Below are 48,478 nucleotides of genomic sequence, written 5' to 3'. Positions count from 1 at the left end.
CCGGGAGCACCGCCGCCGGGACGCTGAATGACCTGGCCGCCAGCGCCGCCGCCATCGCGTGGGGGCGTGCCGGTCTGGCTGCCCTGGCCGCCGGGGGCTTGGACGTTGCCGCCCGCGCCGCCGGGCCTGCCGCCCGCCGCGCCGCCAGGGATCTGGGTGATGGTGGGCACAGTGACGGCGATCTTGATGTTGTAGCTGACGATGCCCTGCTGGCGATTGGGGAGGAGCGAGATGTAGCGCACCGTTCCGGCGAGCGGGAGCGTGGGCGCCTGGTTGAGGGAGATCTGGACGGGGAGGCCTTCGCGGATGTTAAAGATGTCCGCCTCATCAACAACGGCCTGCACTTCTATCTGGGTGGTGTCAACGACGAGGACGGCTTGGGTGTTCGCAGCGACGGTATCGCCGACCTTGACGTTGACGACGTTGACGACGCCATCGTAGGGGGACTTGATCTGCGCGAGGGCGAGCTTGTCCTTTGCGGCGGTGAGGCTGGTTTGCGCGTCCGTCACCTGGCTCGTGCGGAGGCCGAGGGTCACGGCATCCGGCCCTTTGCTCACGAGGGAGAGCTTCTCTTCCGCGTCCGCAAGGGCAGCCTTGGCAGTGGCGACCTTGGCTTGCTTGAGGGCGATATCTTCGCTGAAGGGTCCGCTTACGATCTTGGTCAGGCCATCTTGCACGGCCTTGAGCGTTGTCTCAGCGGAGGCGACTTTGGCTTGCTTAAGCGCAACGTCAACAAGGTCAGGGCCCGCGAGGATCTTGGTCAAGGTATCTTGAGCGGCCTTCGAGTTTTCCAGCGCGGTGGTGAGCTTTGCCTGCTTAGTGGCGAGGTCCAGGGTGTCAACGCCAGCGGCGACCTTATCGTAATTCGTTTGCGCGGTGCGCAGGGCATCTTGCGCCGAGGTGACGGAGCGCTGAGCGCTGGTGAGAGACGAGGCCTGAGTGGCCCTGGCGCTTTCAAGGCCATCGCGGGCGATGATGAGGTTGCTCCAGAGGGTGTTGAGGTCTACGATCGTGGGAAGCGTGGAGGGGTATTTGACATACATCTCCGCGGGAGAGAGGTAGATGTCAGCCTCGGACACACCGAGCCCTAATGGGGTCCAGGCATTCCGGTAGGGGCGTTTGCGGGTATCGAGGAGGTCGCTGGCTTCGCGGACGAGACGCGATTGAGTCGCCTCCGTGACCGTTAGGGAAGTTTGGGCATTGGTGACGGACTGCTTGGCCTGGGAAAGGGTGGCTGCGGCTGAGGCCAGGTCGTCGGCGGTATAGGGTGTCTTTGCTGTGGTGACTGCATCCTGGGCGAGCTTGACGGCCTGGCCGGCATTGGCAACAGCTTCGCGCTGTTTGGCGATGTCCTGCTCCGTGTAGGGAGCCTTTGCCTTATCGAGGGCGTCCTTAGCGGCCTGGAGGAGCGCCTGCGCATTGGCGACAGCCTCTTGTTTCTGGCGGAGCTCTGCCTGGTAGGCCGTCCCGCGAGCTTCGTCCAAGGCGTCTTGGGCCGATCTGAGCTGCAGCTTTGCAGAGGCGACGGACTCTTGGGCCCTGGCGAGATCGAGGGCGCCGTTGGTCTTCTTGGCGTCGTCCAGGGTCTGCTGTGCGCTGAGGAGCGAGGCCTCGGCTTTCGTCACCGCCGCTTGGAGGTCGTTGAGGTCAATCTCCGCAAGGATCTGGTCCTTGGTGACGCGCGCGCCCTCTGTGACAAGGACTTTGGTGACAGTGCCTGAGCTGCCGAAGTTGAGGGTCTTCTGGTTGGGGAAGCTGACGCTGCCGGAGGAGTTCACGGTGGAGCGGATGTTCCCTCTGCTGACGGCTTGGATCGTTTCGGTGACTGCGGTGGTCGCATCGTCGCCACCGCAGGCGGTGACGGTGATGGGGGCTGAGAGGATGATCGCACAGACTGCAACGAGCCGCGTGGAAGGAAATCGCATATGTTGCCCCGCCCGCTTCATTTTCGATTTGCGCGCAAAAACGCGCATGACCCGTCGAAAGGGCGCACTATACAGTAGGGGGGCAATCTTAGAAAGGCATTAGAGGGCGCTGGGTGGCTAGACGATGGAAAGAGAGAGTTCCTGAATCTGAGCGCCTTCAGGCAGGGCGCGGTCTATGCGGAAGATGCGGATAGCGGGCTGCTGTGGGTTGCGGAGGGAGACGATCATATAGATGTAGCCCCACGGCGAGGAGAGCTTGACGTCTGTGGGGGAGGGGTAGGCTTCACTGAAGGTGTGGGAGTGATAGAAGCCGAGGACGTCATGCCCGGCTTTGGCCGCTTCATCCTCTATCCGAAGGAGCTCCGGACCATCAAAGTTGTATTTCACAGGGCTTCGTTCAGTGTTCTTGGCGCGGTAGGCAGCGCGAACAGCAGCACCCGTGCCGGCCAGGACGCCGCAGCATTCGTTGGGCGCCTCCGCCTTGGCGTGGGCGATGATTTCCTCGGCCAGTTTTTTCGAGAGCGTAAGGTCTGCCATGGGGTTCCCGGGTTTTAGATTGCTAGGGCTCGACGACGATGCGCCCTCTGTTCCCCGGCGTCACGTGGCCGATGACGGCGGCGATGTTGACGCGCTTGGCCTTGAGGGCTTTGAGCAGGAGCGGGGCCTTCTTCTCTGACACGGCAAAGAGGAGGCCGCCGGAGGTCTGCGGATCGAAGAGGAGGCGGAAGGCTTTGGGCGGAACGTCAGGATGCCAGGCGACGGCGTGATCGTAGTAGGCCTTGTTGCGGCCCATGCCGCCCGGGGAGATTTCCTGCTCCACGCCCAAGCGCCAGGCATCCTGCAGGAGCGGGACACTGCTGAGGCCGATTGTGGCGGAGACGTTGCTTGCATTGAGCATGCCGTGGAGGTGGCCGAGAAGGGAGAAGCCGGTGACGTCCGTGCAGGCGTTGGGGGTGACGCTCAGCCCGGCCTCGCTTGCGGCCTTGTTGAGGGCGAGCATGGAGGCGATGGCCGCTTCGATGGCGGCAGGGGCCGCCTTGCCGGCCTTGGCGGCGGTGGTGATGACGCCGGTGCCGATGGCCTTGGTGAGGATGAGGAGGTCGCCGGGTTTTGCGCCTGCGTTCGTCCACTGTTTTCCGGGGCGAACGAGGCCGGTGACGGCCATGCCGTACTTGGGTTCGGCATCATCTATGGTATGGCCGCCGACGACGGGGACGCCAGCCTCTTTGGCTTTCTGCGCGCCGCCGCGAAGGACCCCTTTCAGAATGTCCTTGGGCTTATCCGCCGGGAAGCCGACGATGTTCATGGCGGTGATGGGTTTGCCGCCCATGGCGTAGACATCGCTCAGGGAGTTGGCGGCCGCGATGGCGCCGTAGGTGAAGGGGTCGTCCACGATCGGAGGGAAAAAGTCCACCGTCTGCACCAGCGCGAGATTCTTCGTGAGCTGGTACACCGCCGAATCGTCCCCCGTTTCAATGCCGACGAGCAGGCGCCTATCGGCGAGGCGGGGGAGGTCCTTTAGGAGATGATGCAGGTCGCCCGGACCGTACTTGGCAGCTCAGCCGCCGCACTTGGTCAGGGTGGTGAGCCTGATTGGCTCAAGGGAGGCCATCGCCGCTCCTTCTCTGTATTTCCCCATGAACCGGGGGCATCTTCAGTGTAGCAGAGGCGCTTTGTTGGATGCCGGAGCGGGGGCCGGGATTCGGGCGGCTGGGATGGGCGATTATAAGAGTTGTAGCCACCTTGACACGCCCCGATTGTGAATGTATTCTCAATGTGCTTTCGGCGGGTTAGCTGAAGTCTGCGCAAGGGTCGGTACAAGGCGCAGGCAAGATTGCCAGGTGAAGAGATGGACCCAGAAGCACTGAACCACGTGGACTGGCGGAACACCAGCCACACGCTGCGCTACCTGTGGTTCATCGTTATCTTCGCCTTCGGCCTTGCCACCCATCTTGTCCTCGCTCACGCCATCATCCCCTCGTTGCTGAACTCCGGTCATCTGCCCGCGGGCATCGCTGACAAGGTCCGGAAGCTGCGCTTCCATCTCTATGCAAGCTCGATCTTGATTCTTGGCGCGATCTGTTTCTGGTTCGCGAAGGCTGCAGACACGGCGCACGAGATCCGCAATTTCTGGCACAGGGATTGGATCTAGGGTCCAAGAAACCTGGAGAACGGTACAAGGTCGCGTAACACACTATGTCGTTGCCTAAAGCCCCGCTCGCGGTCAAAGTGCTGGTCCCAGTCATCGGACTGGTCATCGGCATAGGCGGGCTTATCGTTACGGTCGGCATCCTGAAGGCATGGTGGAGCACGCCCTTCGGCCCGGCGCAAGTGAAGGCCAGCCAGCCGATCAAGTTCCGGCACGACCTCCACATCGCCGCCGAAATTGATTGCCAGTACTGCCACCGGGAGGCTCTGAAGGGCGAGGCCGCGACGATCCCCTCCGTCCAGCTCTGCGTCTTCTGTCACCAGGTTGTGCTGAAGACTTCGCCGGAAATCACCAAGCTGCTTTCCGTTAACGAATCCGGCGAGCCGTTGAACTGGGGCCGGGTCCATAGACTGCCCGATCATGTCCAGTTCCTGCACGAGGCGCACGTGGCCTTCTTCTCCAAAGAGAACAAGGTGCAGCCGTCCCAGGTCTGCTCCATCTGCCACGGCGATGTCGGAAAGATGCAGGTGGCGGAGCAGGTCCGCAACCTGAAGATGCGGGACTGCGTGGACTGCCACAGAGGCGGCTATTTCAACTATCTGACGCCTGAGGCTGAGGCGGCGATTAAAGAGGCGATCACGAGCGGTCAACGTCGCGCGCCGCCGTCAGACTGCGCGACGTGTCACTACTAATAGGCAACTGAGCAATGGCTTTCACGCGCAAAGAATTTCTGAAGCTGGCGGGAGGGACGGCCGCAGGGGCCGCCATCCTGTCCGCCTGCCGCCCGAACGTCCGCGAGTTCCTGGTGCAGAGCCCCTCCAGGCTCCCGGAAGACTTGGTCAATGGGATAGACAACTGGTACGCCACCTCCTGCAGCCAGTGCGGCAGCGGGTGCGGCGTCATCGTGCGGGTCATCGAAGGCCGGGCGAAGAAGGTGGAGGGCAACCCCGTCCATCCGCTCAGCGGCGGCAAGCTATGCGCCCGGGGCCAGGCGGGCGTCCAGGCGGTCTACCATCCCGACCGCGTTCGCAGGCCCATGAAGGCGACGGGCGCCCGGGGCAGCGGCGCCTTCGCGGAAACGACGTGGGATGAGGCGCTGGCGGCGGTGACGCCTAAGCTGAACGAGATGAAGGGCGCGGCGGCGGGCAGTCTCCTCATCGTGACCGGGGCGCTGAACGGCAGCCAGGGCATGGTGGCGAAGCGCTTCGCGAAGGCGATGAACGCCACCCACGCGACCTTCGAGCCGATGGAAGAGGCCGCGCTGAAGGCGGCTATCAAGCAGACGTTCGACCAGGACCTGCTGCCTGATTTCGATCTTGGGCGCAGCAACTATATCCTTTCGTTCAGTTCGGATTTCTTAGGCGGCTGGATCTCCCAGGTCCGCCATTCGCGGGGCTACGGCGAGTTCCGCCAGGGGGCCCGCAAGCGCGGGACGCTGGTGCAGGCGGACACGCGCCTCTCGCCGACGGCAGCCGGCGCCGACGAGTGGGTCTATGTGAAGCCCGGCTCCGAGGGCAAGCTGGCTCTGAGCATCGCCTATGTGATCATCAAGTCGGGCCTCGGCGACGCAGCCGCAGCGCGGGCCCTCACTGGCGGCCGTGGCGCGGCTGCGCTGGAGGCCTACGCCCCCGAGAAGGTGGCGGAGGCGACGGGCGTTTCCGCCAAGCACATCGAAGAGCTGGCGAAGGCCTTCGTAGCGCCGGAGAACCAGCCGGCCATAGCCATCGGCGGCGGCGCGGCGGGCGCGCACACGAACGGCGTGTTCAATCTGACCGCCATCTACAGCCTCAACCACCTGGTTGGGACTGTGAACAAGCCGGGCGGCGTGAACTTCAACCCTGCGCCGCCCATCGGCGATGGGACGGCGGCGGCTGACCGCACAGCCTACGCCGCCGGGACAAGCACCTCCCTGGCGGAGTGGAAGAAGATCATCGAAGGCATGAAGCAGGGGAAGGTGAAGGCGCTGGTGATCCGCAACGCGAACGCGGTGCACAGCCTGCCCGCTTCGCTGGGCTTTGCGGATGCGCTAGCGAACGTGCCTACGGTGATCAGCCTTTCGAGCTTCCTTGACGATACGACCTACTGGGCCGATTGGGTGCTGCCGACGAGCCTTCCCCTGGAAGACTGGGCGGATGCGCCCATGAACCCCGGGCCCGGCTATGAGGCAGTCACCTTCCAGCAGCCGGTGGTGCGGCCCTTCCGCGATACGCGCGGCTTCGGCGATATCCTGCTGACGCTGGCGCAAGAGCTGAAGATCGAGAAGGACCTGCCCTGGACGAGCATGCGCGATGCGCTCCGCCAGCAGGCCCAGAAGCTGCACCAGTTCGGCCGGGGAAACATCAAGGCCGCGACCTTTGAAGAGTTCTGGGGCAAGCTGCTCCAGCAGGGCGGCTGGTGGGATACGAACGCCCGCGCGCTGCCGGTGCCCTTTGTGAACGGCCTGAACCTGACCAACCCGGAACCGGAATTCGCCGGAGACGCCGGACGCTACCCCTTCGTCCTCCTGCCGTTCCAGACGGCGGGCATCGGCGATGGGCGGCTTGCGCACCTGCCGTGGCTCCAGGCGACGCCCGACCCGATGACGACGGCGACGTGGGAGACCTGGGTTGAAGTGAACTCCAAGACGGCGCGCGACATGGACCTGCGCGAAGGCGATGTGGTCCGCATCGAATCGCCGGCGGGGGCCATCCAGGCGCTGGTCTACCCGAACCCGGCCGCGCCGCCGGACGTGCTGGCGATCCCCGTGGGCCGGGGCCACAAGGCCTTCGGGCGCTGGGCGGAGGGCTACGGCGCGAACGTGTACGCCGTCCTGGACCCGCGGGAAGAGAAGCAGAGCGGCTCGCTGGCCTGGGCGGCGACGCGCGTAAGCATCGCGAAGACGGGCAAGTGGAAGCGCATCCCGAAGATGGAGGGCTCCGTGCTGCCCATTGATTTCTCGAACAAGATCAAAGTCACGAACAAGGACTCCTAACGGAGCGCGTTGATGGCAATCGAGAGAAAGCCTGAGCCGAAATGGACGCTGGTGGTGGACGCAGACCGCTGCAGCGGCTGCCAGGCCTGCGTCGTCGCGTGCCAGGCGGAGAACAACGTGCCGCTGAACACGGACGCGATCTTCAACCAGAAGCGCGCCCACGAGTGGATACGCATCGAACGCTACTGGGTGAGCGACGACCCGGAGAAGCGGCCGGATGAGATTGACTTCTCGAAGGTGAAGGCGAAGTTCCTGCCGCTGATGTGCCAGCAGTGCGAGAACGCGCCCTGCGAGCCGGTCTGCCCGGTTTACGCCACCTACCACAACGACCAGGGCCTGAACGTGCAGGTCTACAATCGCTGCATCGGCACGCGGTACTGCGCCAACAACTGCAACTACCAGGTGCGGTTCTTCAACTTCTGGGAGCCGGTGTGGCCGGAGACGCTGCGCAACCAGCTGAACCCGGACGTGACGGTCCGCAGCCGCGGCATCATGGAGAAGTGCACCTTCTGCGTGCAGCGCATCCGGCGCGGGATACGCACGGCGATCCGCGAGGACCGGGATGTCAGGGACGGCGATGTGACGCCCGCCTGCGTGCAGTCCTGCCCCACGGGCGCGCTGACCTTCGGCAACATCAAGGACGAGAAGAGCGCCGTGCACAAGCTGGCGGAAGACGCCCGGCACTACCGATTGCTGGAAGAACAAGGCACCGGCCCGAACGTGGTCTACCTGAAGAAGGTGGACACGCATGCGGCGGAAGACAAAGGCCATGAGTAGCACAACGCACAACACACACGCGGCCCACCACGAGGCCGAAGGCGAGCATCACTACCAGCCGCAAGTGCTGACGATGCCCCATGCCCAGGTGACGCAGGATATCCTGCGCGCCTCATCCACCATGGGGCGAACGTACAAGCTGGCGCTGGCGCTCTTCGGCGGGCTCTTCATCGCCGGGTTCGCCGTCTTCATCGTCCGCGCGCGGGATGGCTTCGATACCTTCACGTCGTGGGCCTACCTGATGGCGACCTTCGGCTTCATCTTCACCACGGCGATGTCCGCGCCGATCTTCTCCGTGACGCAGCGGATGGTGCGCAGCCACTGGCGGCGGCCGATGGGCCGCTCGGCGGAGGTCCTCTCCGTGGCCGGCATCGTGGGCGCGCTGATGTTCATCCCCCTGGTGCTGCTGCTGCCGAACGCGGACAACCGGAAGACGATCTGGATGACTTTCCCCGGCGCGCCGCACGTGTATGAGCTTGCGGCGCTCATCGGCATCGTGGCTCTGGGCCTGGCGATCCTCTATGTGAGCGCCATCCCCGACCTGGCGGCGATCCGCGATCACGGGACCGGCTGGCGGAAGAGCCTGGCGCGGAGGCTGGCTTCGAGCTTCAGGGGAACGCCGCGGGAGTGGAAGGGCATCAAGGCCATGCTGATGGTCCTGGGCGTTTTGTATTTTCTCTTTCTCATCGGCGTGCATACGATGATTGCCTCGGACTTCGCGCTCTCGCTCGTCCCCGGGTGGAAGGACGCCATCTTCCCGGCGTGGCATGCGATCAGCGGTCTGCAGAGCGCGGTGGCCTGCACCATCCTGGTGACCTTTCTACTCTATAAGTTCGGCGGCTATAAGGACTACATCAGCGTTGACCAGTTCTGGGGCGCGAGCAAGATCATGCTCGCCCTGTCTCTCCTCTGGATGTATTTCTGGCTCTCCGGATTCATGATCTTCTGGTACGGCCGGCAGCCGGTTGAGCTGGCGGTGATCAAGCTTTTCTTCGCGGAGTCCTACCGCTTCCCGTGGGCGATGGCGGTCTGCTTGAACTTCGCCGTGCCCTTCCTTCTGCTCATCTGGAACGCGGCGCGCAAGTCCATGATCGCCCCAACGATCGTCTCTTGCTCGATCCTTTTGGGCACGTTCTTCGACCGCATCCGCATCTACGTCGGCAGCTTCACCGTGGCGGATGTGCGGGCCGATGCGCTGCACGAGCTCCACGCGGGGCCGCTGCTGGAGAACCCGCCGCCGCACCTGCCGGGCACCGCCGATGTCTTCATGATCCTGGGCGGCCTGGGCGGCGCGCTCTTCATCATCATGCTGGCGATCAAGTTCTTCCCGCCCATCTCCATCTGGGAAGTGACGGAAGGCATGCTCTACCGCAGGAAGCGCCGGTTCTTGAAGCGTGAAATCATGGTCATGGGCAAACCGGACTAAGGCACACCACTATGCAGGACAGAGTCGTACTCGGAAAGACACCTCAGGAAGTGGACTCGCGCATCAACCGCGAGCTGCTGACGAACGTCCTCTACACCGAGCGGCGCTACTGGATGATCGTCGGGTTCCTGGCGCTGGTTGTGGCGCTGGCCGGCGGGGCGATCGGGTACATGATCAACCAGGGCATCGGCGTCACGGGCCTGCACCGCCCCGTCTTCTGGGGCTTCATGATCACGAACTTCGTCTTCTGGGTGGGCATCAGTCACGCTGGCGTCATGCTCTCGGCCATCTTGCGCCTGGCGCAAGCCGAGTGGCGGCGCCCGGCCACCCGCGCCGCCGAGATTGTGACGGTCTTCGCGCTGATGACCGCCATCCTGTTCCCGATCCTGCACAGCGGCCGCCCCTGGCGCACGATGTACTGGGCCTTCCCGTACGACTTTGCCCGGGGCATCTTCCCCAACGTCCGCTCGCCGCTGGTGTGGGACCCCACGGCCATCACAACGTATCTGACCTCCAGCATCATGTTCGTCGTCGTGGCGCTGATCCCGGACTTCGCGGTGATGCGCGATAGGACGAAGGGCGTCGCCAAGGCGATCTACAGGGTGCTGGCGATGGGCTGGCGCGGGACGCCGCGGCAGTGGCGGCTGCAGATCGTCGCGGGCTTCCTGCTCTCGGCGCTCATCCTGCCGGTCTTCGTCTCCGTCCACAGCATCGTCTCCTGGGACTTCGGCGTGGCGCAATCGGTGGAGGCATGGCACTCCACGGTCTTCGCCCCGTACTTCGTCATCGGCGCCGTTCACTCCGGCGTCTCCGCCGTGGTGACGGTGATGATCATCCTGCGGTGGCTCTTCCACTGGGAGAACTACATTACCAAGGACACGATCGACTCCCTGGGCCGCCTGCTCATCGTGGTGGCGACGGCGTGGTTCTTCTTCTTCGTCATCGAGATCCTCTTCAGCATCTACACGCTGGAAGACGCCGAGCTGGCCCTACGGAGGATGCAGCTGTGGGAGTCGCCGTACTCCTGGCTCTTCCTGACCTTCATCCTCACCGGCTATTTCATCCCGGTGCCGCTCTGGCTGTTCAAGAACGTGCGCCGGAGCTTCAAGTGGATGCTCATCACCACCATCCTGGTGAATATCGGCATGTGGATCGAGCGCTTCCTCATCATTGTCCCCGGACTCGCGAGGAAGCAGGGCCTCTCCTTCTCCTGGAGCACGTACCACCCCAGCATCATCGAGGTCTTGATGGTCATCGGCTCCTTCGCCTTCGTTTCGATGAACATCCTGCTCATCTCCAAGGTTGTCCCGCTCATCCCCCTCTATGACGTCAAAGAGGGCGAGATTCTGAAAGACGAGTTCAAGATCGGCAAGGCTACGATTCCCGCGACGATGCGCGAGGAGTAATCCCGGAAGGGGGAAGCGCGCCATATGGCAAAGAAACAAGTGCTCGGGGTATTCAAGACGGCGGACAACGCAGTCATGGCGGTGGACCGGCTGAATGAGGCCGGCTTCACCAATAAGGACTGGACGGTCCTGACGGGCAGCCCATACCCGGAGGGAGCCTTCGGGGAGTGGATGCCGAAGCACCGGCTCTACGCCTTCCCGTTCTTCGGCGCCATCGTGGGCTTCACCGTGGCGATCCTGGTCACGGCCGGGACGTCCGTGGCGAACCCCCTGGTGACGGGCGGCAAGCCCATCATCGCAGTCCCGGCGATGGCGGTGATCGTCTACGAGGGCACGATGTTGGGCGCGATCCTCATGACCATCATCGGCGTGATTTTTGAATCGCGCCTGCCGAGGCCGCTGATGGGCCTCTACGATGAGCGCATCACCGAGGGCTATGTGGGCATTGACCTGAATTGCCCCGAGGACCGCATCAACGCCGCAGAGATGGTGATGCGGCAATCGGGCGCGGTTGATGTGAAGCACCAGAAATAGGGTAGAGCAGAACAAGGAACCAGGAACCCGGGAACGTAGGGACATGAAGATAGCAAAGAGACAGGGGAAGAGATCCATGGGCAGGCGAGGCATAGCCATCGTCTGCCTGGCTCTTGCTGCCGGCCTGCTGGCGGCAGGCTGCACTAAGGGCACGTACCAGGTGGACATTTTCCCTGAGATGCACTACAACCAGTCCACGAAGATCGGCGAGCCGCCCCGCTTGGATGTGCCAGCAGGCGCCGTCCCGATCACCGGACCCCAGATGCATGTGATCCCCGCCGACCAGCTGGAAGCGGCAAAGGCCTTCAAGAACCCGCTGCCCGCAGGCGCGGCCACGAACGCGAAGGGCGCGGAGCTCTATCGCGTGAACTGCGCCATGTGCCACGGGCCCCAGGCCAAGGGCGACGGCGCGGTGGGCAAGATCCTGGTGCGCGACGGCTACCTGGCGCCGCCTAACCTGACGGCGGCGGTGACGCAGAACAAGACGGACGGCGAGCTGTTCACGGTTCTGACCAACGGGGTCAATGTGATGCCCAAGTTCGGCTATCTGCTGACGGACGAAGAGCGCTGGGCCGTCATCGCCTACCTCCGCGCGCTGCCCAGATAAGGAAGAGGCTATGGATACGGTGCAACAGGCAGGGGTAACAAGAAAGAAGTTTGTCCTTGGGGCCATCCTTGGCGCGGCAGGCCTGATCGGCATGGGCGCGCTGGCGCAGCGGAAGCTGAAGACGGAGGAGAGCCTGCCCCTGGGCCTCCCCGAGGACTCGATTTTCAGGCCGCGTGCCGATGCGCTGGAGCGGATGCGGAAGGGCCTGGGCAAGTAGCTTCCCGAAAGAAAGCCTTGCAAAGGCCTCCGCAGAAGCGGGGGCCTTTTTATTTGCCCTTTTTGGCGGCTACGGCCTTCTTGATGAAGTCAATGATGTCCTGGGTGGAGCTGCCGGGGCCGAAGACGCCCTGGATGCCCATAGCCTTGAGCTTGGCGAAGTCCTCTTCCGGGATGATGCCTCCGGCGAGGACGACGGCATCGTCATTGCCCTTCTTCTTGAGGCCCTCCACGATGAGGGGGAAGAGCTCCAGGTGCGCGCCGGAGAGGATGCTGAGGCCCACCACGTCCACGTCTTCCTGCACGGCGGCGCTGACGATCATTTCAGGGGTCTGGCGGATGCCGGTATAGATAACCTCCATCCCGGCGTCCCGCAGGGCCCTGGCGATGATTTTGGCCCCTCTATCGTGCCCATCCAGGCCGGGCTTGGCGACGAGGACGCGGATCGTCTCTTTCTGCGTGGCTACCATTGTTCTTCCCCTTTGGGCGACCGAAAATGGCCGCCCCTATATGGCTAATGCTTGATGGGCGTGCAGATCTCGGTGAGGACGCCCCTGGTGGACTTGGGATGGAGGAAGCCGACCATGCCGGCAAGGCCGGGTCGGGACTTCTTGTCTATCAGGGCGCAGCCCTTCTTTTCCAGCTCCGTGAGCTCGTGGTCCACATCGGCCACTTCAAAGCAGATGTGGTGGAAGGCCTCGCCGCGCTTCTCGAGGAATTTCGCGACGCCGCCGTTGGGGTCCATGGGCTGGATGAGCTCGATCTCGCAATCGCCCACGGGGATGAGGGTCGCCCTGACCTGCTGGGTCGGGACGAACTGGATCTCGGATTTGGGGAAGCCGAGGATATCGGCATAGTCCTTGAGGGACTCGTCAATATCCTTGACGACGAGGGCGATGTGATGGAGCTTTTTGACGTCCATGGCACTCCTTAGCGATGGGAGGAGGCCTCGGCCAGCAGGCGCCGCGCGATGACGAGGCGCTGGATCTGGGAGGTCCCTTCGTAGATCTCAGTTACTTTAGCATCTCTGAAGGCGCGTTCAATAGGGCTGGCCTTGAAATAGCCGGAGCCGCCGTGGAGCTGCAGGGCCTGCGTCGCGACCTGCATCGCGGCTTCGCTGGCGAAGAGCTTGGCCATGGCCGATTCCTTGGTGCAGGGGAGGCCCTGATCGCGGAGGAAGGCGGCGCGGTAGACCAGGAGGCGGGCGGCGTCTATCTGGGTAACCATATCGGCCAGCATCCACTGGACGCCCTGGAAATCGGCGACGGCCTGGCCGAACTGCTTGCGCCGGCGGACGTGGCGGACGGCGAGATCAAGGGCGCCCTGGGCGATGCCGGCGGCCTGTGCGCCGATTATGGGGCGGCTGCCGTCCACAATCTGCATCGCGATCTTGAAGCCCTCGCCTTCGCCGCCGACGAGGTTGCCTGCGGGCACTTCGACATCGTCAAAGAGGACTTCGGCGGTGCTGGAGGCGCGCATGCCCATCTTCTCGGTCTGCTTACGGGAGGAGAGGCCTTTGGAGCCGCGCTCCACCACCATTGCAAGCATGCCCTTGTGGCGCTTGGCGCGGTCGGTCGTGGCGAATAGGAGGAATGTATCGGCGATGTCACCGTTGGTGATAAAGGTCTTGCTGCCGTTGACGAGATACTTGCCATTTTTCTTGATAGCCGTCGTTTGGATATTGGCGGCGTCGCTCCCGGCCTCGGGCTCGGTGAAGGCGAAGGAGGCGATCGTTTCGCCTCGGGCGATGGGCGGAAGGCAGTGATTGCGAAGGGCGTCGTTGGCGTGATGCTCGATGCCGTGGGAGGCCAGGGAGAGGCTCGCCAGGAGGGAGAGGGCCATCGAGGCGTCCGAGCGCGCGATCTCCTCCACGGCGATAGCCGTCTGGAGAAGGCCGCCGCTGCCGCCGCGCTCCGGGGCGATGCCGAGGCCCGTGACGCCGAGCTTGCCCAGTTTTTTATAGAGGGGCCAGGAGAACTCTTCCTTGGCATCGCGCTCGCGGGCCGTCGGCTCCAGCTCCTTCACGGCGAAGTCGCGGATCGTTCGCCGGAGGAGGAGGTCGCTTTCGGAGAGGGTGAAGTTCATTGCATCACAACGCTCGTCAGCCTAGAAGACGATGGCCTCTTTATAGGTGCCCCACTGCTTGCGAAGGGTATCGCAGATCTCGCCGAGGGTTACGTAGCTCTCCACGGCCTCAATGATGACGGGCATGGTGTTGTCCTTGCTGTGGGCCACCTCTTCCACGCGCTTGAGGGAGCGCTTGACGGACTGGGGGTCGCGCTTCTTCTTCAGGTCGGAGAGGCGCGCGAGCTGGCGCTTGGCGGAGGACTCGTCAATGCGCATGATGCTGTGGGTCTCGGCCTTTTCATTGGTGAACTTGTTGACGCCCACGATGGTGGCCTCGCCCTTTTCCACCTGGCGCTGGTACTGATAGGCGGCCTCTTGGATCTCGCGCTGGATGAAGCCGCGCTCGATGGCCGCAAGGGAGCCGCCCATGTCCTCGATGGTCTTGAGGTAGGCGTTGGCCTTCTCCTCAAGGACATTGGTGAGATGCTCCACGTAGTAGGAGCCGGCCATGGGGTCCACGGTATCGGCGACGGCATTTTCGTGGGCCAGGATCTGCTGCGTGCGGAGGGCGATGGTGACGGCCTTGTCCGTGGGCAGGGCCAGGGCCTCATCCATGGAGTTGGTGTGGAGCGATTGGGTGCCGCCAAGGACTGCCGCCAGGGCCTGGACGGTGGTGCGGACGATATTGTTCTCCACTTGCTGGGCCGTGAGGGAGACGCCCGCCGTCTGGGTGTGGAAGCGCAGCTGCCAAGACTTGGCGTTCTGGGCCTTGAAGCGCTCGCGCATGATCTTGGCCCACATGCGGCGCGCCGCCCGGAACTTGGCGACCTCTTCAAAGAAGTTGTTCTGGGAGACGAAGAAAAAGGAGAGGCGCGGCGCGAAATCGTCTATCTGGAGGCCCGCCTCCAGGGCGGCGTTCACATAGCCGATGGCGTTGGAGAGGGTGAAGGCGATCTCCTGTGCGGCGGTCGCGCCGGCTTCGCGCATGTGATAGCCGCTGATGCTGATGGTGTTCCACTGGGGAACGTGGTCGCTGCAGTAGTTGAAGACGTCCGTGATAAGGCGCAGGGAGGGCTTGGAGGGAAAGATGTAGGTGCCGCGGGCGATGTATTCCTTGAGGATATCGTTCTGGATCGTCCCGCCGAGCTTATCGCCGGCGACGCCCTGTTTCTTCGCCACGGCGATATAGAGGGCCAGCAGGATGGGCGCGGTGGCATTGATGGTCATGGAGGTGGTGACCTTATCGAGGGGGATCTCCTTGAACAGGACCTCCATATCAGCGAGGCTGCAGACGGGAACGCCGACCTTGCCGACCTCGCCGCGCGCCATCTCGTGGTCTGAGTCGTACCCCGTCTGCGTGGGCAGGTCAAAGGCGACGCTGAGGCCCGTTTGCCCCTGGGCGAGGAGATAGCGGTAGCGCTGGTTGGACTCTTCCGCGGAGGCGAAACCGGCGTACTGGCGCATGGTCCAGAGGCGGCCGCGGTACATGTTGGGCTGGACGCCTCGGGTATAGGGATATTCGCCCGGGTAGCCCAGGTCGCGATCGTAATCAACGTCCTTCGCGTCCTCAGGGGTGTAGAGGACGTCCACATCGTAGTTGGAGTTGCTCTTGAAGCTCTTCTGGCGCTCGGGGACCTTCTTGATGGATGGCTCGTAGGACTTTTCGCGCCACTGCTGTTTGGTCTTGCGGGGAGTGGTCATCGGGCTCCTTTTGCCGGCTGCCGCAGGGCGACAAGCCAGGGCGGGGGACTCTTTCTGCGCCTGGGTGAGTGTAGCGAATTTCAGAGGAGAATTCAACGAAAGGAAGGGCACGAAAGGGCTAGTGCCCTCTTTCGGAAGCTACCGGAAGCCTCGCCTGTCAACTGGGGGTAGACGATGATGCACATAATGGTAGTAGAGAGTAGTGCGAGGAGGAGCGATGACGACGAAGGAGCGGACGAACATGCGGAGGGCGAAGGGGATTCGGGGGAGCGATGCGGAGGCTGCCAGGGCAGGGGAGGAGATCGTCGCGCTGCGGGGATGCTTGCAGCGATTGCTGGATAAATACGTGGAGACGCTGGAGTGGAACTCCCAGGGCTACATCGTGGTGCCGGAGCGGCTGCCGGAGGTGATGGAGGCGAAGGAGCTTCTGCAGCGAGGCGGCAAGTGACTGCGGCAAACGGCGATGAGGGGATGCCGCTTGCGCCGCCCGTTCAATCGGCGATAGACCGGCTTGCGGCGGTGGTCCGGCAGGCGCACAAGGAGCGTCGCTGGGGCGAGATACGCCTGGCAGTGCGCGATGGGCTGCCCTATCTTCTGCAGACGGAGTTCTCCGAGCGGCTGGGCGGCCGTAGCAGGCGTGATGAGGACTAGCGAAGACCCCGGCGGGCGTCTGCCCGCAGGGCGCGGACCAGGCGGGAGGCGGCAACGAGCATGTTGAACATCGCCACAAAGCCGGCAAGGCGCAGGAGCGTGGTCGTCAGGCCTGCATCGTGGAACTCGCCCAGGGTGAGGAGGCGACCGAAGAGCGTGGAGAGGCCAAAGGAGACGAGGACTTCGATCTGGAGGCTCCTGTGCCTGTACTGGAGGCGGCGGTTCGCCACCCGGTAGGCAAGAGCCGTCACAAGGAGGGTCAGGGCTAGGCTGAAGAGCAGAATCATAAGGATTTCGTGTGCCTTAGGTGTGCAGAAGGTGTGATAAGCCAATTGTATCTGAAGATTAAGACTTGACAAGAGCTAGCAACTAGGGAAATACCGAACTTTGACTAAAACATCACTCGCAAATACTTCCGAACCGACACAATTCCGACCGGAGGAGTTGTCTGTCTGGGACTTGAGCGCCTACAGGCCTCATCCATACCAGACGAAGTTTCATGAGGCGCAGGCGAAGGTGAAGGTCCTGGCCTGCGGACGCAGGTGGGGGAAAGACCGGGCCTGCATCTATGAAGTGCTGCGCCGGATCCCCGAGCTGATGAAGCGCAACAGCAAGATCGGCGGGCTGGTGCCCCTCGTCCACATCTGGTGCGTCGCGCCCACCTATGCCCTCACATACCAGATGTGGCGCGAGTACAACCAGTTCATCCCCCACCGTGCCGTGAGCGCCATCCGCGAGAGCACGCGGCGCATCGAGCTCTTTGACGGCAAGGCCGTCATCGAGATGAAGACGGCGATGGAGCCGGAGCGCCTTGTCTCTGTGGGGCTGGACCTGCTGGTGGTGACGGAGGCTGGCCTCGTGGACGAGGAATCGTGGACGCAATCGCTGCGGCCGACGCTCTCATCCCCGGGACGCCTGGGTGAGGCGATCTTCAATGGCACGCCCAAGGGGAAGAACTGGTTCTATTGCCTCGCCATGCGCGGCGCAGGGGCGAGCGGCGGGAGCGACGTGCGCTCCTGGAACTATCCGACGTGGGGGAGCACGCTCGTGTGGCGCAGGCTGGACATCGAAGCGGTGCTGGGCCCATTCCCGCGCGCGCCCTCCCACCGGCAGTTCGAAGAGGCCCAGCGGCAGTGCGTGGAGATGGCGCTGGTCGGCGAGACGGACATCATCCCCCAGGAGATCGAAGAGGCGCGGCGCGATATGCCGGAGCCGCTCTTCCGGCAGGAGTACGGCGCGGAGTTCCTGGAAGACGCAGGGTCGGTCTTCCGCCGGGTGGAATCGTGCATCGGCGGCGAGCCGCAACCTCCGCAGGCGGGACGCAGCTACGTGATGGGCGTGGACCTGGCGAAGCAGCACGATTACAGTGTCATCTTCGTCGCGGATGCGGCGGCGCGCGCCATCGTGCACTTCGATTGCTTCTGCCAGGTGGACTGGCCGGTGCAGAAGGCGCGCATCATCGAGACTTCGCGGCGCTACAACGGCGCGGTGGCCTATGTGGACGCCACGGGCGTCGGCGAGCCGATCGTGGACGACCTGGCGAGCGAGCGCGTGCCGGTGGAGGGCGTGAAGCTCAGCGCTCAGATGAAGCGCGACCTGGTGAACCGCCTGGCGATCAACATCGAACAGCAGCGCATCCGCTACCCGTGCATCGAGCAGCTCTTGGGGGAGCTGAAGGCCTACGCCTACGAGCGCGCCAAGAGCGGCGCCCTGCGGACGGCCGCGCCGTCCGGCTCCTACGACGATTGCGTCATCGCTCTGGCGCTCTGCGTCCACGGCCTGGACGCCTACGGTCCCGGCGAGCGCCTAGAGCCGGAGCGCTATGCCGCGATCCGGTGATGCATTCCGCCTCTGGCGCAGTCCCGGCCCGCTTCGCTACAATAGGCGCGCAATCGGTGCCGAAGTGAGGAGTCCCCCATGACCAGTGTCTCCGCGCCGCATCTGAAACAGTCGCTGAAGACGGATGCCGAGATCTCGCGCTTCCTCAAGGAGAACGGCGTCCTGTTCACTCGGTGGCCCACGCCGCCCGCGGTGAAGCCCTTGCTGGGCAGGGGCGTGCTGACGCCCGAAGAGCAGCAGCAGATCATGCAGGCCTACCGGCCGCAGCTGGACGTGGAGCGCAAAGAGCGCGGCTATATCCAGGCGGACATCGTGGTGCTGAGCCCGCAGACGCCGAACCTGGAGGCGATGCTGGCGAAGTTCGATAAGACGCACTATCACGACGATGACGAGGTGCGTTTCATCATTGACGGCGAAGGGACCTTCGGCTTCGAGCCTGAGGGAAAGCCGTCCTTCTCCATCACGGTGACGACGGGCGACTACATCATCGTCCCGGCGAAGACGTGGCACTGGTTCACCCTCACCTCCTCACGCGCCATCAAGGCGATGCGCCTCTTCAAGGACATGAGCGGCTGGACGCCGCACTACAAGCATCCGCCGGCGCAATAGCCATGCGCCAGTGGATCAAAGCGACCTACAGCCTCGCCGCTGACGCGCCCTTCGACGCTGAGAAGAAGGCGAAGGGCATCGCCCACGGGCAGACCACGGACACCTGGACGCCCGTGGCGCGGCAGGACCAGGAGCGCTTGGAGCGGCATCGCGGCGCTGTGCTCGACGTTTCGCCGCTGAGCTTGCAGGGCGGCCTGCACGCGGCCACGCTCACCATCGGCTTTCCGCCGGAGAACACGCAAGGCGATATCGCCACGCTCCTTGTGATGATCTTCGGCAAGGTGAGCCTGGACGGGCGCATCAAGCTGATTGACCTTGAGCTGCCGCCGGGCCTGCTGGCGAGGCTGCCCGGGCCGCGCTTCGGCGTGCCGGGCGTGCGCGCGCGCTTAGGCGTGGAGAGGCGTCCCCTGGCCATGGTCATCTTCAAGCCGTGCGTCGGCCTGCCGCCGGAGGAGCTGGCGCGCATGTTCCGGGAAGCGGCGATAGGCGGCGCAGACCTTGTGAAGGACGATGAGATCCTTCCCGACCTGGACATCTGCCCCACGGAGGCGCGGCTCGCGGCGGTGCAAAAGGCGGCCGCAGAGGTGAAGCGCCAGACGGGGCATACGGCCCTCTACGCCGTTAACCTCACCGGGCCTTCCAGCAAGATCGTCGAGCGGGCGCGCAGTCTTTCCGCCCAGGGGGCAAGCTGCCTCCTCTTCAATGTGCTTGCCTACGGCTACGGCCTGCTCGAAGAGCTTGCCCGCGACCCGAAGGTGGGCATCCCCATCATGGCGCACCCGGCGCTGGCGGGGGCCATCGGCTCCGCGCCGCACCACGGGATCGCCCACAAGATCATCCTCGGCACCTTGATGCGCGCAGGCGGGGCGGACATCGTTCTCTTTCCTTCCAGCTACGGCACTGTGGCCCTTCCCAAGTCCGATACCGACGGCATCCGCGACGCGCTCACTAAGCCCGCCAGCGAAATGAAAGCAGCCTTCCCGGTGCCGTCCGCCGGTATCCACCCAGGGCTTGTGCCCCAGATAGTGGCCGATTACGGGCATGAAGTCATCGTGAACGCTGGAGGCGGCGTCTTCGGCCACCCGAAGGGGCCTGCGGCGGGCGCCATGGCGATCCGGCAGGCGATTGACCTGGCGACGGGCGTTATCAAGGAGAAGCCTCCGGAGCTTGCCGAAGCCCTGCAGGCCTGGGGCCGATGACCTCTCCTGCGCGCAAGGCCGTCGTCTTTTGCGATTTCGACGGCACGATCACGACTGAGGACATGATCGTGAGCGTCTGGCGGCAGTTCGCTCCGCCCGGGTGGGAGGAGGAGGTGCGCGGCATCTACGAGGGGAAGCGCACCCTGAAGGACGGTGTCGCCGCCGTCTTCGCCAAGATACCGAGCGCGAAGCGGGACGAGATCATCGCCCACGTCCGCCGCATCGTGAACTTCCGCCGAGGATTCGCCGGCTTCCTCGACTTCTGCGCCGCATCCGGCATTGATTTCACCGTCTGCTCCGGCGGCATTGACTTCTTCGTGGAGCCGGTGGTGGCTCCCTACCAGGAGCGTATCAAGAGGCTGTACCTGATCCCCGCGGACCTTTCCGGGCGGAACATCCGCCTGCGGCACACGATGACGTGCGGCAGCTGCGGCCTCTGCAAGGCGATGGCGATGGACGAGCACCCAGGGGTCTTCAAGATCCTCATCGGCGATAGCCTCACGGACGTGCACGGCGCGGAGAAGGCCGACCTGGTCTTCGCGCGGGCGAAGCTGAAGGAGATCCTCACGGAGCGAAAGCGGCCCTTCGAGCCGTATGAGAGCTTCGATGAGATACGCGAGACGCTGACGGCGAAATATCCGCAGCTCATACGAAAGGGTGCGTGACGCCTTGACCGCATGTGTTCAGCGCAGGATGATAGCCCCATGGGAAGGCTGAGCGAACTTGATGCCGAGCGCGCCGTGGCGGCGCTGCTCCAGCATGCGCGGGACTTTCACGCCAAGGGCTGGATGTGGGGCACCGCGGGCAATCTCTCCGTCAAGCTGAACGATAGCCCGCTGACCATCGCGATCTCAGGGAGCGGCGCGAGCAAGGGTGAGATGCAGTACGCCGACCTGGCGGTCCTGCCCGCAGGCGAGCGCGCGAAGCTCAAGTGGCTGGGCGAAGGCGCGCGGAAGCCCTCGGCGGAGACGATAATCCACCAGGCCGTCTACGAGAGGCTGCCGGACATCGGCGCCGTCTACCACGTGCACACCGTCGCCTCCACGGCGCTCTCGTTGGAGGCGGCCAAGCTCGGCTCGCTCGCGTACATAGACGTGAAGAACCTTGAAATGCTCAAGGGCTGGGACATCCCCTGGCGCGGCGGCACGATCACCGCCGCCATCCCGGTGATTCCCAATCACGAGCGGATGGACGTGCTGGCCCAGGGCTTCGCGAAGCTCATCGGCAAGGGGCTGAGCGCGCCCATCATCGTTGCGGCGGGGCACGGCATCACCGTCTGGGGCAAGACGCCGGAAGAGACGCGCAACCGCATCGAGATCGCGGAGTTCATCTTCCACACGCTCTGGGAGCAGGCGAAGGCGAAGCTTCGCGCCAAGAACTTCGCCCTGCGCGGGACGGCGCGCAAGCGCTAGCGCGGGCGGAAGCTGCGGCGGCGAGGCCTGCCGTAGCGCGAAAAGCCCTGGCTGCCGAGGGGTCGCTGCTGTGGCTGGCCCTGGGGCCGCTGCTGCGGCTGCTGGAACTGTCTCGGTTGCTGCTGGCGCTGCTGCGCCGGCTCAGGCAGAGGCGGCGGCGCGGTGACGGAGACGCCGTAGCGCGAGCTTTCGCCCACAGGCACGCGGTGCCGGATGAGTTGTTCGATATCGCGGAGGTACGGACGCTCGTCCGCCGAGCAGAACGAGGTCGCGTTGCCGCTTGCCCCGGCGCGCGCCGTCCGGCCGATGCGGTGGACGTAGCTCTCCGGCTCGTTGGGCAGATCGTAGTTCACCACGTGGGAGATGCCCTCCACGTCTATGCCGCGCGCGGCGATGTCCGTGGCCACCAGGACGCGGTTGCGCCCGGCGCGGAAGTTCTCCAGGGCGCGGAGGCGCGCTCCCTGGGACTTGTTGCCGTGGATGGCCTCCGCCGTCACGCCGTCGTCCCGCAGCATGCGGACGACCTTATCCGCCCCGTGCTTGGTGCGCACGAAGACGAGGGTGAGGGCTTGCGAGTCGCTTTTCAGGATGGCGGCAAGCAGGCGCCGCTTCTCTTTCTGGTCCACAAAGAGCACCTGCTCCTTGACCTGCGGCACGGTGGAGGCGACGGGCGTCACCGTCACGGTCACCGGGTTCACCAGGATGGTGCGGGCCAGGTCGGCGATGGGCGGCGGCATCGTGGCGGAGAACATGAGGGTCTGGCGCTGCTTGGGCAGAGCCTGGATGACCTTGCGGATGTCATTGATGAAGCCCATGTCCAGCATGCGGTCGGCTTCATCCAGGACAAAGAATTCGATCTGCTCCAAGGAGACAAGGCGCTGGCCCATGAGATCGAGGAGGCGGCCCGGCGTGGCAACGAGGACGTCCACGCGGCGCGAGAGGTCCTGTACCTGGGGCTGCTGGCTCACGCCGCCGAAGATGGCGGTGGTCTTGAACTCCAGGAAGCGCCCGTAGGAGCGGAAGCTATCGCGGATCTGGGCGGCAAGCTCGCGGGTGGGCGCAAGGACCAGCACCCGGGGGCGATGCGGCTCCGCGCGGCGGCGCGCGGCGGCCAGGTGCTGCAGGATCGGCAGCGCGAAGGCGGCCGTCTTGCCCGTGCCCGTCTGGGCGCAGCCCATAAGGTCGCGCCGCTGAAGCAGGTGCGGGATAGCCTGCGCCTGGATTGGCGTAGGCGTCTCGTACCCTTCGGCATCGAGGGCGCGCTGCAGCGGCGGTATGAGGTCGAGATCGGAAAAGGACGAGGTCTGAATCGAAGTGCTCTTTCGCGGGCCTCAAGGCAAAGCGTGGCCTGGGCCCTGGTGTATTGGTTGGACGGCTGACTGCGCGACCACGAACTCGCGGCTTGGCTGGGCTGGATGGCCCGGGAGAGGCAAGAGAGTGGAAGTGAGGATCAGAACCATCTAACAAAACAAGTATACCGCAAACGGAGGGAATCCGCTACGGCTTCGGCAGACCGCCTGGAGTCACTGGGACGAATAGCCGCCGTCCACCACCAGGACATGCCCGGTGACGAAGGCCGCCTGATCAGAGGCGAGGTAGAGCGCTGCGTTGGCGATGTCTTCCGGCCCGGCGAAGCGCCCTATGGGGATGTTGGTCATAACGCGGGTCATATATTTCTCTTGCTGCGCCTCATTGAGGCCGGAGCGCACGCCGCGCCCCAGGGGCGTGTCAATGTAGCCGGGCGCGATGGCGTTGACGCGGATGTTGTCCTTGGCATACTGGAGGGCCCAAGCCTTGGTGAGGCCCACGATGCCCGCCTTCGCCGCGCTGTAGGCCTGGTTGCCGCGCCCCATGCCGATGACTCCCGCCAGGGACGACGTGTTCACGATGGCGCCGCCGCCAGCCTTCTTGATCTCCGGTAGCGCCGCCTGAGCGAAGAGCATCACGCCCTTCAGGTTGATGTTCATCACTTGCTGCCAGTCCTCTTCCGTCAGGCCGTCCAGCGCCGTTCCCTGAACGCTGCCGGGGATGCCCGCATTGTTGAAGAGGATGTGGACTGCGCCGAAGCGAGCCGCCGTCTCCCTCACTGCCCGCTGGGCCTCTGCCTTGGAGTCCACGCTGGCCTGAATGAAGACGGCCTGACCGCCTGCCGCGCGAACCAGGGCCGACGTCTCCTCGCCGCCCTCTCGGTTCACATCCACGGCGGCGATCGAGGCCCCTTCGCGGGCAAAGATGAGGCAGGATGCCCGCCCCACGCCCGAAGCGGCTCCAGTGATAATCGCAACTCGATTGGGTAGGCGCATAGTCGAGAGATGAGTATAACGGTCACAGCGACTGTGCGACATGAAAAGAGGCCCTGGCAGGGGGCTGCCAGGGCCTCTTCCTCTCCCCCTTGATGGGGTGGTTGAGTGGCTGTATTAGGTGCCTCGGCGACTCTATCGCGCTGTTCTACGTGGATGGTAGGTTCCTCGACTTTTACGAGCATGCGTCTTCAGATGGATATTCTTGGGCCGAACGGCCCATTTCCAGATATGGGCCAGCCGTGAGTTTCTCCTTCTGTACAACAGAAGGGAAATCTCTCCTTCAAAAAGCGAAATGGTTTGACGAGGCAGGCCTTGGGACAGATAATCGCTTGACTCCACCCTACCTACTGTAAGGTTGCAGCGCCTTGGCCACGCCGTACTATCGAATAGCCACACTGTTCGCAGCGCTTGCCGCTATTCTGCCGGCGATGACACCGGCAGCCCTTTCCGCCCAGGCCGAAGGCGGGGCGACGTTCAGTCGTCCTGTTCCCAATCGCGCGCCGCCGGGCTTTCCCGGCCTCTACTGCATGATGGCCTTTTACCGCCAGGAGTCGCCGATTCATCGGTGGAAGGTTTACCAGCGGATCCCATCAACCGGCCCGGTAGGCCTCAAATTGACCACGGTCTCGGAGAATAGAGACGAGCGAGGCTCGATCACCGCAACCTTGCGGGACGATGTGGGGCTGAAGACCATCACCGTGGTTCATGATGGCATCGGCGAGCGGACGCAAACGCTCAGTCTTTCGCTCACGCCTGGAAAGGTCTACGAGCTCGTGCTGGAGCGCCGGGAGCCGGCGGTTCCTCCACCGCTCCACCATTACCGCCTCACGCCGCTCTTCCCCGGCCTTGAGCTCGGCTGGAGCGATTCCCTGCAATCCCTGGAGCCCGTCTCAAGCTGGTCCTTCAACTCTGACGATGATGAGACTGCGCGCCTTCGCCTCTTCGTTGACTCCCCGCCTCCCTTCAACGTTCCCCAGGCCACTCAGGTCGTCTATTCTATCGCTCGCCCCACCGGAGGCCTGCTCATCCGGGACATGACTGTCACGTCCCTCCCTGCGGAGATCGCCGTGCCGCCGGATGTCTCTCCTGCCAAGATCATCAATCTGCGCGCCAACGGCCATTTCCGCATGGAGAAGATCAGCGGCTCCGATCGCGGCCTGTACGCCACGCCCTGCCTCCCTCAGCCGGGGCACAGCGTGCCTCCGGGTCCGGTCTCCGCCCAGCGCGTGCCGCCGGGCGGTCAGGTCCTCGGCCCCGGCCCTGGAGGGCTGGTGATCGCGGGGCAGGATCAGAGTGCGGACGATGGCGATAGTGTTCCGATGGCGCTCATCGTCGGCGGCTCGCTCGCGGTCCTGCTGGCCTTCTTCGGCGCATGGATGTACTTCACCCGCCGGACTACCGTCGCCATCCAAGCGAGCGCAGGCACAGCCGCGACCGTGGCAACCCCTCCTTCGGCAACGAGCGCCACCATTGTGCAAACGGGGCCTGAGCGTTCGCTCTCCAGCGGAGCCTCGCCCTCGACGCAGATGATTGGAACCGTGACGCCCAGCATACCCGTTCCTGAAGCGCCTCCCAGCCTGGAGCCGCCTGCCCTTCCCAGAGCCGCAGTCCCTGACGCCGAACTGACAAAGGCGCCGCCCAGCGGCCTCTCCATGCGTGAGGTGGAGGTCGTCAACCTCATCGCTAAGGGCTACACCAACAAGCAGATCGCTCAGGAGCTCTCCATCAGTGACGCCACGGCCAAGCGCCACATCGAAAACATCCTTCGGAAGCTGGGCCTCTCCTCGCGCACCCAGGTGGCCATCTGGGCCACCCAGAACGGCTATGGCGACGGCGGCAAGCCAAAGCTGGGCGCCTAGAACGCCTTCACCGCTGGCAATCCGCTAGTAATCCGCCTTAAATCCTGCTCTCGCGCGTGCGCGAACATCTTGACTGCCGGTTTACTGCTGGCGCGATGTGGCTCGGGAGGACCCGGTGGACGTCTTTGGGCTTTTGCGCGACCTTGCTGCGATCCGTGAAGCCGTCTGGATCGTCGGCTATGAGGGCGGCTTGGTGAGCGAGAACGTGCCGGAAGGCCTCCGTCCGCCCACGATGGAGGGCGCGAGCATCACCGTAAACGATCGCAAGTATCGCAGGCGGCGCAGGCTCCGGCTATTGTCCGCTCAGCGGTTCGCCTGCGGCACGTTCGTCACGCCCTTCATCAGGGTCGTCGGCACATCCTTGATGAGCTGCTCGATGGTCCAGGGCTTCGCCTGCCAGATCTCATGCGGGCGGCGCATCAGCTCCGGCAGGCCGATGTTCGACCCGGCGGCGTGGAAGACCTGCCCGTTGATTTCCTTCGCGAACTCTGTGCACAGGTAGGCGGTCAAAGTCGCGATATCGTCCGGCGGCGCGGGCCGGTGGTGCGCCGTGGAGACCTCCGTAGCGGAGATGATGGGATGCTTCAGGTGGGCCCGCGCCACGCGGATCGCATCGTCCGTCAGCCGCGAGGTCGTCGCCCCTGGGCAGATTGTGTTCACCGTCACGCCGTATGGCCCCAGCTCCATCGCGGCGACGTTCGAAAAGCCGATGATGCCGATCTGCGCCGCGGCGTAGGCGACGCGCCGCGTCATGGTCACCAGGCCCATGCTGGAGGCCAGGTTGATGATGCGCCCCGAGCCTTGCTTCACCATCTGCCGCGCCGCGTGCTGCGTGCAATAGAGCTTGCCCGTCAGCATCACGTCAATCAGCATGTCCAGGTCTTCTTGCGCGCATTCCGTCAGCAGCTTCGGCCTGGCGGCGCCGAAGCTGCTCACCAGGATGTCTATGCGCCCGTAGCGCTTCACCACGCCCTCGATGAGCCGCTTCGATGCCGCGTAGCTCGAAGCGTCCGAATAGTCGGCGATGGCCGCGCCCTTCCGCGACCTGATCGCCCTGACGGCGCTATCGGCGGGCGCGCGCGATGTCCCCGTGCCGTCGAGTCTAGCGCCGTTGTCGTTCACCACCACCGTCGCGCCCTCATCGGCAAGGCGCATCGCGATCGCGCGCCCGATGCCGCGCCCGCCTCCGGTAACGACCGCTATTTTGTCGGCGAGATAGTGAGCCATGGGGACTCGTAGGGCGCGGGGCACGCGCCCTATACCTTCAGCGGCGGCGCGGGATTCGGCACACCCTGCAGCACCGTCTTCGGCATCGCCTCGATCAGCTCCTCCATCGTCCAGTGGCCGTTCTTGTAGATGTTCTTGGAGAGCGACCAGTGCTCCGCCCGGCTGATGTGCGGCCCGGCCACGTAGAAGACCTGGCCGTTGATGCTCTTGGCCGCATCCGTGCAGAGGTAGGCGGCGAAGGTGGCGCAGTCCTCCGCCGGGTTCGGCGTCAGGAAGGCCGTGCCCCGCTCCGTCGGCGCGATGATGGGGTTGTTCAGCTCCAGCTTCGCCAGCCGCATCGCCTCTCGGATGAGCCGCGATTCCGTCGCTCCCGGGCAGATCGTGTTCACCGTCATGCCCAGCGGCCCAAGCTCCACCGCGGCCACGTTCGAGAAGCCGATGATGCCCACCTGTGCCGCGCCGTAGGCCACCCGGCGCGTCATGCGGATGAGCCCGATGTTCGAAGCGATGTTCACGATGCTTCCCGTTTGCTGCTTCGCCATCACGGCGGCCGCATGGCGGGTCGTGTAGAGCTTCCCTTTCAGCATCACGTCAATCAGGATGTCCAGGTCTTCCTGCGAGCAATCGAGCAGCAGCTTGGGGCGCGCATTGCCGACGCTGTTGACCAGGATATCCAAGCGCCCATACGTCATCACCGCCAGGTCTATGGGCCGTTTGGCCTGCGCGTAATCGGAGACGTCCGAATAGTCGGCGATGGCCTCGCCCCTGCTCTTCTTGATCTCCTTCACCACGCCGTCGGCGAACTCTTTGGAGCGGCCCGTGCCGTCCAGCTCCGCGCCGATGTCCGTGACGACGACCTTTGCCCCCTGGCGCGCAAGCTCCAGCGCCACCGCCTTGCCGATGCCTCGCCCGCCGCCCGTCACCACCGCCACCTTGCCCTTCAGATGTGCAGGCATACGCGCCTCCTCTTTCGTATTTCTTCTTCGCCAGCCCCTCGGCATGCGTGGCCGATGTCGCCACCCACTTCTTCAGCGCCGCGTCGCTCTTGTAGCCCGGCGGCGCCACGTAGACGTTTCCCTTCATCGGCCTGCCGGTAAAGTCCATAGGCCTGATATGTGGCTGCTGTAGCGCCGCCTCCGCGTCCTTCGGGTCCAGGCGCAGCAGCAGGTCGTCCTTGATGACGCCCACCGCCATCTTCCCCTGCACCATGAAGGCCACGCCGCCGAACATCTCCTTCATCGTCACATCGCGCCGTCCCGCCAGCGCCTTCCCGATCCGTTCCGCCAGCTTCGCGTTGTAGGCCACGCTACATCCCCTTCGGCGGCTTCATGCCGTGCGCTTTGCACCACTCGCTGTACTCCGGCACCTTCTCGCCCACGACGTATAAGAAGTAATAGGCGCCCGCATCGCCCAGGAACTTGAACTGCTTCCGCAGGTCCTTCACCGTCGCATCGAAGCTTCCGTGGGAGCGCAGGTATTTTTGAAAGTTGCCGTGCTTTTGCTCCAGAGCCACCATCGCCTGGGGGTTCCCGATGATCGCCTCGATCTTCCTCCGGTTGCGGATGAGCTGCGTATCGTTGCTCAGGGCGTCCACCTGGGTCGGCCCCAGCGTGGAGACCTTCACCGCGTCAAAGCCCTTGAACGCCTCGCGCGTCCCTGGCCACTTCTTCTCCACCACCTGCCAGGAGATGCCCGTCTGGAAGACCGCCTTGCTCATCACCTCCAGGTAGTCGCCCAGCGCCTTGGGCTTGATCCGCTTCGGGGCCATGTGTTCCGTTGTCGGCATCCTCGCCTCCACCGCAAAGTGCGCCGAGTATAGGGAGGTCGTGATAGGGCGTCAAACCCGAGGGCGCGGCCTGCGCTCCGCGCTACCCATTTCCGGTTTGACACTCCGTAGTTGCGGGGCTATTCTACCCCCGCAGGTGAGGCGGCCCGAAAGAGGCAATCACGGGCCGCGCGCTTCCCTAAGGCAGAAAGGTTCGCAGCGGATGAAGTTCGGCTTCTTTCTGATGCCTTGCCGCCGCCCGGAAGAGAACCCGGCCCTGGGCTATCAGCATGACCTGGAGTTCGTCCAGTACGTCGAGTCCCTGGGCTTCGATGAAGTCTGGGTCGGCGAGCACCACAGCGGCGGCTGGGAGCCCATCCCCGCGCCCGACCTCTTCATCGCCGCAGCCGCCGAGCGCACCAAGCGCATCAAGCTCGGCACCGGCGTCGTCAGCCTCGCCTTTCATGACCCCTTCGAAGTCGCCGAGCGCATGGCCTTCCTCGATCAGCTCACCATGGGGCGCATCCTCTTCGGCGTCGGCCCCGGCGTCCAGCCCACGGACGTCAAGATGTTCGATATCCCCTATGAGAAGCTGCGTCCCCGCATGGATGAGGCCCTCGATATCATCCTCAAGCTCTACCATGCCGATGGCCCGATTTCCTACGAAGGACAGTTCTGGAGCTACAAGGATCGCGAGATCCAGGTGAAGCCCTTCCAGCGGCCGCACATGCCCATCGCCGTGGCGAGCACCGGCCGCCCCCACAGCATCGAAGTCACGGGCCAACACGGCCTGTTCATGCTCTCGGCCGCCTTCCAGAGTCCCGCCTCTCCCGATCAGCTGCGCAAGCAGTGGGAATCCCTGGAGCAGCACGCCAGGCTCCACCGCAAAACCGTCCGTCGCGAAGACTGGCGCATCGCCCAGTACCTCTACATCGCCGAGACGAAGAAGAAGGCCTACGACGATGTGGCCGAAGGCGCCATGCGCGAGCTGCGCGACTACTTCTTCCACCTGGGCGTCAAGCCCGGTTATGAAGCCTTCGTCGGCCAGCCCGCCGAGGAGATCACCTTCGATCAGGCCCTGGCCAAGCGCGGCTGGGTCATCGGCGATCCCGACGACTGCATACGCTGGATGGAGGACGCCCAGCAGCGCTCCGGCGGCTTCGGCGGCTTCCTCATCGTCGCCACGGAATGGACCAGCCGGGAGAACTGGCGCAAGTGCCTGGAGCTCTTCGCCAAGTATGTGATGCCGGAGATCAATCGCACGAACCGCGGACTCAAGCGTTCCTGGCAACAGATGCTCAAAGATTCGGCGGCCAACGCGCTGCCTGCCCCCTACGGGCCCGGACCCAAGGTGGGCGGATAGGAGAGAGACATGACGACTGTGACAGCGGCGACGAAGAAAGAGACGGTACAGCTGGGCGCCCTCAAGGTGAACCTGGTCAAGGGCGGCAAGGGCAATCCCCTCCTCGTCCTGCACCGGGATTTCGGCAGCCCCGGCTGGGTGCCGTTCATAGAGGAGCTGGCGGCCAAGCATACCGTCTACCTGCCCTCGCATCCCGGCTTTGACGGTTCGGAAGTCCCGCAATGGGCGCGCACCGTCCGCGATCTCGCCGCCCTGCACATCTGGCTCTTGAGCGAGTTGAAGCTCACCGGCGTTGACGTCCTCGGCCTCGGCTTCGGCGGGTGGATCGCTGCGGAGATGGCCACCATGGACCACAAGCTCTTCCGCAAGATGGCCCTCGTCGCTCCCATGGGCGTCCAGCCCAAGGAGGGCGAGATTTATGACCAGTTCCTCGTCAGCCCCCTGGAATACATCCAGGCGAGCTTCCACGTTACGACTAAGGCGAACCAGCAGTGGGGCAGCCAGCCCACCGTTGACCAGCTCGAGATCTGGGAGATCAACCGCGAGATGACCACCCGCGTCGCCTGGAAGCCCTACATGTTCGATCAATCGCTCCCGCACCTGCTCCCCGGGGTGAAGACGCCTACCCTGCTCGTCTGGGGCAAGGAAGACAAGATCGTTCCCGCCGCCTGCGCCAAGCAATATCAGCAGGGCATTCCCGGCGCTCGCCTGGAGACCATCGCGGGCGCGGGCCACTGCGTTGAGTACGAAAAGCCCAAAGAGCTGGCCAAGCTCGTCAGCGAATTCCTGGTCTAAACGGACGCGGCGAACAGGGAGGGTGTGCCATGCATCTGATGTACTTCACGGAACAGCCCATGAATGCCTATCCGGAGGCGGAGGCGCGCAAGTTCGGCTACTCCTCAACGCTCTTCTCCAACCGCCATTTCGATCCGAAAGAGGCCAGCCGCCTCTATAACGAGCGCCTGGAAGAGTACCTCTACGCGGAAGAAGTCGGCGTGGACGGCATCATGCTGAACGAGCACCACAACGCGCCCTTCTGCATGCAGGCCAAGATCAACATGTACGCCTCCATCCTGGCCGCTATGACCAAGCGCGTGAAGCTCGTCCTCCTGGGCAACCCGCTTCCAGTCTCGGATAATCCTGTCCGCCTCGCTGAAGAGATCGGCATGATAGACCTCATCTCCAAGGGCCGCCTCGTCTCCGGATTTGTGCGCGGCGCTGGCATGGAGCAGGTCGCCACCAACGCCAATCCCGCCTATAACCGCGAGCGCTTTGAGGAGGCCCACGACCTGCTCGTGAAGGCCTGGACCGTTCCCGGTCCCTGGCGCTGGGAGGGCAACCACTACCAGATGCGCGTCGTCAATCAGTGGGTCGTCCCCATGCAGAAGCCCCATCCGCGCATCTGGATCCCCGGCATCGCCAGCATGGAGACCGTCGTCTGGTCCGCCGAGCATCGCTATCCCTATATCGCGCTCAACACCACGCTGGAGGCCACCAAGGCCATCTGGAAAGTCTACGATGATGCTGCGGCCCGCGTCGGCTACACGGCGGGCCCGGAGCAGCGCGGCTACCTCATCCGCTGCCACGTCCAGGACACGGAGGCCAAGGCCCACGAAGGCGGCCGCCAGTTCATGTGGATGCAGGGCGAATTCCTCGGCCTCGCCCATCCCTACTGGGCCGCGCCCTCCGGCTATAGCTCCCCCTCCTCGCGCCGCCAGCGCCTCAGCATGCAGCGCCCCCAAGCGCCGCCCTATGAAAAACAGCTCGAAACCCTCCAGATCATCGCCGGCACGCCAGACCAGGTGGTCAAAAAGCTCCGCATGCTCTTGGAGCAGGCGCGACCCTCCATCCTCGCCCTCTGGGCCAACGATGGCGGCGTCAACCACAAGGATTCCATGAACTGCATCCGCCTCCTGGGACAAGAGGTCATGCCCGCCCTCCGGCAGATCGGCAAGGAGCTGGGCCTCAACAGCCCCTTCGAGTCGAACACGCCCGTGAGCCTGGCCTTCACGCCCAAGGAGCAGCTCAAGCCTGCCGGGGTGTCTGCCTAGCATCGCTCGGCATCCGCTTCTGTCGTGATGACGCGATGATGAATCGGCGTATAATCGCCCGTGGCCCTGATATGCCATTCTGCGAAGGACTGGTGAGCGCGCTATGCATCTGATGTACTTCACCGAGCAGCCCTACGGCACCTACGCCAGGGAAGAGGCCGAAAAGTTCGGCTATTCCACCGTCCTCTTCTCCAACAAACACTTCGACCCGCAAGAGGCCAGCCGCCTCTACAACGAGCGAGTGGAAGAGTACCTCTACGCCGAGCAGATGGGCGTGGACGGCATCATGCTCAATGAGCACCACAACGCCCCCTATTGTATGCAGGCCAAGATCAACATCTACGCCGCTATCCTGGCCGCCATGACCAAGCGCGTGAAGCTCGTCCTCCTGGGAAATCCCCTGCCGCTCTCCGATAATCCCATCCGCCTCGCCGAAGAGCTCGGCATGATAGACCTCATCTCCAAAGGCCGCCTTGTCTCAGGCATCGTCCGCGGCTCCGGCGGTGAGCAGCTCGCCACCAACGCCAATCCCGCCTACAACCGCGAGCGCTTTGAAGAGGCCCACGACCTCCTCGTCAAGTCTTGGACACAGCCCGGCCCCTGGCGCTGGGAGGGCAACCACTACCAGATGCGCGTCGTCAATCAGTGGGTGATGCCCTACCAAAGGCCGCATCCGCGTATCTGGGTCCCCGGCATCTTCAGCACGGAGACCGTCGTCTGGTCCGCCGAGCATCGCTATCCGTACATCGCCCTCAACACCACCCTGGAAGCCACCAAGGCCCTCTGGAAAATTTACGATGATGCCGCGGCGCGCGTCGGCTACACCGCAGGCCCGGAGCAGCGCGGCTACCTTATCCGCTGCCACGTCCAGGACACTGAGGCCAAGGCCCACGATGGCGGCAGGCAGTTCATGTGGATGCAGGGCGAGTTCCTGGGGAAATCGCATCCCTACTGGACCATGCCCTCCGGCTACGGCTCGCCCTCCACACGCAAACAGCGCCTCGGCGCCAAGCGTCCCGCCGCGCCGCCCTACGAGCAGCAGCTCGAGACCCTGCAGATCATCGCCGGCACGCCCGACCAGGTCGTCAAGAAGCTCCGCATCATCATGGAGCAGACACGCCCCTCCATCCTCGCCCTCTGGGCCAACGATGGCGGCGTCAGCCACAAAGACTCCATGAACTGCATCAAGCTCCTGGGGCAAGAGGTCATGCCCGCCCTTCGGCAGATCGGCAAAGAGTTGGGCCTCAACAGCCCCTTCGAGGCAAACACGCCCGTGAGCCTGGCCTACACGCCCAAGGAACAGCTCAAGCCCGCCATGGCCTCCGTCTAGTCCGTTCGCTTTCAGCGATGGCGGGGCGACCTTGCAAGGTCGCCCGCGCTGGTTCGTCTCTTGTCGCTCATCCCGTGTGCCTCGGGTCGCCCATGCGCTCTTGTCCCACCGTATAATGCCGCTCATGGAGCACAAGTCCTCCTCGACGCCTGCGACCTACTATGCCAAGCCCGATCGCGACCTCGCGCTGGAGGGCTTGCGCGATGAGATCACGCCGAGCGATACACATTTCCTCCTTCGCCACTCCGATTTGCCGAAAGACTTCGATGCTGCCGCGTGGCGGCTCACCGTCGCGGGCCTGGTGAAAAGGCCTCTCAGCCTCTCCTTGCGCGAACTCATGTCCCGCCCGAAGGTCACCATGACTGTCACGCTGGAGTGTGTCGGCAACGGGCGGCAGACGAAGGACAAGCCGCGACGGCTCGGCATGGTCGGCAACGCCCAGTGGACGGGCAGGCCGCTCGGCGGCCTCTTGCGCGAAGCCGGCGTGGACAGGCGCGCCGTCGAGATCGTCTTCACCGGCTTTGATCTTCGCATCCGCGATGGCAAGAACCAGCCCTACTACAGCAGCCTCGCGGTTGCCGACGCCATGCGCGACGATATGCTCCTGGCCTACGGCATGGACGGCGAACCTCTGCCTGAAGATCACGGGTACCCCTTGCGCTTGGTCGTTCCCGGCTGGTTCGGCATGTACAGCGTCCGCTGGCTCGAGCGCATCGAGGCCGTCGGCGAGCCTGCCGATGAAAAGGCGAAGTACGGCGGCTGGTTCGTCCCCGATACCTACCAACCGGCGCGCGCCTTGATGATTCCCCCAGGCCCGTTCGATGAGGCGAGCGGCGCCTATCGCGTCAAGGCCGGGCCTGTCGTCCTCGCGGGCCGCGCCTGGGGCGGCCGCTTCGGCCTCAGGAGCGCCGAAGTCAGCGTAGACGCCGGCGCCACCTGGCATCCTGTGCGGCTTGAGCATCGCGATGGCTCGCCCTTCGGCTGGCGCTCTTGGAGCTTCGAATGGCCCGCCTCTCCCGGGAGACACGCCATCTACGTTCGCGCCGCTGACCTGCAAGGCGCCGTCCAGCCGATGACTGCCGAAGGCGCAGGCAAGACTGCCGCCCAGCGCGTGGATATCGTTGCGGTATAACCGCCGCCATGCCTGCCATCGCCATCAACGGCTGCGCCATCCACTATGAGCTCCTCGGCACCGGGCCGTCCCTCGTCCTCACGCCCGGCGGCCGCGGCGGCATGGACTTCGTCCGTCCCCTTGCCCAAAGGCTCGCCGCACGGCATCGCGTCCTCATCTGGGATCGCCGCAACTGCGGCAAGTCCGACCTCTGGTTCGGCGCATCGCCCTCCGAGCAGGAAATCTGGGCCGACGACCTTGCCTATCTCCTCCGTGCCCTGGACCTTGCTCCTGCCGTCGTCACCGGCGGCTCCGCCGGCGCGCGACTCTCCCTGGTGACGGCTCTCCGCCACCCGGAGGTCGTTCGCGCACTCGCCTTGTGGTCCGTCTCCGGCGGCCCCTACGCATGCCAGGTCCTGGGCTATGACTACCACGTCCCCTTCATCAAGGCCGCCGAGGCCGGCGGCATGGAGGCCGTCGCCAAGACACCCTTCTTCGCCGAGCGCATCGCCATGAACTCCGGCAATCGCGCGCGCCTCCTGGCGGTGAACCCCGCCGACTTCATCGGCGTCATACATCGGTGGAACACCTTCTTCTACCATCGCCACGATTGCCCCGTCATCGGCATCACCCACCAGGAGCTTGCCACCGTCCTCGCGCCCACCCTCGTCTTCGCAGGCAACGACGATATCCATCCCGCCTCCGCCTCGGACGCCATCGCCAGAGCATGTCCCAACGTCACGGCCGCGCCTCCGGCCTGGTCGCGAGAAGAGTTCACTGCCAAGATCACAGGCGTCGTCCCCGGCGGCGTCATGTCCCTCTGGGAGCGCGTCGCCCCAACCGTCCTGGCCTTCACCGCAAAGCTGAAGTAGGTCGGCGAGCGGACGCTCCATTACCGTTTGAACTCACCACGCCCCAAGCCGTACAATTGCTCTTCCCGGAGGTAACCACATGCTCTTCAAGCGGATGTGGCGTGTCATCAAGCTCGACAAAAACATCTATAACGAGATCCTGCAGGACCCCTATAGCGGTGCGCAGGCCGTCACCATCGTCATCCTCGCCACTTTCGCTTCGGTGGTGGGCTTCCTCGGCAGCTTCGCCGCAGGCAACATCTTCAAGAGCGGAACGTACAGCGACGCCGTCTTCTACGCCCTAGTCTTCATGCCGGTACTCTGGCTCGTCCAGGGCGGCCTGGCCTACGTCTTCAGCCGGGTCTCCAACAGCGCTAGCGGACGCCAGGTCACCGCAGGGCAGCTCCGTACCGTTATCGCCTACTCCGCCGCCCCCGCCGTCGCCCTCGTCTTCGCAGGCATCCCGCTGGTCGGTGCGCTCATTGCCTTGATGGTCGTCATCTGGCTCGTCGTCACCATGAGCAACGCCCTCACTCTCACCATGCAGATATCCTTTTCGCGCGCCCTGATGTTCGTCTTCCCCGGCTTCGCCCTCCGCTTCGTCCTCGCCCTCTGACTCGCCCTACTGTTGCCTTCTTTTTGTAAGCAAGGCCTCGTTCCGCGCTTCGATCATTCCTGGGTGTACCAGGTCTCCCTGTTCCAGGAACGCCTTCACCTGGTGGTCTAAGAAGCAGACCATCGCCGCATCCAGGTCTTCCTTCGCCAGCCGCGCCACTTCTGCGATGAACGGATACCGAGAGACCTTCGAGGGGTCGAGCTTGTCCGCCAGGAAAAGCGCCTTGTCCATCGCCGTCATTCCGGCGCGGCCCATCGTGTGACAGGCTATGGCGTTCAAGACCTCTTCGTCACCCACGCCGTACTTCTGCTTCAGCACCCAGGCTCCGATCGGCCCGTGCAGAAAGACGGGGAAGGCCTCGTCCAGCCTCGTAACCGGGACGCCGTACCCCCGCGCCTTCGCCAGAAGCTCCGGGGCCTTCACCGTGCGGCAGATATCGTGCGCCAGCGCGGCAAGCTCCGCCTTCGCAGGATCAATTTGATGCGCCCTCGCCAGCGTCACGCACCACTGCCGCACCTCTTCGATGTGCCGCCTCACGCCCTCCGGCAGCGCCGCTACCTCTTTCGTGATTCGCGCCTTCGTCTCCTGCGTTGTCTCCATCCCCAAATCATACGCCATCCCGCCTTCACATCGCCTTCACAAGGCCCGGCTATTCTGATAAATGCCTTATAGGAAGCGAGGTGCCTATGGCTCGCAACCCCAGAGCAGGCTCGCCTGCATCTGGCTGGCGGTAACCGTTGCGAGCGTCGGCGGGTGGTTCCTTCCATCCGCCATCGGCCTCGCCGGCGAAGATGGCGGCTATGCCCTGATATTCTTCTGCGTCGTCCTTGCCGTCACCGCCGCCTGCTCCGCCTCCCTGCGCGACGCGGAGGGAGGCCTCCTGGATGGCCCCGGTGGCACCATCCTCTCTGCCTCAACCATCACCGTCACCTACACCTACGAGCTCAAGCCCTAAGCCGCTGACAGGCAGATGGGAGGGAACCCTCCCTCCCATCTGCCTTCCTCCAAGCCCTGCTCCCTGGACCTCCCCTTCCACTTCTGTTGGAATTGACACCTCTAGGGCCAAAAAGCTATAATTTTTGTTTGTGTGAGGCCCCCTATGTTTACCTATGCCATCGTTCGTTCTGGAAATAAGCAGTACCGCGTCTCCCCCGGCGATACCCTCAACGTCGAGCTCATCGCCGACAAGGAGCCGGGTGACAAGGTCAACCTCGACCAGGTTCTCCTGGTGAGCAACAACGGCGATATCACCGTCGGCAAGCCCTATGTCTCCGGCGCGAAGGTCGTCGCCAAGATTGAAAGCCACGGAAAAGGCGATAAGGTCCTCGTCTACAAGATGAAGCGCAAGGTCCGCTATCGCCGCAAGGTCGGCCACCGCCAGCCCTTCGCCCGCCTCGCCATCGAAAGCATCGAAGTCGGCGGCGCGAGCCTCAAGGCCGCGGCAAAGGCCAAGGGGAAGTAAGCTATGGCACAAAAAAAGGGCGGCGGCACCAGCGCCAACGGTCGCAATAGCCCCGGTCAGCGCCTCGGCGTCAAGGTCTTCGATGGCCAGCCCGTCACCGCAGGCAGCATCATCGTCCGCCAGCGCGGCACCGCCATCCAGCCCGGCCTCAACGTCGGCCTCGCCAGGGACCACAGCCTCTTCGCCCGCGTGGACGGCCTCGTCAAGTTCGACCGCGCCACCAAGTTCCGCAAGCGCGCCAACGTCATGCCCGCGGGACAGGGAGCAGCAAAGTGAAAGCAGACATCCATCCCAGATACGTAGCCGCCCAGGTGCAGTGCGCCTGCGGCCACAAGTGGCTCACCCGCTCCACAACCTCGCTCCTCAAGGTCGAGGTCTGCTCCAAGTGCCACCCCTTCTTCACCGGTGAGCAGCGCATCCTCGATACCGAAGGCCGCGTTGACCGCTTCAAGAAGCGCTACGGCCTCAAATAAGCAGATGCCTCAGCATCGAAAAAGCCCCCGGCAGATCGGGGGCTTTTTTTGTTCCGCCGCCGAGACCGCCAAACAGCCCAAGTTCAACTACGGCGGCCAAGCCGTCATCGAAGGCGTCATGATCCGCGGCCGCACCCACGTCACCGTCGCCGTCCGCAGGCCCAACGGCATGCTCAAGCAGCTCATCGAGCCGCTGCCCAAGCTCTTCACCGGCGGCTGGCGCAAGATCCCCTTCGTCCGCGGCGCCATCGTCCTCGCGGAGACCCTCTCCCTCGGCCTCAAGGCCATCATGTTCTCGGCTGAGGCCGCCCTCGAAGAGGAAGACGCCAAGGAAGAGGTCAAACTCTCCGGCTTCGCCTCCGGCGCCATGCTCACCGTCTCCCTCCTCCTCGCCATCGGCATCTTCTTCATCATCCCCCTCTTCATCAGCAGAGCCTTCGACTCCATTATCGAGAACGACATAGCCGCCAACGTCTTCGAAGGCGTCATTCGCTTCGCCATCTTCATCGCCTACATCTGGCTCATGGGCCGCATGAAAGACATGAAGCGGCTCTTCATGTACCACGGCGCGGAGCACATGACCATCGCCTGCCATGAGCACAACGAGCCCCTCGAGACCCAGAACATCAGGAGATACAAGAAAGAGCACCCCCGCTGCGGCACCGCCTTCCTCCTCACCGTCATGGTCGTCGCCATCATCCTCTTCGCCTTCCTCGGCCGCCCCGATCTCTGGCTCCTCGTCGTCTCGCGCATCGTCCTCATCCCCGTCATCGCCGCCGTCAGCTATGAGATCATCCGCTTCAACGCCGCTCACATAGACAGCACCATCGGCAAGGTCCTCACCTACCCCGGCCTGCTCATGCAGAAGCTCACCACCCAAAAGCCCGACGATCAGCAGATCGAAGTCGCCGTCGCCGCCATGCAGGCCGCCCTCGCCGCAGACGCCAAATCGCCTTCTGCGTAAGGGCACAGGCCATCCGCCCCAGGTTGCCACGCAACCCGATTCCTCCGTCTCCTGTAGGGGCGCAGGGCGTGCGCCCTAGGTTGCGGCGCAACCTAAATCAATCCCCCTAGTTGTCCTTGCAACCCACCCTCTGCTCCCGTAGGGGCTGGCCTTCCCGCAGGGCTCCGATATATCGGAGAGGCCAGCCCTCCCCATGGAGCGCGCCACTGCGCTCTTACCCTCTCCCAGATGTGATTCATCACATCGGCCGGGAGAGCCATTCAGGTGGCATGTGCTCATTCTGATGAGCTACGCTCCTTCTTAGGGCAATAATATACTTGACTCAGCAGCCTTTCCCTGCTAGACTTCTGTTGTACAGAGGAAAACAGGAGACGGCGATGGCAACACCTAAGACTCTTCTTGAAGCGATCCGGCACTTTTCTGACCCTGACACCTGCTTGGACTACATGGTCAAGCTGCGCTGGCCTGATGGCGTCACGTGCCCTTCTTGCCAGAGTAAAGACGTGCGCTTCATTTCGACTCGCCGTCTCTGGGAGTGCAAGACTAAGCATGCCAAGCGGCAATTCTCGGTCAAAGTCGGGACCATCTTTGAGGACAGCCCCATTGGGCTTGATAAATGGCTTGCCGCTATCTGGATGATTGCCAACGCCAAGAATGGCGTCTCCAGCTATGAGATCGCCCGTAGCCTTGGCGTGACTCAAAAGACCGCCTGGTTCATGCTCCATCGCATCCGCTTGGCTATGGAGGGTGACACCGGGATATTCGGAGGCAGAGTTGAAGTGGACGAGACTTTCATCGGCGGGCAGGCCCGATTCATGCACAAGAGCCGTAGAGAGAAGGTCATCAAGGGCGCGACTGGCATGGTGGGTAAGGTTGCGGTGATGGGCCTCTTGGCTCGGCATGGCAAGGATGGATACAGCACAGTCAAGGCCAAGATGATTGCCGACGTGAAGCGGCAGACTCTTCAGCCGATGGTGCGCCACCACATCGAACCCGGCTCCGAGGTCATCACCGATGACTGGACAGGCTATAAGGGCATCAATACCGAATATGTCCACAACATCATCAACCATGCCGAGGCGTATGTGAAGGGGCATGTCCACACCAATGGCGTTGAAAACTTCTGGAGCCTCCTGAAGAGGGCTATCCGAGGCACATATGTAAGCGTCGAGCCGTTCCATCTGTTCAGATACCTCGACGAAGAGGTGTTTCGGTACAACACTCGCGGAGACAAGGACGGCGGCAGATCCCGACAAGTAGCCGGACGGATCGCAGGCAAGCGACTGACCTATGCACAATTGACCGGCGCACCCTCGCCGCTCCCCAATACGACGCCTGCGTAAGCAAGGAAGGGGTAAACGATGGAGAAGCAAGAGACTCCCCGCAAAGGGGAGCAAACGCCGTTTGAAAGATTCGAGCAGATGACCAAGAAAATCGTCTCGACGCCAAAGGCCGAGGCGGACAAACGTGAAAGGCTCCAGAAGGCAAGGCGGTCACAAAGGCGTCCTTAGTGGTACTTCATTGAACTCGGACAGCCCAGCGCGCATGCTTTTCAGCATTTCCACAAAGTCGGTTCGGCGTACAACCGATATTGTTGATCCATCAAAGACCGGGGCCGTCTCTAGCATTTCCTGAGTAATACTTCGAGAATGAAGCCGCCGCGTCCATATGTAGGCATACAAGTCAGCCGCCTGTAGTGGAGGCTCGGATGAGTCCGCATACCCAAACAGCCCTAGGCGTTTCTGTGGGTCTGCGTCGCCCCACGCCTTTGCAAGCTGATTGAATAAATCAACGGCGTAAGCTTCAAGCGACCTATTCCTATCCAAGGTTATATTGAGCTTGGTCCCCGAGGCGATGTGGCGCATTGTATCTTCTAAGAAGCTCCGAAACGCCACAAAATAGGGGCGCTGCGGAGAGCCCGTTCCTTTGAGTGTGAACTCTGACCTGGCTGTGAATTGGCGACTAGTAGGCCCTCCGACCCGATTCAAGTGCACTGTGATTTGTCGGATGATTGCTCCTATGAAGATGCGTCTCTCTTCTTGCGATAACTCTCTAAACGGAGCAACTTCGACAGCAGAACCGACAGGTAAGAGTGCATGGTTTTTGATGACACCCACAAGCCTTCTGATAAAGGCGACTCGCTTCTCAATACTCCAGCCGTGGTACGGACTCCGAGTACTCAACGCCCGTCGGCGGGGGAAGAACTCTTTTGCGTGAAACTCAGGCACACCGTCAAGCGCAACCATCCAGCGTCGGTTGAAGGACTCCCAGGTAGACGGCGCACCGATGTAGCCTGCAATCAGGCAGTAGTCCGGTGCTTCCTCAACACCGCTCTCATCTGCATATGCATCCAACGTTAGCATCGCTGTGAGGTGCAACCCTCGATCATATGGACTGGTTCCAGGCTAGGACGAGGCAATACTATTGCATGCTGGCTTACTGAGGCAAGTAAGTTAATACCCTTCTTAGGAGCTGTGCTAGTCCTCTAGCTACAAGAGGGCACTCACACGTCGAGTCATCGAGATCTGTCCTCAGGCCGGACCTTCGGCCTCGATTTCGCATCGGGAGGTCAGGGGTTAGGTCGTCCCCCTACGTATTCAGCACCGCAGGCGGCGGTATCGTCCTCGGCGGCACGTCCGCCACGATCCCCTTCCCATACAGCGTCGCCAGGCGCTCCTCTGGCAGCTTCAGCAGCCCCCGCAGGATCTCCTCGTTGTGCGCCCCATAGAGCGGCGCCGGCGCCTGGATAACCCCGGGCGACTCCAAAAGCCGCCACGGCATCCCAGGCTGCGGATAGGCCCCCATCTCCGGGTGGGGGATCGTTTGGTAAAAGCCAAGGTCGAAGATATGCGCGTTGCTTACCATTTCCCAGTTCGTCAGCACCGGCGCCGCCGAAATCCCCACCCGCTGCAAGAGCGACGACGCCTCTACATGGTCGTACCGTGCCGACCACTTCTTGATCATGGCGTCCAGCTCATCGTGGTGCCGCCGCCTTCCCTCCACCGTGCGATACCGCTCGTCCTTCAGCTCCGGCGCACCCAGCACATCAGCGAACCGCTGCCATTCCTCATCCGAGCGCACCGTCACCACCATCCACATATCGTCCCCCACAGTGGGATAGCACCCCTGGGGCGCGTAGACCGGATGGCGATTCCCCATCGCCGGGCGCTTCTTCCCGGTGCAGACATACTCCAGGAACGACTCCGCGAAAAAGTTGATCCCGTTCTCCGCCAGCGAAAGGTCCAGGTACTGCCCCTTCCCCGTGCGCTCCCGGTACTCCAGCGCCGCCAGCACCGCCACCGCCGCGTGCGAAGCCGTGATCGGGTCGCAGTAGAACTGCCCGCTGTTGTACGGATAGTCCTCCCCCAGGTAGCCCATCACCGCCGAAAGCCCGCAGGCCGCCTCGATATTGCCGCCGTAGGCCACATAGTCCGCCAGCGCCCCAGTATCGCCAAAGGCCGAGATCGCCGCGTAGATGAGCTGCGGGTTCACCCTGCGCAAGTCTTTATAGCGGATGTTGAAGTTCCGCATCACCCGCAGGCTCGTGTTCTCGATGAACACATCGGAAAGCTCGATGAGCTTCAGGAAGGTCTCGCGGCCCTCCGGCTCGCTCACGTCCAGCGTCAGCGACTTCTTGTTCCGGTGCAGCTTGTTGAAATAGGCCGAGCGGTTGTAGTGGTGCTTCAGCGGCTGGATCCCTGGGTACAGCATATTGCGCCCCTGGGGATTCTTTGGGTCCTCGATCTTGATGACCTCCGCCCCCAGGTCCGCCAGCATGCGTCCCGCGTACGGCCCCGCCCAGTTCCCCGTGATCTCCAGCACCCGCATACCCTCCAGCGGCAACCTCCTTTTGTTCTTTTGCCGGGAAGCGGCCTTCCGCGCTCCTTTTCTCTCCCCTGGCGGGAGAGAAGAAAAGAGAGGGGGATTCCCTGGGCTTGCCCAGTCTTCCACCGACTCTCCCAACACCGGCGCCCGCTTTCGCAGCGAAGGCGGCGATTCGCTCATAAGATATGGATACCCCGGAAAAACCAGCCCCGGCTCGTACGCCACAAGCCACTTCCGCTCCTGCAAGAGCGCCGATGTGCTCAGATCCTTCGCATCCCACACCGGCGCGCACGGGATCCGCAGCTCCTGACCTCGGCGGAAGATGTCGTCCTTCGATTGTCCCAGGCACCACTCCTCCAGGATCACGCGGAATTCGGGATAGTTCTTCCGCCAGCTCGGCTGGTCGGCGAAGCGCGGGTCGTCCATCAGGTCCGGACGGTCAACCAGCAGGAACATCTCCGGCGTATAGCGGTTCACCAGGAACCGCACGAAGCCGTCCTTGCAGCGCGTCACGTCCGTCCCCGTCCGCCGCATCACCTGCCCGTGGTGCGTCCACCGCGCCACCGTCCAGATGTGCGCGGAGAGCAGCGCCTCCAGCGCGGAGACCTCCACGCGCTGTCCCTGGCCCGTCGCCTTCGCCCACCGCAGCGCCGCCAGCGACCCGATCGCCGCCTGCACCCCCGCATGGAAGGCCGCCTGGTCGCACGGGATCATCAAAGGCTCCCGCTCCGGATGCCCTCCGAAATACATATAGCCGCCCATCGCCCAATCAGCGATCTCGCTCCCCTCCCAGTCGCGCCATCTCCCCGTCGGCCCAAAGTGCGTGAGCGAAGTCACCACCAGGGATGGATGCAGCCCCTTCAGCGCTGCATGGCCCAAGCCGCGGCTCGCCATCTCTCCAGGCTGCCCATCCTCCACCACCAAGTTCGCCCCTGCGATCAGCCTCCGCACTCGCTCCGCCTCATCGTTCCTCTCCTGCCGATTCCTATCGCGCACCCCGAGCCTTTCGGGGCTCGATGGGAGAGGTCGGCTTTGCGAGTCTCTCGCTAAGCCGGGAGAGGGTGCTCCTGTCTCAGATGAGGGTACTCCCACATCCGCGATGATCGCCGACTTATTCGCGCACAGAAAATGAAAGAGCCCGCTCTCATCCGGCCTGCCCAGCCTCGTGAGAAACGGCCCCTCTCGACGCAGCGGGTGGCCGCCCGGAGGCTCGAGAAAGATAACCTCTGCCCCCAGGTCAGCCAGAAGCTTCGTGCAATATGCGCCCGCGATCCCCCGGCTCATGTCCAGCACCCGCAGCCCTGCGATTGCGCGCGTATCCATAGCCACCTGCCGCTCCGTAAGCTCCCCGGCCAAAGCGCGCCAAGGGAGTGATGCTTCTTTGACCTCCTCTCCCTTGATGGGAGAGAGCTTGTCCTGAGTCCCTCGAAGGGAGAGGGTGATTTTCCCTGGCTTAAGCACCAGCTTGAGCACGTTCCCCAGGTGACGCAGTATAGCAATGATTCGCCGGATGCACCGCCCAACCTGCTATCATGGTTCCCACACCTTCCCCAGGGAAACTGTTCATGCCCTCCTTTGACATCGTCTCCCGCACCAACCTCGATGAGGTAGACAACGCCATCAACGGCGTCCGGCGCGAGCTGGGCGAACGCTACGATTTCAAGGACACCACGTTCTCCATAGACCGCGATAAGCTCAGCCTCACCCTCGCCACCGCCGATGAGTTCAAGCTGAAACAGCTCAAGGAAGTCTTCGCCAAATACCTGGTGCGCCGAGGCATCGAGCTCGCCGCCCTCGATTTCAAGACCGTCGAGCCGGCGGCCGGCGGCACCGTGCGACAGCCCGCCGTGGTGAAGCAAGGCATCCCCCAGGAGCTGGGCAAGAAGATCGCCAAGGCCGTCAAGGATAGCGGCATCAAAGTCCAGGCCTCCATCCAGGGCGAAGAGCTTCGCGTCACCGGCAAAAAGCGCGACGACCTTCAGTCCGCCATCGCCCTCGTCAAGTCCCTCAAGCTCAATCAGCCCTTGCAATACGTCAACTTCCGCGAATAACCCAAAGCCTTCGCCGAATTGTCGCCGTCGCCCTGCTACTCCTGGAACGAACCGGAAAACGCCCCCTTGCAGTTCCTTCACGACTGATACGCCCCCGCCCTCTGCGGTATGATGCCCTCAGGCCTTTGTGGGGACTTGCCTCAAAAATAGACGTTGCTGGCAACTCACACCTCGTCCCTCGCCCCATCGGGGGAGAGGAACTCGAGAAGCATTCCGATGCTTCCCGAGAGGTGAGGGGGCACAACGACAACTTAATGACTTTTGGGGCAAAGCCCCCTTGTTGAGAGAGGCTGCATGACCCAATCCGGCGATTCGGCTGGCGGGATTCCCATCCACCGCGGCCTCAATGGCGTCTACTTCGACCGCACCCGCGCCTCCTTCATAGATGGCAAGGTCGGCAAGCTCCTCTATCGCGGCTATTCGATAGACGACCTGGCGAACTATTCCACCTTCGAAGAGACGTCCTACCTCCTCCTCCACGGACGCCTGCCCTCCAAGTCCGAGCTCGCTGCCTTCGATGCCGAGCTGAAGGCCGCGCGAGCGATTCCGCCTCAGGTGCTCGATATCATCCGCACCATCAAGCACGCCCACCCCATGGACGTCCTGCGCACCGCCGTCTCTGCCCTGGGCGCCTTCGACCCCGATAACGGCGACAGCTCCATCCCCGCCGCCATTCGCAAGGGCACGCGACTCACCGCGCAGGTCCCCGTCATCATGATGGCCCATCACGCCATCCGGAACGGCCGCGCCCCCGTTGCGCCCAGCAAGACCCTCTCTCACGCCGCCAACATGCTCTACATGCTCCACGGCGCCGAGCCCACGGCCGATGCCGCCCGGCTCATGGACGTGGACTTCATCCTCCACGCCGAGCACGGCCCCAACGCCTCCGCCTTCGCCGCCCGAGTCATCATCGGCACGCAGGCCAACCTCCACGCCGCCGTCGTCGGCGCCATCGCCGCACTCTCCGGGCCTGCCCACGGCGGCGCCGCCGAAAACGTCATGCTGATGGCCATGGAGATCGGCCGCCCCGAGGATGCCGAGGCCTACGTGAAGCGCCTCCGCGCCGAAGGCAAGCGCATCACCGGCTTCGGCCATCGCGTCTACCGCGTCGAAGACCCCCGCGCCAAGCACCTCCGCGAAGGCGTCAAGCGCCTCAGCGCCGAGCGCAACGAGCCGCGCTGGTACGCCGTCTTGGAAGCCGTCGTCGAGGCCATGAAGCCCCTGGGTCGCCACGGCCTCTACGTCAACGTGGACTTCTACGCCGGCGTCATCTACTACCTCAACGGCTTCCCGCCCGATCTCTTCGTCCCCATCTTCGCCGCAGGCCGCGTCCCCGGCTGGACCGCCCAGGCCGTCGAACAGCTCGAAAACAACATCCTCATCCGCCCCCTCACCCACTACGTCGGCCCCATGGACCTCCCCTACATCCCCCTCTCCCAGCGCCCGTGACTCCAGGGACGAAGCTAAGCTCTTGACGCTCTCGCACAACCTGACTATTATTCACTTGTAAGCCTTCGCCAGGACAGCGAGCCGGGGAGGCGTGACGATTCGAAGGAGCGCGAAACCGCGCCCTCGGTCGGAACGCTTCCCCTTTTTGTTTGTCCAGCGTTGCGTGGACGGCCCCAGTGGCCGGCGTAAGCCCGACGCGTAGGGCGCGCGCCGAACCGCCGAAGACTCCTCGCGCGGCAAGGCATTACAGGGAGAGGAAATGAAAGGTAGGTCGAAGACGTCCTCATAAGAGGGCGTCGGAGATCCCGATCCCATCGGGAGGCGAAAGGCACGCCCTCCGGAGTTCAACCCGCCGGGCTGAACATTCTGGTAGGGATGCGCCGTAGGGGTGCGCCCTAAGGGCCACCCGCATATCCGGGGCAAGGCCCCAAAGGAGGTCTTCGTTCGCAGACAGCGCTCGCCCCGTTAGCGGGGCGGGGCGAAGAGGCGCAAGGCATGCGCCTCGTAGATTCCCGTAGGCTCACCCGCGAGGCTGGCCGGCAGACACCTGTCGCTGGGCGTTCGGTGGGCCCGTCCTCCCGCAAGGGAGAAACGCCGGAGGCGGCGCGCATCTCTCCAAGGTGCGCAGCGCCCCTGCCGAGCCTCGCAGTCCCCGGTGGCACCGGGACACCTCGAACCTTGGGCCGTCTGCGCAACGCCGTATCCGCCAACCACGATCGCGGAACACACAATCAGACGATCCGCCGGGACACTGCAAGCCGCGCTGAGCAGTCCCCCTCCTAAAGGAGACCTCGCCCCAGTCCTCCTCGCCCTCGATGGGAGAGGAACTCGAGCGAAGCCCGAGAGGAGAGGGTGATTGATTGTCGGACCATCGGTTTACAACTCTGATTCTGATACAGAGCCCTGCTGTATCATGTAAGTCCATGGTCCTCTACCTCCTCAACAACCGCGACGACTTCTTCCAAGCCCTCGGCGCATTCATCGTCGTCATCATCCCGTCGCTCCTCATCGGCCTCACCATCCATGAGTTCGGCCACGCCCTCGTCGCCCACCTCCAGGGAGATAGCATGGCCAAGCGGCTCGGGCGCGTCTCGCTGAATCCCATTCGCCACCTGGACCCGGCGGGCACCCTCATGATGCTCTTGGCCGGCTTCGGCTGGGGCAAGCCCGTGCCGGTGAACCCCAACGCCCTCACGGCGGGGGCGCGCCGGGGCATGGCCCTCGTCGCCGCCTCGGGGCCGCTTGCCAACGTCGCCCTTGCTTTCCTTTTGGCCATCCCCTTCAAGCTGGGCCACCTCGTCTGGTTCCCCGGCCTGAGCTGGGATCTCCTCACCTATAGCGGCACCGCCTTCTTCTCCATCACCCTCAGCTTCGCCGTCCTCATCAACCTCACCCTGGCCATCTTCAACCTCATCCCGATCCCGCCCCTGGACGGCTTCAAGGTCCTCCAGGGCATCCTTCCCCGGGAGACCGCCAACGATATCGGGCGGCTGGAGCCCTACGGCATCCCCATCCTGCTCGTCGTGCTCCTGGTGGGCGGCAGCGCCTTCAGCAACGCCATCTACGATGCCGCCACCTCCCTGGCGCACGCCGTCACGTGATTGCTGCGGCGCGGTACAATAGCCGCACCCGACCTTTGACTACGGAGGTGGCACGTGCTGGATATCCCGACGAAACCCTGGGGAAAGCTTGACCTCATCTCTGCCGACGACCATATCATCGAGCCGGCGCACGTCTGGACCTCCCGGGCAACGGGGGCGCTGAAGGCCAAGGTCCCCCATGTGGTCCCCGCGGCGGACGGCACCGAATCCTGGCAGATCGAAGGGAAGGTCTACCCCAACATCGGCCTCAACGCCCAGGCGGGCAAGAAGTTCGAGGAGTATTCCGCCAAGGCGCAGAAGTTCTCTGATATGCGCCCCGGCTGCTACGACCCGGCGGCCCGGGTAAAAGATATGGACCTGGACGGCATCCGCACCCAGATCTCCTTCCCCTCTGTCCCGGGCATCGGCGGCGAGAAGCTGATGCAGATCGCAGACCCGGAGGTGCGCCGCCTCTCCTTCCAGGCCTACAACGATTGGCTGATCGAAGAGTACCAGGGGCCGCGCAAGGGACGGCTCATCGGCCTGGGCATCCTGCCCATGAACGACCCCGATGAAGCGGAGGCGGAGCTGCGGCGCATCGCCAAGCGCGGCATCAAGTCCCTCTCCATCCCGGCCTGGCTCGCCGAAGTCCCCGGGTGCAAGTCCATCGTCCACCCGCAGTACGACCCCGTCTGGTCGCTCTGCGAAG

General features: G+C 63.8%; 50 protein-coding genes and 1 pseudogene (1 of these 51 cut by a window edge). 34 read left to right on the top strand and 17 right to left on the bottom strand.

The annotated features are described in order from the left end of the window. From FJ039_02705 to selD, 3 genes are all read right to left on the bottom strand, one after another. Positions 1-1,973, bottom strand: a 1,973-nt coding sequence (locus FJ039_02705) for an HlyD family efflux transporter periplasmic adaptor subunit (protein ID MBM4405077.1), incomplete at its 3' end; no start/stop codon positions are given. 69 nt (positions 1,974-2,042) lie between these two features. Further along, a complete protein-coding gene (locus FJ039_02700; protein MBM4405076.1) occupies positions 2,043-2,462 on the bottom strand; it encodes a M67 family metallopeptidase in 420 nt (139 codons plus the stop codon). A gap of 22 nt (positions 2,463-2,484) precedes the next feature. After that, the gene (gene selD, locus FJ039_02695; protein MBM4405075.1) at positions 2,485-3,537 is read right to left on the bottom strand and encodes a selenide, water dikinase SelD; all 1,053 of its coding nucleotides are present in this window, start codon (positions 3,535-3,537) and stop codon (positions 2,485-2,487) included. Positions 3,538-3,774: 237 nt separating this feature from the next. Between selD and FJ039_02690 the strand changes: the two genes are divergently transcribed. From FJ039_02690 to FJ039_02650, 9 genes are read left to right on the top strand one after another with little or no spacing between them, the layout of a single operon-like run. Further along, positions 3,775-4,077: a hypothetical protein gene (locus tag FJ039_02690; protein ID MBM4405074.1), complete on the top strand. Its 303-nt coding sequence runs from the start codon at positions 3,775-3,777 to the stop codon at positions 4,075-4,077. A 44-nt stretch (positions 4,078-4,121) separates the two neighbouring features. Next, on the top strand, positions 4,122-4,766 hold the full coding sequence (locus FJ039_02685; protein ID MBM4405073.1) for a cytochrome c3 family protein: 645 nt from the start codon (positions 4,122-4,124) through the stop codon (positions 4,764-4,766). Positions 4,767-4,780: 14 nt separating this feature from the next. Then, positions 4,781-7,045 carry a 4Fe-4S ferredoxin gene (locus tag FJ039_02680; GenBank protein MBM4405072.1) on the top strand — a complete coding sequence of 755 codons (2,265 nt, stop codon included), beginning with the start codon at positions 4,781-4,783 and terminating at the stop codon, positions 7,043-7,045. Between the two features lie 12 nt (positions 7,046-7,057). Next, positions 7,058-7,822, top strand: coding sequence for a 4Fe-4S dicluster domain-containing protein (locus tag FJ039_02675; GenBank protein MBM4405071.1), 765 nt, complete (start codon positions 7,058-7,060; stop codon positions 7,820-7,822). Further along, entirely contained in the window at positions 7,815-9,248 is a 1,434-nt protein-coding gene (locus FJ039_02670) for a hypothetical protein (GenBank protein ID MBM4405070.1), read from the top strand. Before FJ039_02675 ends, FJ039_02670 begins: the two co-directional genes overlap by 8 nt. Before the next feature lie 11 nt (positions 9,249-9,259). After that, on the top strand, positions 9,260-10,654 hold the full coding sequence (locus FJ039_02665; GenBank protein ID MBM4405069.1) for a molybdopterin oxidoreductase: 1,395 nt from the start codon (positions 9,260-9,262) through the stop codon (positions 10,652-10,654). A gap of 24 nt (positions 10,655-10,678) precedes the next feature. Then, positions 10,679-11,188, top strand: a complete 510-nt coding sequence (locus FJ039_02660) for a DUF3341 domain-containing protein (protein MBM4405068.1) — start codon at positions 10,679-10,681, stop codon at positions 11,186-11,188. Between the two features lie 43 nt (positions 11,189-11,231). After that, positions 11,232-11,795 carry a cytochrome c gene (locus tag FJ039_02655; GenBank protein ID MBM4405067.1) on the top strand — a complete coding sequence of 188 codons (564 nt, stop codon included), beginning with the start codon at positions 11,232-11,234 and terminating at the stop codon, positions 11,793-11,795. Between the two features lie 10 nt (positions 11,796-11,805). Next, entirely contained in the window at positions 11,806-12,012 is a 207-nt protein-coding gene (locus tag FJ039_02650; GenBank protein MBM4405066.1) for a hypothetical protein, read from the top strand. Between the two features lie 49 nt (positions 12,013-12,061). On the opposite strand, the gene FJ039_02645 is transcribed toward FJ039_02650, so the two are convergent. Genes FJ039_02645 through FJ039_02630 form a run of 4 tightly spaced genes read right to left on the bottom strand, consistent with a single transcriptional unit; the run spans position 12,062 to position 15,779 of the window. Next, the gene (locus FJ039_02645) at positions 12,062-12,481 is read right to left on the bottom strand and encodes a cobalamin B12-binding domain-containing protein (GenBank protein MBM4405065.1); all 420 of its coding nucleotides are present in this window, start codon (positions 12,479-12,481) and stop codon (positions 12,062-12,064) included. A 44-nt stretch (positions 12,482-12,525) separates the two neighbouring features. Next, on the bottom strand, positions 12,526-12,933 hold the full coding sequence (gene mce, locus FJ039_02640) for a methylmalonyl-CoA epimerase (GenBank protein MBM4405064.1): 408 nt from the start codon (positions 12,931-12,933) through the stop codon (positions 12,526-12,528). An 8-nt stretch (positions 12,934-12,941) separates the two neighbouring features. Beyond that, positions 12,942-14,096 (bottom strand): acyl-CoA dehydrogenase, encoded by a 1,155-nt coding sequence (locus FJ039_02635; GenBank protein ID MBM4405063.1) that lies wholly within the window; start codon positions 14,094-14,096, stop codon positions 12,942-12,944. A 21-nt stretch (positions 14,097-14,117) separates the two neighbouring features. After that, complete coding sequence (locus FJ039_02630; protein ID MBM4405062.1) at positions 14,118-15,779, bottom strand: methylmalonyl-CoA mutase; 1,662 nt, start codon at positions 15,777-15,779, stop codon at positions 14,118-14,120. A 217-nt stretch (positions 15,780-15,996) separates the two neighbouring features. On the opposite strand from FJ039_02630, the gene FJ039_02625 reads away from it, so the two are divergent. Further along, positions 15,997-16,227, top strand: coding sequence for a hypothetical protein (locus FJ039_02625; protein ID MBM4405061.1), 231 nt, complete (start codon positions 15,997-15,999; stop codon positions 16,225-16,227). Next, the gene (locus tag FJ039_02620; protein ID MBM4405060.1) at positions 16,224-16,430 is read left to right on the top strand and encodes a hypothetical protein; all 207 of its coding nucleotides are present in this window, start codon (positions 16,224-16,226) and stop codon (positions 16,428-16,430) included. The genes FJ039_02625 and FJ039_02620 overlap by 4 nt, the downstream gene beginning before the upstream one ends. Here the strand turns inward: FJ039_02620 and FJ039_02615 are convergent. Next, positions 16,427-16,717 carry a hypothetical protein gene (locus FJ039_02615; GenBank protein MBM4405059.1) on the bottom strand — a complete coding sequence of 97 codons (291 nt, stop codon included), beginning with the start codon at positions 16,715-16,717 and terminating at the stop codon, positions 16,427-16,429. The two genes, FJ039_02620 and FJ039_02615, sit on opposite strands and share 4 nt — an antisense overlap. A gap of 172 nt (positions 16,718-16,889) precedes the next feature. Between FJ039_02615 and FJ039_02610 the strand changes: the two genes are divergently transcribed. The 5 genes from FJ039_02610 to mtnB all read left to right on the top strand — a co-directional run bounded on the left by FJ039_02610 (position 16,890) and on the right by mtnB (position 21,489). Then, entirely contained in the window at positions 16,890-18,269 is a 1,380-nt protein-coding gene (locus FJ039_02610) for a hypothetical protein (GenBank protein MBM4405058.1), read from the top strand. Between the two features lie 78 nt (positions 18,270-18,347). Then, the gene (locus tag FJ039_02605; GenBank protein MBM4405057.1) at positions 18,348-18,878 is read left to right on the top strand and encodes a cupin domain-containing protein; all 531 of its coding nucleotides are present in this window, start codon (positions 18,348-18,350) and stop codon (positions 18,876-18,878) included. Positions 18,879-18,880: 2 nt separating this feature from the next. Further along, on the top strand, positions 18,881-20,077 hold the full coding sequence (locus FJ039_02600) for a 2,3-diketo-5-methylthiopentyl-1-phosphate enolase (GenBank protein MBM4405056.1): 1,197 nt from the start codon (positions 18,881-18,883) through the stop codon (positions 20,075-20,077). Continuing rightward, positions 20,074-20,742, top strand: a complete 669-nt coding sequence (locus FJ039_02595) for an HAD-IB family phosphatase (protein MBM4405055.1) — start codon at positions 20,074-20,076, stop codon at positions 20,740-20,742. The genes FJ039_02600 and FJ039_02595 overlap by 4 nt, the downstream gene beginning before the upstream one ends. 12 nt (positions 20,743-20,754) lie before the next feature. Continuing rightward, positions 20,755-21,489, top strand: a complete 735-nt coding sequence (gene mtnB, locus FJ039_02590) for a methylthioribulose 1-phosphate dehydratase (protein MBM4405054.1) — start codon at positions 20,755-20,757, stop codon at positions 21,487-21,489. Here the strand turns inward: mtnB and FJ039_02585 are convergent. Both FJ039_02585 and FJ039_02580 read right to left on the bottom strand, forming a co-directional pair. Next, a complete protein-coding gene (locus tag FJ039_02585; protein MBM4405053.1) occupies positions 21,486-22,799 on the bottom strand; it encodes a DEAD/DEAH box helicase in 1,314 nt (437 codons plus the stop codon). The genes mtnB and FJ039_02585 overlap by 4 nt on opposite strands. 213 nt (positions 22,800-23,012) lie before the next feature. Continuing rightward, positions 23,013-23,792, bottom strand: coding sequence for an SDR family oxidoreductase (locus FJ039_02580; protein ID MBM4405052.1), 780 nt, complete (start codon positions 23,790-23,792; stop codon positions 23,013-23,015). 428 nt (positions 23,793-24,220) lie between these two features. On the opposite strand from FJ039_02580, the gene FJ039_02575 reads away from it, so the two are divergent. After that, entirely contained in the window at positions 24,221-25,651 is a 1,431-nt protein-coding gene (locus tag FJ039_02575; GenBank protein MBM4405051.1) for a hypothetical protein, read from the top strand. Positions 25,652-25,954: 303 nt separating this feature from the next. Here the strand turns inward: FJ039_02575 and FJ039_02570 are convergent, their stop codons facing one another. The 4 genes and pseudogenes from FJ039_02570 to FJ039_02555 all read right to left on the bottom strand — a co-directional run bounded on the left by FJ039_02570 (position 25,955) and on the right by FJ039_02555 (position 28,664). Further along, positions 25,955-26,878 (bottom strand): SDR family NAD(P)-dependent oxidoreductase, encoded by a 924-nt coding sequence (locus tag FJ039_02570; GenBank protein ID MBM4405050.1) that lies wholly within the window; start codon positions 26,876-26,878, stop codon positions 25,955-25,957. A gap of 29 nt (positions 26,879-26,907) precedes the next feature. Next, positions 26,908-27,879: an SDR family oxidoreductase gene (locus FJ039_02565; protein MBM4405049.1), complete on the bottom strand. Its 972-nt coding sequence runs from the start codon at positions 27,877-27,879 to the stop codon at positions 26,908-26,910. A 16-nt stretch (positions 27,880-27,895) separates the two neighbouring features. Continuing rightward, positions 27,896-28,183, bottom strand: a pseudogene (locus tag FJ039_02560) (TfoX/Sxy family protein). A 1-nt stretch (position 28,184) separates the two neighbouring features. Further along, complete coding sequence (locus tag FJ039_02555) at positions 28,185-28,664, bottom strand: hypothetical protein (protein MBM4405048.1); 480 nt, start codon at positions 28,662-28,664, stop codon at positions 28,185-28,187. Between FJ039_02555 and FJ039_02550 the strand changes: the two genes are divergently transcribed. From FJ039_02550 to FJ039_02520, 7 genes are all read left to right on the top strand, one after another. Beyond that, entirely contained in the window at positions 28,645-30,006 is a 1,362-nt protein-coding gene (locus FJ039_02550) for an LLM class flavin-dependent oxidoreductase (GenBank protein ID MBM4405047.1), read from the top strand. The genes FJ039_02555 and FJ039_02550 overlap by 20 nt on opposite strands. A gap of 9 nt (positions 30,007-30,015) precedes the next feature. Beyond that, positions 30,016-30,801, top strand: a complete 786-nt coding sequence (locus tag FJ039_02545; GenBank protein ID MBM4405046.1) for an alpha/beta hydrolase — start codon at positions 30,016-30,018, stop codon at positions 30,799-30,801. Positions 30,802-30,830: 29 nt separating this feature from the next. Continuing rightward, positions 30,831-32,057: an LLM class flavin-dependent oxidoreductase gene (locus FJ039_02540; protein MBM4405045.1), complete on the top strand. Its 1,227-nt coding sequence runs from the start codon at positions 30,831-30,833 to the stop codon at positions 32,055-32,057. Positions 32,058-32,160: 103 nt separating this feature from the next. Beyond that, a complete protein-coding gene (locus FJ039_02535; protein ID MBM4405044.1) occupies positions 32,161-33,387 on the top strand; it encodes an LLM class flavin-dependent oxidoreductase in 1,227 nt (408 codons plus the stop codon). Between the two features lie 100 nt (positions 33,388-33,487). Next, complete coding sequence (locus tag FJ039_02530) at positions 33,488-34,519, top strand: sulfite oxidase (GenBank protein ID MBM4405043.1); 1,032 nt, start codon at positions 33,488-33,490, stop codon at positions 34,517-34,519. A gap of 8 nt (positions 34,520-34,527) precedes the next feature. Beyond that, on the top strand, positions 34,528-35,370 hold the full coding sequence (locus FJ039_02525; protein MBM4405042.1) for an alpha/beta hydrolase: 843 nt from the start codon (positions 34,528-34,530) through the stop codon (positions 35,368-35,370). A gap of 79 nt (positions 35,371-35,449) precedes the next feature. Beyond that, positions 35,450-35,965, top strand: coding sequence for a hypothetical protein (locus tag FJ039_02520; GenBank protein MBM4405041.1), 516 nt, complete (start codon positions 35,450-35,452; stop codon positions 35,963-35,965). A gap of 6 nt (positions 35,966-35,971) precedes the next feature. On the opposite strand, the gene FJ039_02515 is transcribed toward FJ039_02520, so the two are convergent. Further along, positions 35,972-36,583, bottom strand: coding sequence for an HD domain-containing protein (locus tag FJ039_02515; GenBank protein MBM4405040.1), 612 nt, complete (start codon positions 36,581-36,583; stop codon positions 35,972-35,974). A 43-nt stretch (positions 36,584-36,626) separates the two neighbouring features. On the opposite strand from FJ039_02515, the gene FJ039_02510 reads away from it, so the two are divergent. The 6 genes from FJ039_02510 to FJ039_02485 all read left to right on the top strand — a co-directional run bounded on the left by FJ039_02510 (position 36,627) and on the right by FJ039_02485 (position 40,207). Beyond that, on the top strand, positions 36,627-36,920 hold the full coding sequence (locus tag FJ039_02510) for a hypothetical protein (protein ID MBM4405039.1): 294 nt from the start codon (positions 36,627-36,629) through the stop codon (positions 36,918-36,920). Between the two features lie 144 nt (positions 36,921-37,064). Continuing rightward, positions 37,065-37,427: a 50S ribosomal protein L21 gene (gene rplU / locus FJ039_02505; GenBank protein MBM4405038.1), complete on the top strand. Its 363-nt coding sequence runs from the start codon at positions 37,065-37,067 to the stop codon at positions 37,425-37,427. Positions 37,428-37,430: 3 nt separating this feature from the next. Further along, positions 37,431-37,703, top strand: coding sequence for a 50S ribosomal protein L27 (locus FJ039_02500; GenBank protein ID MBM4405037.1), 273 nt, complete (start codon positions 37,431-37,433; stop codon positions 37,701-37,703). Continuing rightward, the gene (gene rpmE, locus FJ039_02495) at positions 37,700-37,900 is read left to right on the top strand and encodes a 50S ribosomal protein L31 (GenBank protein MBM4405036.1); all 201 of its coding nucleotides are present in this window, start codon (positions 37,700-37,702) and stop codon (positions 37,898-37,900) included. Before FJ039_02500 ends, rpmE begins: the two co-directional genes overlap by 4 nt. Positions 37,901-37,904: 4 nt before the next feature. Then, positions 37,905-38,864 (top strand): DUF1385 domain-containing protein, encoded by a 960-nt coding sequence (locus FJ039_02490; protein MBM4405035.1) that lies wholly within the window; start codon positions 37,905-37,907, stop codon positions 38,862-38,864. Between the two features lie 377 nt (positions 38,865-39,241). After that, positions 39,242-40,207, top strand: a complete 966-nt coding sequence (locus tag FJ039_02485) for an IS1595 family transposase (protein ID MBM4405034.1) — start codon at positions 39,242-39,244, stop codon at positions 40,205-40,207. 150 nt (positions 40,208-40,357) lie between these two features. Here FJ039_02485 and FJ039_02480 read toward each other — a convergent pair whose 3' ends face one another. Together FJ039_02480 and FJ039_02475 are read right to left on the bottom strand one after the other, a co-directional pair. Next, a complete protein-coding gene (locus FJ039_02480) occupies positions 40,358-41,242 on the bottom strand; it encodes a DUF3800 domain-containing protein (GenBank protein MBM4405033.1) in 885 nt (294 codons plus the stop codon). Between the two features lie 211 nt (positions 41,243-41,453). Next, on the bottom strand, positions 41,454-44,012 hold the full coding sequence (locus FJ039_02475; protein ID MBM4405032.1) for a CoA transferase: 2,559 nt from the start codon (positions 44,010-44,012) through the stop codon (positions 41,454-41,456). A gap of 236 nt (positions 44,013-44,248) precedes the next feature. On the opposite strand from FJ039_02475, the gene FJ039_02470 reads away from it, so the two are divergent. From FJ039_02470 to FJ039_02455, 4 genes are all read left to right on the top strand, one after another. Next, positions 44,249-44,740, top strand: coding sequence for a YajQ family cyclic di-GMP-binding protein (locus FJ039_02470; protein ID MBM4405031.1), 492 nt, complete (start codon positions 44,249-44,251; stop codon positions 44,738-44,740). 294 nt (positions 44,741-45,034) lie between these two features. Then, a complete protein-coding gene (locus tag FJ039_02465) occupies positions 45,035-46,189 on the top strand; it encodes a citrate (Si)-synthase (GenBank protein MBM4405030.1) in 1,155 nt (384 codons plus the stop codon). 923 nt (positions 46,190-47,112) lie between these two features. Next, positions 47,113-47,790 (top strand): site-2 protease family protein, encoded by a 678-nt coding sequence (locus tag FJ039_02460; GenBank protein MBM4405029.1) that lies wholly within the window; start codon positions 47,113-47,115, stop codon positions 47,788-47,790. A gap of 54 nt (positions 47,791-47,844) precedes the next feature. Then, a protein-coding gene (locus FJ039_02455) for an amidohydrolase (GenBank protein MBM4405028.1) crosses the window boundary here: on the top strand, positions 47,845-48,478 show its 5' portion. 524 nt of this gene lie beyond the right edge of the window; the window shows 634 of its 1,158 coding nt (coding positions 1-634); its start codon is at positions 47,845-47,847; its stop codon lies beyond the right edge, outside the window.

The sequence above is a fragment of the Chloroflexota bacterium genome, from assembly GCA_016875535.1.
Lineage (GTDB): Bacteria > Chloroflexota > Dehalococcoidia > SHYB01 > SHYB01 > VGPF01.
The sequence above is the reverse complement of the archived record's forward strand: the minus strand, read 5'-3'. Positions and strand labels throughout refer to the sequence as shown.

What these genes read in the sequence shown, in the direction of transcription:
- FJ039_02660 (MBM4405068.1), top strand. Translation starts at nt 10,679, where the DNA reads ATGGCAAAGAAACAAGTGCTCGGGGTATTCAAGACGGCGGACAACGCA.
- FJ039_02665 (MBM4405069.1), top strand. Translation starts at nt 9,260, where the DNA reads ATGCAGGACAGAGTCGTACTCGGAAAGACACCTCAGGAAGTGGACTCG.
- FJ039_02465 (MBM4405030.1), top strand. Translation starts at nt 45,035, where the DNA reads ATGACCCAATCCGGCGATTCGGCTGGCGGGATTCCCATCCACCGCGGC.
- FJ039_02625 (MBM4405061.1), top strand. Translation starts at nt 15,997, where the DNA reads ATGACGACGAAGGAGCGGACGAACATGCGGAGGGCGAAGGGGATTCGG.
- mtnB (MBM4405054.1), top strand. Translation starts at nt 20,755, where the DNA reads ATGTGTTCAGCGCAGGATGATAGCCCCATGGGAAGGCTGAGCGAACTT.
- FJ039_02670 (MBM4405070.1), top strand. Translation starts at nt 7,815, where the DNA reads ATGAGTAGCACAACGCACAACACACACGCGGCCCACCACGAGGCCGAA.
- FJ039_02475 (MBM4405032.1), bottom strand. Translation starts at nt 44,012, where the DNA reads ATGGATACGCGCGCAATCGCAGGGCTGCGGGTGCTGGACATGAGCCGG.
- FJ039_02655 (MBM4405067.1), top strand. Translation starts at nt 11,232, where the DNA reads ATGAAGATAGCAAAGAGACAGGGGAAGAGATCCATGGGCAGGCGAGGC.
- FJ039_02550 (MBM4405047.1), top strand. Translation starts at nt 28,645, where the DNA reads ATGTGTTCCGTTGTCGGCATCCTCGCCTCCACCGCAAAGTGCGCCGAG.
- FJ039_02580 (MBM4405052.1), bottom strand. Translation starts at nt 23,792, where the DNA reads ATGCGCCTACCCAATCGAGTTGCGATTATCACTGGAGCCGCTTCGGGC.
- FJ039_02675 (MBM4405071.1), top strand. Translation starts at nt 7,058, where the DNA reads ATGGCAATCGAGAGAAAGCCTGAGCCGAAATGGACGCTGGTGGTGGAC.
- FJ039_02535 (MBM4405044.1), top strand. Translation starts at nt 32,161, where the DNA reads ATGCATCTGATGTACTTCACCGAGCAGCCCTACGGCACCTACGCCAGG.
- FJ039_02630 (MBM4405062.1), bottom strand. Translation starts at nt 15,779, where the DNA reads ATGACCACTCCCCGCAAGACCAAACAGCAGTGGCGCGAAAAGTCCTAC.
- FJ039_02515 (MBM4405040.1), bottom strand. Translation starts at nt 36,583, where the DNA reads ATGGCGTATGATTTGGGGATGGAGACAACGCAGGAGACGAAGGCGCGA.
- FJ039_02540 (MBM4405045.1), top strand. Translation starts at nt 30,831, where the DNA reads ATGCATCTGATGTACTTCACGGAACAGCCCATGAATGCCTATCCGGAG.
- FJ039_02650 (MBM4405066.1), top strand. Translation starts at nt 11,806, where the DNA reads ATGGATACGGTGCAACAGGCAGGGGTAACAAGAAAGAAGTTTGTCCTT.
- FJ039_02500 (MBM4405037.1), top strand. Translation starts at nt 37,431, where the DNA reads ATGGCACAAAAAAAGGGCGGCGGCACCAGCGCCAACGGTCGCAATAGC.
- FJ039_02555 (MBM4405048.1), bottom strand. Translation starts at nt 28,664, where the DNA reads ATGCCGACAACGGAACACATGGCCCCGAAGCGGATCAAGCCCAAGGCG.
- FJ039_02525 (MBM4405042.1), top strand. Translation starts at nt 34,528, where the DNA reads ATGCCTGCCATCGCCATCAACGGCTGCGCCATCCACTATGAGCTCCTC.
- mce (MBM4405064.1), bottom strand. Translation starts at nt 12,933, where the DNA reads ATGGACGTCAAAAAGCTCCATCACATCGCCCTCGTCGTCAAGGATATT.
- FJ039_02700 (MBM4405076.1), bottom strand. Translation starts at nt 2,462, where the DNA reads ATGGCAGACCTTACGCTCTCGAAAAAACTGGCCGAGGAAATCATCGCC.
- rplU (MBM4405038.1), top strand. Translation starts at nt 37,065, where the DNA reads ATGTTTACCTATGCCATCGTTCGTTCTGGAAATAAGCAGTACCGCGTC.
- FJ039_02460 (MBM4405029.1), top strand. Translation starts at nt 47,113, where the DNA reads ATGGTCCTCTACCTCCTCAACAACCGCGACGACTTCTTCCAAGCCCTC.
- FJ039_02520 (MBM4405041.1), top strand. Translation starts at nt 35,450, where the DNA reads ATGCTCTTCAAGCGGATGTGGCGTGTCATCAAGCTCGACAAAAACATC.
- FJ039_02615 (MBM4405059.1), bottom strand. Translation starts at nt 16,717, where the DNA reads ATGATTCTGCTCTTCAGCCTAGCCCTGACCCTCCTTGTGACGGCTCTT.
- FJ039_02635 (MBM4405063.1), bottom strand. Translation starts at nt 14,096, where the DNA reads ATGAACTTCACCCTCTCCGAAAGCGACCTCCTCCTCCGGCGAACGATC.
- FJ039_02595 (MBM4405055.1), top strand. Translation starts at nt 20,074, where the DNA reads ATGACCTCTCCTGCGCGCAAGGCCGTCGTCTTTTGCGATTTCGACGGC.
- FJ039_02690 (MBM4405074.1), top strand. Translation starts at nt 3,775, where the DNA reads ATGGACCCAGAAGCACTGAACCACGTGGACTGGCGGAACACCAGCCAC.
- FJ039_02605 (MBM4405057.1), top strand. Translation starts at nt 18,348, where the DNA reads ATGACCAGTGTCTCCGCGCCGCATCTGAAACAGTCGCTGAAGACGGAT.
- FJ039_02600 (MBM4405056.1), top strand. Translation starts at nt 18,881, where the DNA reads ATGCGCCAGTGGATCAAAGCGACCTACAGCCTCGCCGCTGACGCGCCC.
- FJ039_02545 (MBM4405046.1), top strand. Translation starts at nt 30,016, where the DNA reads ATGACGACTGTGACAGCGGCGACGAAGAAAGAGACGGTACAGCTGGGC.
- FJ039_02575 (MBM4405051.1), top strand. Translation starts at nt 24,221, where the DNA reads ATGACACCGGCAGCCCTTTCCGCCCAGGCCGAAGGCGGGGCGACGTTC.
- FJ039_02485 (MBM4405034.1), top strand. Translation starts at nt 39,242, where the DNA reads ATGGCAACACCTAAGACTCTTCTTGAAGCGATCCGGCACTTTTCTGAC.
- FJ039_02565 (MBM4405049.1), bottom strand. Translation starts at nt 27,879, where the DNA reads ATGCCGAGGGGCTGGCGAAGAAGAAATACGAAAGAGGAGGCGCGTATG.
- FJ039_02510 (MBM4405039.1), top strand. Translation starts at nt 36,627, where the DNA reads ATGCCTTATAGGAAGCGAGGTGCCTATGGCTCGCAACCCCAGAGCAGG.
- FJ039_02680 (MBM4405072.1), top strand. Translation starts at nt 4,781, where the DNA reads ATGGCTTTCACGCGCAAAGAATTTCTGAAGCTGGCGGGAGGGACGGCC.
- FJ039_02645 (MBM4405065.1), bottom strand. Translation starts at nt 12,481, where the DNA reads ATGGTAGCCACGCAGAAAGAGACGATCCGCGTCCTCGTCGCCAAGCCC.
- FJ039_02490 (MBM4405035.1), top strand. Translation starts at nt 37,905, where the DNA reads ATGCCTCAGCATCGAAAAAGCCCCCGGCAGATCGGGGGCTTTTTTTGT.
- FJ039_02685 (MBM4405073.1), top strand. Translation starts at nt 4,122, where the DNA reads ATGTCGTTGCCTAAAGCCCCGCTCGCGGTCAAAGTGCTGGTCCCAGTC.
- FJ039_02570 (MBM4405050.1), bottom strand. Translation starts at nt 26,878, where the DNA reads ATGGCTCACTATCTCGCCGACAAAATAGCGGTCGTTACCGGAGGCGGG.